The organism is Kiritimatiellia bacterium, assembly GCA_018001225.1.
In the GTDB taxonomy this organism is placed as follows: domain Bacteria; phylum Verrucomicrobiota; class Kiritimatiellia; order CAIQIC01; family JAGNIJ01; genus JAGNIJ01.
Window position 1 is genome coordinate 1 of the sequence record JAGNIJ010000029.1, and the last position, 54,907, is coordinate 54,907.

Consider the following 54,907-nt stretch of genomic DNA (forward strand, 5'->3'; position numbering starts at 1 on the left):
GGCCCGAGGGGAACCGCCACGCGGGGACGAGGACGTCGCCCAGGCCTTCCGCCTCGTCGTCGCGGAACTGGACGCCGACCGTCAACTCGGCGGGGGGAGGGTCGCGGCGGCCTTCTCTTCCGCCGGGGCTTCCGCCTTCGGCTCCGCTTTGGGCTTGGCCTTCTTCCGCGCGGCTTTTTTCTCCGCGGCCGGTTTGGACTTCTCCTTCTTCTTCTCCTTCGCGGCGTCCGCCGGGTCGGCGGCGAGGAGGAGGGCGAGGACCGCAAGCAGCAGGGAACGCCAAGGCACGGCTTTCACATCAACCTCCGCGTTTGAGTTGAAAAGCCTCTACACGTTAAACGACCGCCCACGGGCCAGTCTAGAACGGGCCGCGGGGGGAGGAAAGCGAAAAAGGTTTTTTCTTGTTTGCGCCGGGGAAGCCTGTATCCAGTGGGGCCATGAGCACGGATAAAACGGCGGAATTCGCGAACATTCCCCTGCGGTGGGCGGGGCCGATCCGGCTGGCCGGGCCGGAGGTGACCGGCGAAGTCGAGGTCCCGCTGGCGACGTTCGAGACGCCGCTGTGGCCGTCCGTGGACCGCGGCGCGCGCGTGAGCATGGCGACGGAGGGGATTTGCGCCGCGGTCGTGGACGAGCGCATGACCCGGTCCGTCCTCGTCGAAGCGCCGGACGCGGCCGAGGCCGTCCGGGTCGGCGCGGAACTGCGCCGCCGGAAGCCGGACGTCGCCGCGGTCGTCGAGAAAACCAGCCGGTTCCTGAAGTTCCTCGACCTCCACGTGCAGCACGCCGCGAACCTGCTCTACGTCCGGCTCGAGGGCCATCCCGGCGACGCCTCGGGCCACAACATGCTCACCCGCGCCGCCGAGGCGATGCTCGACTGGCTCCTGCGGGAGTACCCCGCGCTCAAGTACGTCTCCATTTCCGGAAACTACTGCACGGACAAGAAGCCCTCCGCCGTCAACGGCATCCTTGGGCGCGGCCGGCATGTGATCGCCGAGTTGATCGTCCCGCGCGCGGTCTGCGAGAAACTCCTCCGGACCACGCCGGAGAAGATCGCGGACCTGAACATAAAAAAGAACCTTATCGGCACGATGCTGGCGGGCGGGCTGCGCAGCGCCAACGCGCACTTCGCCAACATGCTGCTGGCCTTCTACCTGGCCACCGGGCAGGACGCGGCGAATATCGTCGAGGGCTCCCAGGGCCTTACGCATGCCGAGGCGCGCGGCGGCGACCTCTATTTCTCCGTGAGCCTCCCGCACCTGATCGTCGGCACCGTCGGCAGCGGCAAGGACCTGGAGTTCGTGCGCGCGAACCTGGAGCGGCTGGGCTGCGCGGGCGGCGGCGGGGCGCGGCGGCTGGCGGTGCTGTGCGCGGCGGCGGTCCTGTGCGGCGAACTCTCCCTCCTCGCCGCCCAGACCAACCCCGGCGAGCTCATGCGCGCGCACCTGAAACTGGAAAGGAAGGATGCCTGCAGATGACACGGGGAAGCCCGCAGATCACGCAGATGAACGCAGATACTCAAGAGGAAGAGGGGGGTGCTTTCCCTTTGGGGAAGGAGACCTATGCCATTCTGGGGGCGTGTTTCGAAGTGTATAACATCAAGGGATGCGGTTTTCTGGAACCCGTTTATCAGGAGTGCATGGAAATCGAACTGGGTCTTCGCCAAATTCCTTTCATCCCTCAACGGAAGTTAAAGTTGACATACAAGGGGCATGTGCTGAGGCAATCCTACGAACCGGATTTTGCCTGTTACGATAAGGTCATCGTGGAACTCAAGGCTGTGTCCAAGCTGACGGACGAGCATCGGGCGCAGCTTCTCAACTATCTTCATGCCACCGGATACGAAGTGGGACTCCTGGTCAATTTCGGCCATTTCCCAGGCTTGGAATACGAACGGCTTGTGAATCAGAAGAAACGTCCGCCCCCACCTCCGTAGTGGACATCTGCGCTCATCTGCGTAATCTGCGGGCTAAATGGACAAGATCAACGAGCGGAAGCTGGCGCACCTGCGGATCATCGAGTCCGACCCGGACTCGGACCGCCGCCGCCATTACTTTGACGCGATTCGCCTGAAGCATCGCGCCCTGCCGGAATTGAATCTCGCGGACGTGGATCCTTCGATAGAATTCATGGGCAAGCGGCTTTCCTTCCCGCTCCTGATCTCCTCGATGACCGGCGGCGACCATGACGTGCTGCGCCGGATCAACCGCAACCTCGCCCTGGCCGCCGAGAAGGCCGGCGTGGCGCTGGGCGTCGGGTCGCAGCGGGTGATGTTCACCAACCCGGCCGCGCGCGCGAGCTTTGAAATCCGCCCGCACGCTCCGACGGCCCTGCTCTTCGCCAACCTCGGCGCCGTTCAGTTCAACCGCGGGTTCGGCGTCGAGCAATGCCGCGAGGCGCTGGCGGTGTCGGGCGCCGACGCGCTGTGCCTGCACCTCAACCCGCTCCAGGAGGCCGTCCAGCCGAAGGGCGACACCGATTTCGCGGGCCTGGCGGACAAGATCGGCGCCGTCGCGCGGGCGCTGGACAAGCCGGTGGTAGTCAAGGAAGTCGGCGCGGGGATTTCCCTCGAGGATGCCGAACTCCTGTTCCGCGCCGGAGTCCGTTACGTGGACGTCGCGGGCGCGGGCGGCACCTCCTGGAGCCGCATCGAGCACCATAGCCTGGCGGAAGAGGAGGGCGATCATCTTGGGCTGGTTTTCCAGGACTGGGGCATTCCGACGCCCGAGGCGCTGCGGGCGTTGAAGCCCTGGCGCGACCGGTTGACGCTGATCGCGTCCGGCGGCCTGCGTTCAGGAATCGACATGGTCAAGGCGATGGCGCTTGGGGCCTCGCTCTGCGGCATGGCGTCGCCGTTCCTCAAGCTGGCGATGGAATCGGCCGAAGCGGTCGGCCGGCTAATTCATCGTTTGAAGCGTGAGTTCACCACGGCCCTGTTTCTCCTGGGCGTGGGCCGCGTGGAACAACTGGTCGGGAATGAAACCGTGTTGTCGGACTAGCTGCCCTCGCCGGCGAGCGGTTACTCCAGGGTCCAGGTCGGTGTTCCGGACGTGATCGAACGGCCGGCCCGGCTGCCCACATCCATGGGATCGGGCGGGATGTGGATGGCCGGGCTGATTCGCTTCTGCATCTCCGCCAGTTCATGCTTCAACGACCAGACCCAGACCGAAAACAACACAGTGATGCAGAACGCTGCCATCGTATTCATCATGACCTTTCGCCCCCGGTAAAAAATCTTCATCATGTTTTAAAGCAAGAATCGCGCCTGACCCGACATTCCGATGGGAATCGCCGAATTTCCGCGTTCTCGAGAGCGCGGGCATCCAACGGCGAATCGGGAGCCCTCTCGTTTTTAAGAATGTGGGCTTGCCTTGCAGAGAGGCGGCGGTCTCTGCCGAGAACACGTTGTGGAAATACCCTCTAGGCAAGGCGGCCATTCGAGGCTATATTCGACCTCCCTAAAGGCACCGGTCCCGCTTCCGGCGACCGGGCGTGGAAAGGAAAAGTCATGACGACGAACCCCCTGCCGGGTCATGCGGATCAGCCTGCGGAGATCACCTGCGCCCAATGCGGGCAATTTGTCGGGGCCCTGACCCGATGCCCCCGCTGCGGGGCGCGCGTGGAGAAGCGTATCAGCATCCGGGTCTTCCGCTATGCCGCCCTCGGGTTGGGCACCATCGGGCTGGGGCTGCTTTACCTGATGGCGACGCACCGGGAACTGCCGATCGTGCGCATCGCGGAGATCAAGCCGACGATGAACTTCGCCTACGTGCGCGTGGTGGGCACCGTGGCCGACGATCCCCGCATCTTCAAGGAGGCCGGCAAGGTGCGCTCGATGCGGTTCACGGTGGATGACGGCACGGGTGAGATCTCCGTGACGGCGTTCCGCGCGCAGGCCGAGTCCCTGGTGGAGCAGCGGCTCGTGCCGGCCTCCGGCGACCGTGTCGAGGTGGCGGGCGCGTTGAGCCTGACGGCGGACGACGAGGTGGTCATGCGCCTGCAGATTGCCGAGCACCTGAAGCTCGATCGCGCCGACGTGCCGGTCACTCCGCTCGGCGAGGTCGGCGGCGGGTTGGTGGGCGAGAGCATCTTGGTCGAGGGCACCCTCACGGCGGTGAATCCGCCGAAGCCGGAAAGCCGGCAGCCGTGGGTGATCGAGCTGCGGGATGAGTCCGGCGAAGGCGCCATCACCTTCTGGCCGGACCTCTACCCGGACATCCCGGACAAGCCGTTGCTGATCCCGGGGGCGGCCGTGCGGGCACGCGTGAGCGTACGCACGTACAAGGAAAAACTCCAGTTGATGCTGAACCGGGGGGAGGATCTCGAGGTCAAGGCCGCCGACTCGGCCCGGCGGCAGGTGGCCGGGCCGGGCGCGCCGGCGGAACCCACTTCCGCGGCCCCGGCGGCCGCCGATAAACCGGTTCCCAGCCGCGTGGTGGCGGCCACGGAGATCGCGGACGTGACGGCGGAATTGAAGGGGAAGGTCATCACGGTCATGGGGCGTGTCGCGGAAATCCGGGACCCGGAGCCGGGCACGCGGGCGCCGCATACCCTCGTGCTCGAGGAGGGCGGGCGCCGGGTTTCCGTCGTGTACTGGGACGAGGTCGCGCAACAGCTCGGGGAGAACAGCCCGGTCACGGGCGTGCTGATGAAGGTGAGCGGCCTGGTGGACGTGTACCAGGAGACGGTGCAGATCAAGGTAAACCATTCATCGAAGGTGCGGCTGGTGGACGTCGAGCCGGTGGCGACCCCCGCACCCGAGGGCGAGGGCCTGGTGGAAATCGGGAAGCTGACCGCGGAGATGAAGGGGCGCGTGTTCACCGTGCGCGGCACGCTCGGCGAGCCCCGGTCGCTGATGAAGGGCGTCGTCTACCCGTTGAACGACGGCACGGGGCAGCTCGACCTGCTGTTGTGGGACCGGATGGTGCCGGGCCCGGAGCGGGATCGTCTCGAGCCCGGCCGCACGGTCAAGGCGACGGGAATGATCGGCGATTACCAGGGGACGCTGCAGCTCGTGCCGGCGAATCCGCAGGCGCTCGTGTTGGAATAACCGGAGCGAGGTCATGATCCTGAACATCCTGACGGTCCTGGGCGTCACGGTGCTGGGCACCGTGCTCTCCAGCGTGATCTCCGTACTGCCCGCCCTCCACGCCTACAACGTGCTGGGCGCGCTGATGCTGTTGTTCTACTGGCTGGTCGAGCAGGGCCTGATCACGGCGCAGCAGGGCGAGTTGTTCGTGCCGTTCATGGCGGGCGTCGTGGTCGGCTGGTCCATGCTCAACACCATCCCTTCCATCCTGCTGGGCGCGCCGGACGAGAGCGCGATGTTCACCGTGCTGCCGGGTCAGAAGTACCTGATGAGCGGCCGCGGCTACGAGGGGACGATGATCACGGGGGTCGGGGGGCTGGCGGGCGTCTTCTTCCTGGTGTGCGTGGTGGGGCCGTTCGCGCCGCGGGTGCTGCCCGTGGTGCAGGGCGTGCTGCGGCCGCACATGCACTGGATCCTGTGGGTGATCATCACGTACATCCTCATGTCGGAATGGCCGAAGGGGGGCAACTGGGGTCCGGCCGGCCTGGCCAAGTTCGCGGACGCCTGGCGCTCGCTGGGGGCGGGCCTGGCGACCTTCTTCCTCTCCGGGCTGCTCGGGTTCATCCTCCTCTACCGGTCGCCCGTCTCCGTGGAGATGGCGTTCCAGAACATCATGCCGGCGTTCGTGGGCCTGTTCGCCGTGCCGTGGTGCCTGTTGAACATGATCAGCGGGGCGAACGTCCCGCCCCAGCGCACGGCGGCCGCGCTGGAACTGAACGGCGATCTCATCCTGCGCAGCACCGCGGCCGGCGGGCTGGGCGGCGGTTTCGCGGCCTTCTTCCCGGTGATCACGGGCGGCATCGGCGGCCTGCTGGCCGGGCACGCGACGGCGCAGCGCGACGAGAAGGTCTTCATCATGTCCCAGGGCGTCTCGAAGCTGGTCTACTACGTGGGCTCCTTCATGCTGCTCTTCGTGCCCGGCCTCGGGATCACGCGGGGCGGCGCGGCGTGGATGATCAAGGGCATCTCCGTGCCGCGGGGGTACGGGGACTACTTCATGGTCCTGGGCGCGATCGCGGTCGCCGGCGCGGTGGCCTTCCTGATGATGAGCCCGCTGACGCGGGCCACGATCCGGTTCATCGAAAAAGTGCACTACCGCAACGCGTCCGCGCTGGCGCTGATCATCATCCTGGCCATCGTGTACCTGATGACGGGGTGGGGCGGGCTCGCGGTGATGATCGTGGCGACGGGCATCGGGCTGATCCCGGTGCTGTTCGCCTCGCGCCGGCTGAACTGCCTGGGCATCCTGCTGCTGCCCATCGCCTGCAACATGTCCGGCTTCGGCCAGCAGATCGCCCGGTGGCTGCGGCTCATCTGAAAGGAGACCCGAGATGAAAGGCATATCCCATTTTGTCAGCGGGGTGATGGCGGCGTCGTTCTGCCCGTGGGCGGTGGAGGCGGCCACGGAGGGGAACCCGTTGTACTTCGTCCTCGGCGGCGCGTTCGGCATCCTGCCGGACACGATCGACTTCAAGTTCTACCGGTTCTTCTACCGGCACGACTTCTACGTGGACCCCGACCCGCAGAATCCCGACCCGCAGGCGATCGCCGACGCGCTGGCCCAGGCGGTGGACCGGGCGCGCACGGCCGGCCGCGCGGTGCGGATCAAGCTCAACACCGTGCGCATGGGCGCGGACTACTGGCGCCAGTACGTGGTGCGGTTCGACGCCGAGAACCAGGAGGTCCAGGTGCGGATCGGCCCCGTGGTCAACACGGGCCAGGTCCCCGTGCCGGGCAGCGAGCCCGGGGAGCGGGCCGTCGGCCGGGCGAAGTTGAGCGCGCCGATCGTCCAGACCTACGATGCCACGACGCGCGTGGACATTTTCGACGGGCCGACCTTTGCCCTCGAGGCGGACGAACAGGGGCGCGTCGTCCTCCACTTCCTGCCGTGGCATCGCAACTGGAGTCACAGCTTCCTGGTGGGCGGGGTCTGGGCGCTGCTCGGCTGGCTGGTCTGGAACTGGCAGGCCGCCGTGGTGATCCTCGCCGGCTACGCGGCCCACCTGATCGAGGACCAACTGGGCTTCATGGGCTCGAACCTGTTCTTCCCCATCACGAAGAAGCGGTTCATGGGGCTCCACGTGATGCGCTCGGGCGACGCGATCCCGAACTTCAGCGCGGTCTGGTTGAGCTGCCTGCTGATCTTCTGGAACCTCTACCGGATGACGCCGGGCCTGCGGTACCATTTCAACTTCCTGCAGTTGATCGTGTACGGCGCCGTGATTCCCATCGGGCTTTTCGGCGTGGTGCACTGGCTGCTGACCCGCGGGGGGAAGGAACAGGCCGCGCCCGTGGAACTCGAGGACGAGTTCGGCGACACGATGACCACGTGAGCGGCGCTGCGCCGTCAGTCCCGCGGCGAGACCTCGAGGGAAAGCGAGGCGTCGGGATCGATCCGGATTTCGCGCCGCGAGAGCACCCGGGGGCCCAGGCTCACCTCGATGACATGGCTGCCGGCGCGCAGCAGAAGTTCCACGGGCAGCGCGCCGGCATTATAGCCGTCCACCAGGATCTCCGCGCCGGGCGTGTCGCAGAAGATCGTGACCCGGCCCGTTTCCACCTTGCCGGATCCCTCCCCGGCTCCGGCCAGGACCACGCGCCGGGGCGCCGGGCGCGCCGCCGGGGCTGCGGCGGGTGATTGCGGGGACTGCGCTTCCAGGGCGAACCGCAGCGTTTGCTTGGTCGGCCATTGAGCCTTGCCGCTCCAATCCTTCCCGGGGTCCGTCAGCGTGGCCAGGGTGGCTTCGACGGGGATTTCCTTCCAGCCTTCCTTGCGAAGGGTGAAGCGCGCGGAAAGGCGATAGCCTTCGTTGGTGCTGAACGCCGGCCGGCAGAATCCTCCGGGCGAGCGGACGGAGATCAGTTCCCATCGCTTCCTGAACCAGCGGCTCTCCCAGTTCAAATCCACGGCCAGGGTGCAGGGCGTGACGCCCAGCACCTGTTCGCCGATATCCTCGTCCGGGACCGAGCAAACCGTGACGCCGGGCGGCGCCGTCTCGACGGTCAACCAGAAGGTGTGGTCCGTCTCGAGGATCCCGGCGACGGTTCCCAAAGGGAGTATGGCCAGACAGATTAAAAGCGGTTGCCATGGAGCGGCCGCGGCGCCGGGTCGTTGCCGGATAAGCGCATGCATGGCTAATAGTACTACCAGTCGGCGGAGGGCCTGTAAACTCCGCCGAAAAAGAGATGCCTATTCTCTTGGATCGCAATGGGTTCGGTAGCCCGGAGCGGGTTTTGCCTCGGCGCTCCGAAACCCGCCCGAGCTTCTGTTGACAGGCAGGGACAACCTCGGTACTGTAGTAATTGAATCCAGAGGTGTATTTTGATCAAGGCGCACCGGCCGTCTAGACGGCCGGGAGCGTGGGGTGTCGGTTGGCAAAACGATGGGAACGAAGAGCCCAATGACCGTTGTGCGTACAGGCAGGCCGTGGATGTGGAGGCTGGCTCTGGGCTTCATGCTCCTGGCCGGGTTGCCCGCCCGCGCCGACATCATCAGCCTCATCGCGTACGTCAGTCAGTCGATTTATCTCAACGATGGCGTCACGCCCCTTCCGTATGGGTCCATCGTCTACATCTACGGAAGCGGCGATACCACGATTGATCCGATGGCGCCCGCGTTCGGCGGCTATATCCCGGGGACCGCCACCGGAGATGACGTGGTCCTGGGCATGGTGCGGATTGGGCAGCCCTATTACAACGACGGGGTGGATGACATTGACGGCACGTTCCTTTCCGACATGGTGATCACATGGGACGATGAAGAGGTGAACATCAACCATCTCTACATACGATTCTTCAACACATTGAGTTTCACCGGCGGCGAGGTGGCCTGGAACGAGTCGGTGATCTTCACGAACGACTACGACTTCTTCGTGGTGGAGCAAGACTTCATCGGCGGATACCTGGCCAATCGAACCAACACGTTCACGTTTGTTCCGGAGCCCAGCACCATCCACCTGGTTCTGCTCTCGGCGGGCCTGTTGGCCGGGATGGGCGCCAGTATGAAGAAGAAGAGCAAAGCCGCACCGCCGGCCCGGGGGCCGGCGAAGGAGGCCGGTACATCATGAAAAGCGGAACACCGTCCAACATGCTTGGGGGGCGCGGCGGGATTCTGTCCGCCGTCCTCGCTCTCTATATGGTCGGGCCGGCGGCGGCGCAATTGAGCGTGAATCTCGGCATCGAAACCACGACCACCGTGGACGAGTACGGGACCGTTCTCCAGAACGGCGACCTGGTGATGGTCCTCTGGGCCACCAACGATTTCCCCTACGCGCCCGACGTCGGCGGGAATCCCAACCCGGCCAATGCCCCGGTCGTCGACAGCGAGATGCTGGCGACAGGCCGGACGTTTGTCGGCGCCGGCTGCATCGACGGCATTTCTCCGCCCGGCATCATTTCCGTGATCATATCCAACACGGTCCGCGTTGATAGGAACCGGTCCATCTTCGTGCGGGTCTTCAATGACCCCACGCAGGAAGGCGCGTCGTTCTACGGGGAAGGCATCCCACAGAGGGTCCCGGAAGAGGGGCACCTGTATTTCCTCATCGACAAGACCCGCTACCCGCTGGATTCGTCGGATGACGACGGCGACGGGCTGAACAACTCCTGGGAGGAAAGCCTGGGGTCCGACCCGAACAATCCCCACAGCGACACGGACGGCGTCAACGACTGGGAGGAATGGGTCGCGGGCACCGACTTGCGCGATCCCGACTCGGTCTTCATCCTCGCCCGCATCCGGCAGGGCGTCGGCCAGGAGGCCCTCGTGGGGTGGGATTCCGTGGTGGGCAAGCGGTACGAAGTCTACTACACCACCGATCCCCTGGACGGCGATCCGCCGCCCGAGTGGTCGCTGGTCAGCGGGCCCGATCCCATCACGGCGGTGGGCGTGCTTACCGAGATGTCTGTGGACGCCGGCTTGGCCGCGGGGCGCGGTCACTTCCGCGTGAGGGTCCTGCAAGACGAGTAAGCGGGGCACGCGAGAAAAACGCCTGCGCGCCGTGGAGGCGGGCAGGCGTTTTTCTTTTCCCCGGGGCGGAGAGATTACTGGTAGTAGGGCGCCAGCTTGTCCATCAGCTTGTTGATCTCGCTGCGCTCTTTCCACTTCTCGGTGTGCGAGGCGCCGCTGGCCGTGTACACCTCCCGCCAGGTCTCGCGTACGGACCCGTAGGCCGACTGCGTGTGCCGGCCGTTTTCGCCCTTGCTGATGCCGACGTTCAGGATGTTCACCAGGTGCTGGCACCGGTTGTTGAACCGGGCGGCGCGGTTGAGAAAGTCCTGGTCGCCCGGCCACTTCTCCCGGTATTCCGTCTGCAGCTTGGCGGACCACTGCACGAGCTGCTCGGCGATCTTGCGAACGTCCTGCATCTGGTCGGGGGCCGGCCAGCCGGCGCGCGCCGCCTGGATGGAGCAGAACGCCAGGGCCATCCCCATCGCTACCCCACGAAACGCGGTCTTGGCATGCGTCATGGTCATCTCCTGTTCGGGTTACGCGGTCATCATACGACACCCCCCGCGCCGGTCAACCGAAACCGGAAGGAGATCAGGCGGACAGCCGGTCGCGGCGCCGCCAGGCCTGGAAACAGAACAGGGCCCAGAGGGTTTTGCGGTGGTCCCGGACCTGGTGGAAGTGTTCCTTCAGCAGGGTCTCCACGAACGCGGGCTCGAAAAGCCCGTCTTTCCGGATTTCCGCGGGGTCGCAGGCCTCCTCCACGAAGGCGCGCAGGTCCTGCCCGAGCCAGGAGGCCAGCGGGATCATGAACCCGGCCTTGCGGCGGCGAATGATCCGGCGGGGCAGCAGGTCGCGCGCCGCCAGCTTGAAGAGGTACTTGGTCGTCAGCCCGTTCAGCTTATACTCCGGCCGGAGCCGGGCGGCGAACTCCACGAGCGGCGGATCGAGCAGGGGCACCCGCACCTCCAGGGAATGCGCCATGCTGGCGCGGTCCACCTTCACGAGGACGCCGTCCTGCAGGTACATCTTCATGCACAGGTAGAGCAGCCGCGCGAACGAGTCGGACAGCCCGCTCCGGGCCAGGTGGCGATACACGTCCTCGTAGGGATCCTGGAGCGCGAGCTGCTCGCGGATGGGCGCGGCCAGCAGCGCCTTCTTCTCGCTGTTGCCGAAGCAGCCCATCCAGAGGAGAAAGCGGATCTCGGGGGACAGTCCCGCGCCCTTGAAGAACTGCTGGGCCAGGTACTCCAGGCTCGCGTAGCGGTGCGACACCGGGATCCGGCGCGCGAGCCGGTTCAGCCCGTCCCGCCAGGCCGCGGGCAGGAAGGACAGCCGCTCCACGATCTTATGCGCCTGGAACGAGGGATAGCCGGCAAACAACTCGTCGCCGCCGTCGCCGCTCAACGCGACCTTGACGTGGCCCGCCGTATATTTTGAAAGCAGCCAGGTGGGCAGGAGCGAGGCGTCCGCCAGCGGCTCGTCGGGCAGGGCCAGCGCGTCGGGCAGGAGTTCCGCGGCCCGCTGGCGGGAGAGCACCTCGTGGTGATGCTCCGTCCCGTACCGCCGCGCGACTTCCGCGGCGTAGGGCGACTCGTCGTAGCTGTCCTCCTCGAACCGGATGGAGAACGTCTGCAGCCGGCCGCGGGTCTCCCGCGCGGCCAGCGCGGTGACGACGCCGGAGTCGATGCCGCCGCTCAAGAAGCTGCCGACGGGCACGTCGCTGCGCAGGTGCCGGCGCACCGAGCGCTCCAGGAGCCGGCGCAGCTCCGCCGCGCATTCCTCCCGGGTGCCGGGGTCGACCGGGCGATCGGTCAGCGGGATGTCCCAGTAGAAATCGTGGCGGGGCCCCCGCCGGTCGAACGCCAGCACCGCGCCCGCCTCGAGCTTGCGGACCCCCTCGTACATGGTGTGCGGGGCGGGCACGTAGCCGTACGTGAGATACTTGCTGACCGAGAGCCGGTCCAGCGAGCGCGGCACGGCCGGATGCCGGAGCAGGGCCTTGAGCTCGGACGCAAACACCAGGTCCCCGCCGCACACGGCGTAGAAGAGCGGCTTGATGCCGATCCGGTCGCGCCCGAGCCACAGCCGCTGCTCGTCGCGGTCCCAGATCGCGAACGCGAACATACCGTTCAGCCGCTTCACGCCCTCCATGCCGTCGAGCGCTAACTGGCGCAGCAGAACCTCGGTGTCGGAGTGCGTGGAAAAAACCTGTCCCCTGGCTTCCAGTTCGGTTCGCAGTTCGATGTAGTTGTAAATCTCGCCGTTGTAGACGATCCAGTATCGCCCATCGGTCGCGGACATGGGCTGGGCGCCGCCCTCGAGGTCGATGATGCTCAACCGCCGGTGTCCGAGCGCGACGGGCGGCGCCGCGTGGTAGCCCTCGCCGTCCGGGCCCCTCGGTTGCAGCGTCGCGGTCATCGCGCGGAGGATGTCCTCCGCCCGGTCCGCGCCTCCCCCGAACGTGGTGAATCCGGCAATCCCGCACATGCCGGACCTATAGCATATTTTTTCTTATCGCGCGCCCGCGGATACGCCATGATGACGCCGTGACCACGCGGATCCTTCAGGGAAAAGCATGGCGGCTGGCGGCGCCGCTCCTGACGTTGTGGGTCGTGGCGGCCGTGGAGAGCCGGCGGCGCCCCTTCACCTACGACGAGGCGGCGCACGCGCACATGGCCTGGCTGCTGGACCATGGCCAGACACCCTACCGCGACTTCGCGGCCAACCACCTGCCGTTTTTCTGGATGGGTCTGCGTCCCGCCGTCCGGCTCCTGCCGGAGAGTACCACGGCGTGGTACGCGGTGCTGCGTCACCTGGCCCTGGCCGGCCAGGTCGCCTTCCTGGCGCTGCTGGCCGCGCACGCCGCCCGGGGCGGCGGCCCGGGCGCGTGGGGCCGCGCGCTGGGGGCCGTGGGCCTGGTGGCGCTCGCTCCGCCCGCGCTCTCCTTCTTCGTGGAATTCCGGCCCGACAGCCTCGCCAATCCGCTCCTGCTCGGAGGACTGTGGTTGTTGCGGGGGCGGCCGCGGAGGGCCGCGGCCTGCGGCGGCGGATTCCTGACCGCCGCGGCCCTGCTGGTCAATACCAAGTACCTGCTGCTGCCCGCGATCCTGGCCGCGCTCGCGGCATGGAGGGCCGGATGGCGCGCCGTCCGCGTCCCCGCCCCAGGGCCCGCGTCGAAGGACGGAAACGGTTTTGTCTCCACCGCTGTCTGGGCCGCGGGCGGCGCGGCCCTGGCACTGGCCGCGGCATGGGGCCTTCTGCGCGCCTATGGCATCGATCCGTCCGAGGCCTGGCAACTGGCGGTGCGTTACAACACCGCCACGGAAAAACTGCGGACGTTCGGCTTCGGTTTGTGGCGCGCGGTACTGCGTCATCCGTTCCTGCTGGGCTACATGCTTCTCGGCGCCGGCGGGGTGGTCTGGCAGCAAGTCCACCGTCGCTCCACCCTTGGCCTCTGGCCTGTCGGCGTGGCGATCTTCCTGGCGGCGCAGGTGCTCCTGATGACCAAGCCGTGGCTCCAGTACAAGGCCTCCTGGTTCCTGCTGGCCGCCACGTTTCCCGCGCTGTTCGTGGCGAGGGAACCGCCGCCCCGGGCGCGGCGCTGGGAGATCCTGTGCTGGAGCCTCGTGGCGATCCTGGCGGTCGTCAGCGTCACGGGCGGCGGCGGGCGGCGGGAGCCGTTGTTCCGGCTGCCCGACGGACAGGCCATTTCAACGGATCTCGCCACGCAGGTTCGCGTGGCGGATTTCCTGCTGCGTCACGCGGCGCCGGAGGAGTACGTGGTGGCCGAGTTCCCCTGGCAGCCGTTGTTCCGGTCGAACACGTTCTACAAGATCATCATGGATTACGACGGCCGGGGCCGGGATGCCCTGGAGTGGGCCGCGCAGGCTTTGCCCGACCTGCCGCATGCCGATCGGATGACGGAACCGGCCTACCTTGCCGAGTTGCAGCAACGGCCGCCGGCCGTCATTTTCCTCGGCGTCTTCTTGGAGCAGGGGCCGGTCTGGTCTCCCTACACCGAACAGCGCACCCGCGCCATCGAGGCGTTTCTAGAATCGCGCCGGGACGAATATGAATTCGTGGAGATCCCTGATTCGCCCTTCGCCGTGGTTCGGCGGGTGAAAACGGGACCGGGGTCGATCCCGTGAACGGGGCGGATCGCGACGGCAGGCCGGGTCCGGAGCCGGCTTTCATCCCGGTCCTCGCGTTCGCCGCGTTCTTCATTTTTTTCACCAACCTGTGCGCGGCGGCGGGCTATTGGCTCGGCCGGCCGCCGTCGTTCACCCTCGCGGCCGGGCTGGGCATGGGTCTGTCCCTGGCCCTGCTGTTCCCCGCGTTAAAGAAGGAGACGGCGCTCCGATCCGCCTTCCTCCTGTCCGCCTTGTTCCTGCTGATGTCGCTGCCGCTCTACCTCGTGCAGCGGGCGAACATGGGGCACGACTGGCTCTGCCATGTCCCGCTGACGGGGAGCCTGCTCCGCGGCCAACTCCCCGCGCGCGACCTCGCGAGCCCGGAAAGGCTGTTACCCTATCACTACGGGTTCAACATCATGGCGGCCGCCGTGCTGCGGATCATGCGCTGGGCCGCGCCGGCGGCGCACACGGAGACGGCGCTGGACCTGGCCTCGTGGGCCGGCCTGGCGCTGCTGCTGATGGCGGCCTGGACCTGGCTGCGCCGGCTCAACCGCGAGCTGCCGGAGCCGGCGCGTATCGGCCGGGGCGAGACCGTCCTGGCCCTGGCGCTGATGCTCTACGGCGGCGGGCTGATCTTTCTGGGCCGCCTCGTGGATTCGGATGTGGATATGTGGAGTCGCGGGCTGTACACCGCCTGCCATCCGCTGCCTTTCTTTGTCGGGCGTCGCCCGACGCCGCTTGGTCAGGCGCTGTTCCTGTTTCAGGGGGCGCTTCTGCTCTTCCCGCGCGAATCCGGCCGCCTGAAGTTCGTGGCGTTCCTGGTCACCCACGCCGTGCTGCTGCTGGTCGCGGAGGATTTGTTCCTGGCGGGCGTCTTGACAGGCTTGCTGTTGCGGCTGTCGCCGGCGTGGAGGAAGGACGCCGCGACGTATTTGTGCGCCGCGGCGGCGGCCCTGCCGCTGGCGTGTGTCCAGGGCGGGCTGATCACGGCCGCGCTGGTCAACGCGCCCGCGGGCGAGGGCATGCTGGGCTGGCGCCTGCGGGCGCCGTTTATGCCCGGCTGGGGTCTGGGCGAGCCGGGGTTCCTGCAGGGCCGTTTCTGGGCGGCCCTGCTGGTCGAGTTCCCGCCCTCCCTCTGGCTCATCCCGCTGGCCGGCTGGGCGGCGCGCCGCCGGGGCCTGGCGCTCCCGCCGGCCTGGAAGGCGCTCGCGGCCTGTTGCGTCGTGTTCCTGTTGGTGCCGATGTTCGTGCAATCCCGGTACGCGCCCAATGACCTGCACCGGCTGTTTTTCCTGCCGCAGATGATCTCCCTTCTGCTGCTCCCGATGCACCTTCGCCTGCTGATCCCCGCGCGGGGGCTTCGAAGGATCGTCCTCGTGCTGCTGACCGTTCTGCTCGCGGCAGGTCCGCTCTCCGCCCTGCGCGCGGAACTCCGGCATTTCGACCGGCTCTACGGCCGCGGGTGGCGGCCCGACCTGGCGCTGCCCGCGCCGCCCGACCGATTCGAGGACGGGCAGGTCTGGCTGGTGTCCACCCCGTACCTGCCCGCGCTGCACTATAACGGGATCTTCGCGCTCTCCGCGCCGTTCGGCACCTACGGGCCGAACGTCTTCAAGATCTATCCCAAGCAGCACGAGGAATGGCTGGCGCGCTATCTCGAGGATCCCGTTCGCCACGGCGCCACGCGCGCGCTGCTCACCCGTGAAGACCTGGAGACCCTGCGGGCGCGCGGCGTGCCGCATCGCCTGCTCGACACGGTTCCCGGCCCCGGGGGCGAGGAGGTCTTTATCCTCGCGTTTCCGCCGCCGCCGTCCGAAAATCGGCCATGAACTTCCGGTCCGGCGGGACGTGGGGCGGGGCGGCCTGGGCCGTCGCGGCCGTCCTCGCCGTGCTGGCCGCCGCCACGCGGCTGTCGTACTCGTACGACGAGATTTCGGCGGCGCACACCATCTGGCGGGTGTCGGGCGGCGCGGTGCCGTACCGGGATTTCGCGTCCAATCACCTGCCGTTTTACTGGTATCTGCTGGCGCCCTTTTCAAGGCTGTGCCCGCAGGATGCCGGCGCGCTGGCGTGGTACCGCGCGCTCGCCGTCGCCGGGCGCGGGTTGTTCGTGGCGTTTCTCGCGGCCCTGGCGGGCCGGGGCTTGGACCGCAGGGCGCGCCCGTGGGCGGCGCTGGCGGTCTGGATCGTCGCGTGCAGCGCGCCGGTGCTCGATTACCTGGTGAAGTTCTCGCCCGATGCGGTCTCAAACGCCCTGCTTTTCGGGAGCCTGTATTTTCTCTTTCGACCGGGTGCGCGCTCGCCGGCGGGCTGGTTCCTGGGCGGCCTGGGCATCGCGGCCGCCCTGCTTAGCAACAACAAGTACGTCTTGCTGCCTCTCCTCCTCGGCCCGGCCGCGCTGGCGCGGGAGCTTTTCCGGGGCCGCCGGCCGTGGTGCCCGGTCCTGTCGCTCCTCGGCGGCGCGGGATGGTGCCTTGTCGCCGCCGTCCTCGCGCTGCGCGCCTGGGGCATTGAACCCGTCCATGCCTGGGACATGGCGTTCCGATACAACGCGGTGTACGAGCAGGTGAATCCGTTCCGCAACGGGTTCCGCATGTCGTTGCTGGAACATCCCGGCTTGCTCCTGTATGTCGTGGCCGGGGCGGGAGTCTGGCTTGCCGATTCGATCCGCGCCCGGCGGCTGGAACTCCTGCCGACGGTTGTGCTGATCTTCCTGGCCGCGAGCCTGGTGACCGTCTCGCGCCCGCACAGCCAGTACTTCAGCACGTGGTTCCTGCTGGGATCCGTTTTCCCGGCGCAGGCCCTCGCGGGCCGGATGCCGCGCGCGCCGGCGTGGGGCCGCGCCCTGACGCTCCTGCTGGCCGCGGCGGTTCCGGTCCGGGCGGCTTTCCATTATGCGCAGCCTGCCGTGGCGCAGGGCCGGGCCGAGCAGCAGGCCGTGTTCCGGTTCGTGGAGGCCGCGACGCCCGAAAACGGTTTTGTGATCGCGAACATGAGCTGCCATCCCCTGTGCCGCACCAACACGTTCTATAAATTCTCGTCCGACCTCGCCGGACGGGAGGATGTGTATGACCGCGTGGCCGCGCGGATCCCGGGCTTCAGCCTGGCCGGCCGGTTTTCCCCGGAGCAGTACGCGCTCGATATCGAGCGGCATCCGCCGGACTTGATCTTCGACGGCTTCGCGCGCGAGCAGGGCCTGGAAGGCGGTCCCATGCTGACCCCGGCGCAGGCCGAGGCGCTGAACCGCTACCGGCAGGAACATGCCGCCGAGTACGAGTCCATGGCGGTGACCTCGGCGCGGCATCCCGGCCAGGCCTTGTTCTGGGTGACGCGGCGGGTGGCCCGGAATTGACTTGCGAGGACCGCCGGCCTTTTTCCTCGGGCCGGGGGCGGCCCGCCTCCATAGCTCACGATGGGTTGGAGACGCCGAGCCCACGCGGCGCGCAATCGATTATGAACCGTTGTGATACCGCTTTCAGAATGAAACGGCACTGATCCACCCACCCCGGCCCGCAAGCGGGCCACCCCTCCCGGGAGGGGACAAGTCTTTGGTAATGAATGGGTTTCTCCCCTCCTTCGGAGGGGTCGGGGGTGGGTAGGAATCGTCTAAGAACAAACTCAAATTGGTATAGATCGGTCGTGCGGGTGGTCCCGAGGCCGCCGCCGGCGGGCTTTGAAGCAGGGCGCCGCTTTGGTATGCTCGCGGCGCGCACCATGAATCCGGACGCCACGCCCAGCGAAGAGTTGTTGCGCCGCCTGTGGATCACCGCCGGGCTCCTGGCGGCGGCCGTGATCCTGTCGTACGCGCCCGTGTTCCAGGCCGGGTTTATCTGGGACGATGGCGAGTTCATCACGGACAATCCGCACCTGCGCGACCTCGCCGGCCTGAAAACCATCTGGACGAGCCCGAAGGACAACCCGCACTACTTCCCGCTGCTCATGACCGTGTTCTGGCTGCTGTACCGCCTCTGGGGCGTCCAGCCGCTGGGCTATCACCTGGTCACGCTCGGTTTTCATGTCGCCAACACCCTGCTGGTCTGGCTCATCCTGCGCCGCCTGAAGGTGCGCGCCGCCGTGCCGGCGGCGCTGTTGTTCGGCCTCCACCCGCTCCACGTGCAGTCGGTGGCCTGGGCGACGGAACTGAAGAACACGCTGTCCGGCTTCTTCTACCTCGGCGCGATCTGGACGTGGTTGGGCGTTTCAGAGGCGAGGCTTCGGGGTTCAGGGTTCAGGTTTCAGGGTTGGGGCGGCGTCCTGTTGTGCCTGGTGCTGTTCGCCTGCGCGCTGTTGAGCAAGACGACGGTGGTGTCGCTGCCCCTGGCCATCCTGCTGATCGAGTTCTGGCGCCGGGGCCGCCTGCCCTGGCGCACGGTCGCGTTCGCGCTGGCGCTGACCGTCGTCGCGTTCCTGCCGGTCCTGGTGACGGTGAACCTGGAGCAGTCGCGGAACGTCGAGGGCTTGTCGGCGGTGTTCACCACGGGCGAGCGGTGGATCGTGGCGGGCCGGTCGTTCTGGTTCTACCTCGGCAAGCTGTTCTGGCCGGCCGACCTGATGATGGTGTATCCGACGTGGACGGTGGACCCGTCCCGCCCGGCGCAGTACCTGCCGCTCGCGGCCGCCGGGCTGCTCGGGATCGGGCTGTGGGCGGGCCGCCGCGCGTGGGGGCGCGCCCCCGCGCTGGGGCTCCTTTTCTTCGCGGCGGCCGTGCTGCCGATCCCTTTTCTGGACATCAACTTCGTGCTCCAGCACGCCTTCGTGGCGGACCATTTCGCGTACCTGCCGAGCCTGGGCGTGCTGCCCGTGGCCGCGGCGGCGCTGTTTCTTCTGCCCGCGCGCCTGCGCTCTCCGCGCCTGCGCGGGGCCCTCCTCGCGGCGCCCGTGCTCGCGCTGGGCCTGCTGACCTGGCGGCACGCCCGGACCTTCGAGAACCAGGGCGTCTTGTGGCGGCATGTCATCGAGCGGAATCCCGGCGCAGCCGTGGCGTACAGCAACCTGGGCCTCTACGTCGCGCAGCAGGGGGACCCGGTCGCCGCCATCGACCTTTATAGGAAAGCGCTGGAGCTTTATCCCGGCAGTTCGAAGACCTGGAACAACCTGGCCACCGAACTGCGCATCATCGGCAGGGAGGAGGAAGCCCTGGCCGCCCTGCAGAAGGCGGTCGAACTCAATCCTTCCTACTTCGAGGCGCTCAACAACCTGGCGGCGCTGTTGTCGCGGCGCGGACGGATGGACGAGGCCATCGCGCACCTGCGCCGGGCGATCGAGGTGAACCCGGATTACTTCGAGGGGCACAGCAACCTGGGCGCGCTCCTCGCCGGGGCCGGGCGGCACGAGGAAGGCATCGAGTTCATGCGCCGGGCCCTCGGGTGGCGGCCGGACGATGTCCAGTTGCTGAACAACCTCGCGCGCGCGATCGGCGAATCCGCCGAGTCGGCCCGGGCCGTCGAGCGGCTGCGCGCCCTGGCGGCGGACTACCCGGACCACGTTTCGATCCGGCTCCGGCTCGGCGAGGCGCTGTGGCAGGCCGGGGACCGCGAGGCGGCCGAGGCGGAATTCGCCGGGGTGCTGCGCCGGGCTCCGTCTTCCGCGGAAATCCTTTTTCAACTGGGCGTCATCCGCCAGCGCCTGGGCGACCTGGAGGCCGCGCTGGCCCTGTTCGAGCAGGCGGTGAAGGCGGAGCCCGCGAACGCGGCGCGGGCGAATCGCCTGGCCCGCCTGCGGGCCACGCACCCGGACGCGAAATACCGCGACGGGGCGCGCGCCGTGGAACTGGCGTCCCGCGCGAGCGAGGCGGCGGGCCATTCCGATCCCGAGTTGCTGGATACGCTGGCGGCGGCCTACGCGGAGACCGGCCAGTTCGACGAGGCGCAGCGCATGATCAGCCTGGCCCTGCGCTATACCCCGCCCGGCGCCGCGCGCGAAGCGCTTGAAGCGCGGCGGAATCTGTACGAACATCGGCAGCCGTACCGCGAAACGGAATCCGCGCATGCGCCCTGAACAGAAAGACCCGAGACCCCGCCGACGGTCCCGCTCCGGCCTCGCGCTCGCCGGCGTGCTGGTGCTGGCCCTCCTCGTGCGCGGCGCGTACCTGTTCACGGAGGCGGACAAGCCGGCGTTTACGCATCCCGAAGTGGACGCGGCCTATCACGACTACTGGGCCCGCGGCCTGGTCTCCGGGATCTGGACGCCGCCGCCCGGCCAGCCCGATCCGGAGATCGCCACGCGCGCCTACTTCCGTCCGCCCGGCTACCCCTTCTTCCTCGCGGCGGTCTACCGGGTGCTGGGGACGGATTACCTCGTCCCGCGCCTGGTGCAGGCGGCGCTGGGCGTGCTGAATGCCTGGCTGGCGTTTCTCCTCGCGCGCCGGTGGTTCGGCGCCCCGGCGGGCGTGCTGGCGGCGGCCTTCCTGGCGCTCCACGCGGGCCTGGTCTATTTCGAGGCGGAGTTGCTGGAGCCCGTGCTGCTGGTGACGTTGAGCCTGCTGACCGTCCTGGCGCTGGGCGCGGGGCTGGGCGGCCGCGCGCGGCTCCGCGCGCTGGCGGCCGGGCTGCTGCTCGGCCTCTACGCGCTCGTGCGGCCCAACGGACTGCTCTTCGCGCCGGCCGTGGTCGGCTGGCTGTTCTGGCTCGCGCGGCGCGCGAAAACGCCGCGGGCCTGGCGGGCGCCCGCGCTGGCCTTCGTGCTCGGGCTGGGTGCGGCGATCTTCCCGGCCGCCCTGCGCAACGTGGTGACGGCCGGCGACGCCGTGGCGATCTCGTCCAATGCGGGCATCAACCTGTACATCGGCAACCATCCCCAGGCGACGGGCGTGGTGACGTTCTATCTCCCCGGGTTGGGCGTGTTCGGCACGTCGTTCGATTACCCGGCCATCGCGCGCGCGGTCGAGGCCCGCGTCGGCCGGCCGCTGAAGGACTCCGGGGTGTCCCGCTATTTCACCCGCGAGGCGCTGAAGTTCATACGGCAGCAGCCGGGCGCGTTCCTGCGCCTGCTCGGCCGCAAGGCGCTGCTGTTCTGGGGACCCGTCGAGCTGGGTCACAACAAGGAGGATTACTACGAGCGGAAATTCTCGCCCGTGCTCCGCTGGCTGCCGAACTCGTTCCCGCTGCTGCTCGCGCTCGGCGGTGTCGGGCTGATCCTGTGGCGGCGCCGGGCGGCGCCGCCGGACACGTTCGCCGCGCTGGTGCTGATGCTCCTGTACGTGGGCGCAATTTTCTTCAGTCATCTTCCCTTCTTCGTGGCGGGGCGGTACCGGCTCCCGGTCGTGCCGTTCCTGCTCATCCTCGGCGCGGCGGGCGTCGCGCGGCTGGCGCAGCTCTGGCGCGAGGGCCGGCGCGGTCCCGCCGCGCGGGCGGCCGCGGCGGGGGCGGCGATTTACGTGCTGGCCGCGATCAACTATACCGGCTACCGGCCGAACCTGGCCAAATGGTACTACGAGCAGTTCATCGCCTCGAGCCGGGCCGGCCGTGCGGAGGAGGCGCAGGCCTGGTTCAAGAAGACCGCGGCCGAGGATCCCGGCTTCCTGCATGCGCTGTACCACAATCTCGGGATGGGCCTGGCGGACCAGCAGCAGTTCGAGGCGGCGCGCGGGATGCTGCAGGAGGCGCTCGTGTACAAGCCGGGCGCGCCGGACACCTTGAGCAGCCTGGGCGCGGTGTTGTTCAGCCTGGGCCGGACGGAAGAGGCGCTGTCGCACTTCGCCGAGGCCCTGCGCGTGAGCCCGGGGCACCGCGAGGCGCGGGTAAACCTGGCCTTCATCCAGGCGGAGCAGGGGCGGCTGGACGAGGCGATCGCGCAGTATCGCGATCTGTTGGCGGCCGGGCCGGACGATCCCCGGGTCCTGCGCCAATTCGCCGTCACGCTGGAAAAGGCCGGCCGGCGCGAGGAGGCCGCGGAACAACTGGTCCGGGCCGTCCGGCTCGATCCCGGGGACCCGCAGGCGCACAGCAGCCTGGGCGCGCTGCTGGCGGAATTGAACCGCCCTGCCGAGGCGCTCCGCGAGCTGGAGGAGGCCGCCCGCCTGGATCCGGAGCTCTGGGAGTCCTGGTTCGGGGCGGGCGTGATCCTGGCGCGGCAGGGCGTGTGGGCGGACAGCATCGAGATGATGAACAAGGCGGCGCGCTTGCGTCCCGACGACGCGCAGCCCCTGTTCTACATCGCCGGCGCGCTGGCCCGGCTGAACCGGCTGGATGAATCGCTGGCCCATTACCAGGAGTCCCTGCGCCTGTACTCGAACTACGTGCCCTGGCTGGCGGAGGCGGCCTGGACGCTGGCGACGCATCCCATGGCCCGGGCGCCGGCCGTGGACGAGGCGCTGCGCTTCGCCGAAGAGGCCGCGCGCCTGACCGGCTACCGCGATGCCCAGGTGCTCGACGCCCTGGCGGCGGCGCTGGCCCGGGGCGGCGACTACACGCAGGCCGCCGCCCGCGCGGAGGCCGCCGCGCTCCTGGCGGAGGAAGCAGGCCGAACCAACCTGGCCTCCGACTTGCGATCCCGGCTGGTCATCTACAAAGACGGTAAACCCTACATGGAGTAGAATTGCATATCCCCTTAAGGCCGCAGGGGTCTATGCAACTGGAATAGATATCCACCCTGAACCCTGAACCCTGAATCCTGAACCCCTCCTCCCAATCCATGAAAGTCTCTGTCCCTCAAAAACCCTGGCTCGCGGCGGCGGCGCTCGTGCTGCTGACGCTCGCGGTCTATGTCCCCGCCTTGCGCGGAGGCTTCGTGTGGGACGACGACAACCATGTGACGGAGAATCCGACGCTGACCTCGTGGCGCGGGCTGCGGGATATCTGGCTGGGTGTGAGGGAAAACGCGACCTGCCAGTACTACCCGCTGACCTTCACGGCGTTCTGGGTCCAGCACCGGTTCTGGGGCTTGAACCCGCTGCCGTACCATCTCGTCAACGTCGTGCTTCACGGGCTGAACGCCGTCCTGTTCTGGATTCTGCTCCGCCGCTGGCGCCTGCCCGGGGCGTGGGCGGCCGCGGCGATCTTCGCGGTGCACCCGATCCACGCGATGTCCGTGGCCTGGATCACGGAACTGAAGAACGTCCTCTCCGGTTTCTTCATGCTGCTGACGCTGTTGGCCTGGGACGACTGGGAGCGGCGGCGCGGGGCGGGCCCGTATGCCCTGGCCCTGCTGGCCTACGTGGCCGCGGTCTTGAGCAAGACGGCCGCGGCCGTGCTGCCCGTGCTCCTGCTGCTGATCGCGTGGTGGCGGAAGCCGCGCGTGGAGCGGCGCGACGCGCTCGCCGTGCTCCCGTTCTGTGCCGCGGGTTTGCTGATGGGCGCGGTGACGATCTGGGTGGAGCAGAAACTGGTCTGGGGCAAGGGGCCGGGCCTCGAGCTGGATTCCCTGCAACGGATCCTGCTGGCGGGCCGGTCGTTCTGGTTCTACGCGGCGAAGGTGCTCTGGCCGGCCGGCCTGAATTTCCTGTATCCGAAATGGAATCTCGACCCGGGCCGCGCGGGGTCGTGGCTCGCGGTGGTCGCGCTCGCCGCGCTGTTCGCCGGGCTCTGGCGGGCGCGGCGCCGGTGGGGGAAGGGGCCGCTGGTCGCCGCGCTCTATTTCTTCCTGGCCGCGCCGGCCCTGGTGCTGCTGCACGTGCTCTACATGATGCGCTACACGCTCGTGTCCGATCACTGGATCTACTTCGGTTCGCCGGCGCTGATCGCGCTGGCGGCCGCGGGCGCCGCATCGGTACTCAAGGACTGGAAGCAGGAGGCCGCCGGGCTGCTCGCGCTGGTTCTTGTGCTGCTGGGCGCGCTGACCTGGTTCCGCGGCTCGGCGTACCGGGATGAAGAGACCCTCTGGCGCGTGACGTGGGCCCGGAACCCGGGGGCCTGGCTGGCGGCCAACAACCTGGGGATTTTGCTGGCCGCGCGCGGCGAGCACGCCGAGGCGCGGCGCCTGTTCGAAGAGGCGCGGCGGCTGGAGCCGGGGTACGCCGAGACCCTGATCAACCTCGGCAACATCGAGGACGCGACCCGGGGGCCCGGGCCCGCCCTGGCCTTCTTCGAGCAGGCCCTGGCCGTGGACTCGAACAGCCCGGTGGCGCATTTCAACGCCGGGTTCGCGCTGGAGCGGTTGGGGCGGCGCGAGGAAGCCCTGGCCCATTACCGGCGCGTGCTGGAGGAGCGGCCGAACACCGGCATCGCGCACTACAACATGGCCAACACCCTGTCCCGGCTCGGCCGGCTGGAGGAGGCGGAGACGCACTACCGGGCGGCCGTCGACCTGGATCCGCAGGACGGCCTCGCGCTGGCCAACCTGGGCAGCGTGCTGACGCGGACCGGCCGTTTTCCCGAGGCCGTCGAGATCCTGCGCCGGGCCGCGGCCCTGCGGCCGGCCGACGGGCTCGTGATGTACAACCTCGGCCATGCGCTCCTGCGCACGCGGCGCACCGACGAGGCGGTGGCCGCGCTGCTGGCGGCCTCGCGAGCCCGGCCGGACCTGCCCGACGCGGCCCGCGACCTGGCCCTGGTCTGGCGCGAGCGGGGCGACCGGGCGAGGGCGGAGTCCGCGCTGCGCGAGGCGCTGCGCCGGAACCCGGACTATCGGCCGGCCCTGAACGACCTGGCCTGGCTGCTGGCCACCGGGCAGGGCGAAAGCGCCGCCCGCCGCCGGGAAGCCCTGGAACTGGCGGAGCGCGCCTGCACGCCGGCCGCCGAGGCTTCACCCGACATGCTCGATACCCTGGCCGCCGCCTACGCCGCGGCCGGCCGTTTCGCCGAGGCCGCGGATACGGCCCGGCGAGCCCTGGAAGGCGCGGGAAAAGCCGGCGATTCTCCGCTGGCCGAGGCCCTTCGCGCCCGGTTGGCCCTGTATGAGCAGGGCCGGGCCTTCGAGGAACCCTGACCCGCCTCGCGCGGCTTGTAACGCCTTGATTTTAAAGGTTCGAACGCGCCTCGGGCCCGGGGCCCGCCCGTTTGACAATACCCGCGAAAAACCTTATTCTATTTTAAGGGAAGCGTATTATAGAGCACAGGGGGCACAACATGCGGGATAGATCATCGCGTTCTGCCGACAGAACGGATGAAGCGGTGTGGTCCCCAGAAAAATAACGAAAAGTCGGCGATCCGGAAAGCCGGGATGAGGCAGGTACACGATGAAACCTGACACTTCCGCGCAAGAAGTGGTGTCGTTGCGTTGGGCACGCCTACGCGGGCCGTGGGGGCCGGCCGTGGCGCTCGTCGCGGCAGCGTGCTGGCTGGCGGCCGGACCGGTTCCCGCCGCCACCGTGACGTACACCCAGCAGCAAAACCAGTACGACACCCGCTGGGACAGCAACGGCGGCACGTATGACACCGGATCGAGCACCGAACTGGGCATGTGGGCCGACGGCGACCAGGGCTATACGGTCGCCTGGAAAACCTTCCGCACCGGCAGCGCGACCTCCTCCTCCGCGCGCAACCTCCAGGTCGGCGACGAGTTCACGATCCGCGTCTACACGTACGGCGTCTACTACGGGGAACTCGGGCTTTCGCTGAACCGGGGCGGGTCCACCGGCAACTGGGCGAACCGGATCAGCGGCTCGCAGCTTTCCGTGCGGCAGGACGGCGGCAACTACGGATCGGGCGGGGGCATCGGGTCGTGGTACGTCATCGACAGCGCCGCCGGCGAGTCCTTCACCAACACCCCGGCGGGCTCGTCGGGCGCGGATTACACGGTCAAGGTCAAGGTCACATCGAGTTCGACCTACAACGTGGACCTCAACGGCAAGACCAAGTACGACCGGACGATGGCCGGTTCTCCGGCCACGTCGCAGCGGGTGGACGCCTACTCGATTTTCCTGAATGACGACCGGCGCTACATCTGGAGCGCGGGCGACAACCGCAAGGATTCCTTCTGGAAGCAGACGACGCAGGTGGAGGACACGGGCCTGGTGCAGTTCGGCGGAGACGGCGCGAGCCGGAGCATCGACGGCCTGATCGCGGACGGCCTGGCGGCGGACAGCACCTCCACGGTGCGTACGAACCGCCTGATCAAGCTGGGCGGCGGGACGATGACCCTCGGCGTGTCCACAAACACCTACACCGGCGGCTCGCAGATCGAGAACGGGGTTCTCCAGGGGGCGGGGGACCGGTACTTCGGCATCGCGCCGGGCGCGCCTTCCACGAACCATTTCGACATCTGGTCCAGCGGTACGTTGCAGTTCACGGCCTCGTTTGCCCTGGACGCCAACCGCGGCATCGCCCTCGGCACGGTGGCGACGCCGAAGATCGGCGTGACGGCCGGCAACGCGGTGAGCTACAACGGCAGCCTGGTGGGTTCGGCGGCCTGGCAGAAGGTCGGCGACGGCACGCTGACGCTGACGGGCATCAGCTCGAATACGGGCATCGCCCACATCCCGGCGGGCCTGCTGGTCCTCGGGCGGGACCAGGCCGCGGGCGCGGTGCCGGGCGGCGCGGCGGAGAACATCAACGTCTGGAGCACGGGCACGCTGGGCTTCACGAACGTCTTCACGCTGGCGGCGACCCGCTCGGTCGAGCTGGGCGCGGTGCACGGGCCGCGGATCTGGGTCGCGCCGGGCAGCACGGCGACGGTCAGCGGCGCGATCCAGGGCTCGGCCAACTGGACCAACGTCGGGCCGGGCACGCTGGCGCTGTCCAACAACACCTTCAGCGGCGTGATGACGATCACCCAGGGCGTGGTCTGCCTGGTGCATTCGAACGGCTTCGGCACGGTCGCGGGCGGGACGGTGGTGGCCAGTGGCGGCGAACTCCAGTTGAAGTTCCCGGGCAACTCCACCAACGAGGCGTTGACGATCACCGGGACGGGCGTCGCCGGCGGCGGCGCGCTGCGCAAGGTGGATTCCACGGGCCGCGCGTACGCGGGGGCCATCACGCTCGGCGGCGACGCGAAGATCGCCGTGGACGCCGGCGGCCTGTACCCGTCGGCGCAGATCGACCTGGCCGGGAATACGCTGACCCTGGACACGACGGCCAGCTTCCAGATGCTTTCCGGCAGCTCGCTCGCCAACGCCACGAAGACCGCCGGCAGCGGGGCCATCGAGAAGACCGGATCGAGCTTCCTCATCCTGCGCCCGCCCTCGGACCTGACCGGCAGCATCACCCTTAGCGGGGGCGAACTCCGAATCGGCCCGAACACGTCGGGCTCCGGCCTGGTCGCCGGCGGGACGCTGACGATGGCCGAGGGGACGACGTTGCGCAGCGACGGCACGACGGCTCGGACGGTCGCGAAGGCCCTCCTCCTCAACGGGGGCGTGACCAACGGCCATACCGGCGGGGGGAACCTGACCTTGTCCGGCGCGGTGGACCTGAACGCCGGCCCTCGCGCCGTTTCGGTGTTGAGCACCAGCACCTACACGGGCGTTATTTCAAACGGCGCGCTGACCAAGAACAGCACCGGTCTCATGGTCCTGCTGGGCACGAACACCTATTCCGGCGGGACGACCGTCAGCGCGGGCACGCTACAGGGCCACGCGGCCGGCCTGCAGGGGGCGATCACGAACAACTCGGCGGTCGTGTTCGACCAGGTCACGACCGGCACGTACGCGGGCGTGATGAGCGGCACGGGCACGCTGACCAAGCAGGCCGACGGCGCGGTGATCCTGACCGCGGCCAGCACGCACAGCGGCGCGACGGCGGTCAACGCGGGCATCCTCGCGCAGAACGGCACGAACACCGCCTCGGCGGTGACCGTCGCCGCGGGCGCGACGCTGATGGGCGGCGGCCGGGTCGGGGACCTGACGGTCAACGGCACCGCGCGCCCGAATCCCTTCTCCGCCTCCCGGGCCCGGCTGCGCGCGGCGTCGCTGACGATGAACAACGGCTCCGCGGGCCGGTTCCGGCTCGGCGACGCGTCGGACACGTCCGACCGCGACTTCATCGAGAACGACGGCGCGGCGACGATCAACGCCACGACCACGATCTACGTCGAGGACAGCCAGCTCTCGAACTTCAACAACGCCTCCAGCTACAGCTGGAATCTCATTGTCGGCGGCATCGCGGACGCCGCCAACTTCCTGCTCAACACGAACACCTATTGGAGCACGGACGTCGCCGGCGGCGAGTTCGCCTTGAGCGCCAGCGGCGGCAACCTGGTCCTGGATTTCACCCCGAACACCTCCGAGCCCACGGTACAGGCCACCACGATTGTCTTCAGCTCGTTCGGGACCGCGGGCATGACCGTCGGCTGGACCCCGGGCGACGGGGCCAACCGGGTGGTCGTGGCCCACGCCGGCGCCGCGGTGGACGACGATCCCGACGACGCCGCCACGTACGCGGCGGACGCGAACTTCGGCGACGGGGCCGAGATCGGCACCGGCAATTACGTGGTCTACAACGGCAGCGGCAACTCGGTGCCCGTGACCGGCTTAAGCCCGGACACCGTCTATCACTTCCGCGTCTACGAGTACAACGGCTCGGGCGGGTCGGAGAACTACCTGACCAATTCGGCCTCGGGCAATCCCGCGAGCCGGACGACGCTGGACGACCCGCCGACGGCCGCGGCGACCGCGCTGGCGATCACCGCCGTGGACGAAACGACGATGAGCCTGGGCTGGACGCGCGGAGACGGGGCCCAGGTCCTGCTCGTCGGGCGCTCCGGCGCGGCGGCGGAGTCGCCGACGAACGGCACGGGCTACGCGGCCGATCCGGCCTGGGGCTCGGCCGGCGGCGTGGGCGCCGCCTCCAAGGCCCTTTACCTCGACACCGGCACGAGCGAGAACCTGACGGGGTTGTCGGCCGAGACGCTCTACCACTTCGCCGCGTTCGAGCTCAACGGGTCGGGCGGGGCGGAGAATTACCTGACGGCCGGCGCGCCGGTGACGAACCTGTACACGCTGTCCACGGAGCCTTCCGCGCACGCGGGCAGCTTCACCGCGACGGCGGTGTCGAAGACGCAGATCGACCTGTCGTGGAGCGCGGCCGCGGGCGCGGACGGGTACATGATCCTGATCCGCCAGGGCGTGGACCCCGCGGGCACGCCGACGGACGGGCGCGCCTACTCGGTGGGCGACACCTTCGGCGCGGACACGATCACGGGGCTGGTCGTCGGGACGTCGTTCTCGGCGGTGGGGCTGGCCGAGAACACGCAGTACAACTTCTCAATCATGCCCTACAACTGGGACGGCGCGAACGCGCAGACATACAACTACCGGACGGCGGCGACGATCCCGACGGCGAACGACACCACCTGGGCGCGGGCGGGCAAGGTGATCAAGGAGCCGTTCAACAGCTACGCGGACTTCAACAACCTGGCCGGCGCCAACGGCGGCACGGGCTGGGAGGGCGCGTGGTCCGGGGCGTGGGACGAGGGCGACATCTGGATCGATGACGTTAATTTCAGCGTGTCGCTGCAACTGTTGCCGGCGCAGGGCGGCGACTACGCGCGCAAGGCGAAGTTCGACGTGGACTCCAACGGCAAGCGCTCCGCGATCAAGCGCCAGTTCGAGCCCATCACCAGCGGCCAGTTGTACGCCACGTGGATCATGCAGGGCGGGGAGAACAACGCGTCCCGGTTCTGGGGCGTCAGCTTCGGCACGAACGCCAGTTACGGGTTCCAGTACTTCGGCGTCGGCAAGACCCGCAACGACGGCTCCGACCTTGGGATATCCATTCCGAATATGTACAGCAACCAGACCGTGCAGACGACGGACTGGGATCTGACCGCGGGCAACCCCTACGTCATCGCCATCAAGTACGACTTCGACACGGACCTGCTGCAGGTCATGGCGTGGGCGAACAACAACGACGACATTCTCTCCATGCAGGAGCCCGTGCCCTGGATCATGGAAAGGACCATCACCGGCATCGACAAGCTGGACTACCTCTTCCTTGAGGCCGGCTCGGCCGACGCGGGAGGGAACGCCGGCGAGTGCTTCTTCGACCACATCCGCGTGGGAACGAATTGGTACGAGGTCATGGTCTACGGCGGGGAGGACGATCCCTCGCCGCCGGTGCCGCCCACGGTCGAACTGGCGTTCATCGGCACGAACTACGCCGGCTGGAACAAGAGCATCACCAAGACCAACGTGTACGACGCCGAGCTGGCGGACATCAGCAACCCGATCGATTTCGCCATCCGCTGGACGGACTCGACCGGGATGTTCGTCACCAACGACCCGGCCTCGGTGACCAACATCTCGGCCAACAAGGGCCGCGTGTGGCCCAACTGGGACCCGTTGAGCATCGGCGCCGTCACCAGCGCGTTCGGCTACGACAGGATCTTCACCAACGCCTACGGGGTCAATGTTGACACGAGCGTAACCACTTACCAATTCGCGGCTTTCAGCATCACGAACATCGATTTTGACAACACGTACTACATCACCGTCAGCGGCGAGAACGAGGACCGGAGCAGCGGGGAATACACGGCCGACCCGCCCGCCGGCGGCCAGGACGTGTACGGCAGCCGCGGCATCCTGGTCAACGAGCCGATCCGGTTCTACATCCTCGACGACGACACCAACGCGCCGGCTCCGGCGGACGTGTACTCGGTGTCCAACATCGTCGAGACCCTCCGCGTGCTGCACGTCACCGCGGGGACCAGCAACGCGTACCTTTCCGGCGACACGACCAGCCGCCTGTTCCGGGTGACCGACAACGACCTGGCCACGGCGTCCGCCTCCTTCCCCCTCCGCCTGACCCTCGGCGTCAGCGACGCCGCCGGCGTCGCGCGCGGGGCGGGCGACTCGGCGACGAATATGTCGGTGACGATCGGGTCGGTGATCATCTCGAACACGGCCGGGTTCAGCGCGGACGAGAGCACGCCGGCGCCGGCGGCCGGCATCTCGACCAACGTCTGGCGGTTCGAGAGCTTCACCTACGGGCAGGTCGGCGACCTGTGGACCGGCGGCACCAACATCGTCAAGGCCACCGTGCCCGACGCGGACGGGGACCGGATCGAAGACCAGGCCATCCTGACCAACCAGCAGTACGGCCTGCTCACGCTGCGCGACGACGACGTGCTGGGCCCAGCGCTCGGCGGCATCACGCTCGTGGGCGCCTCGGGCTCGGGCACGGAGATCCTCGGCACGAGTTTCGAGACCACGGAGGGGTGGCCCTCCTTCCAGGCCAGCGGCACCCTGTGGTCCAACTGGATCACCAGCGGCACGGGGACGGGAAGCTGGTTCGGGACCGGCTACGTCAACATCGGCGACCCGAACTCGGGCACGCGCAAGGGCGGCATGACCACCGCCGGGCTGGGCCAGTACTTCGAGCTGCCGCCGCGGGAGAATCCGGGCATCCTGAAGCTCTATGCGCGCTTGAGCAGCGCCGGCGCGAACCGCCACCTCGCCGTCGAGCGGTGGGACGGCGATGAGTGGCTGGGCTGCGGGACCAACACGATCACGAGCGACAGCTACGCGGAGTACTCCTGGGAGATCAACTGGATCGACAGCGCGGTCACCGTGCGCGTCATTCGCGTCGGAACAGACGGTTCTCCAGGTATTTACATCGACGACCTGCAACTGCTCTCCGCCGAGCCGCTCTGGTTGAGCACGACCGCGGTCACGACGCACTGGGAGGAGGCGGTGGACGTCTCGGGCGTGTACGAGTACCGCGCCGTGGCCCCGTCCTACACCTCGTCCGAGCCGTCGCAGATGGGCGACGGGAGTTCCATCGGCGCGGGCACCAGCCATGTCTTCGACGTGACCGGGTACCAGGGCGTGCTGACCGGCTATGTCTTCGCCGTGGACAACGACAACGACCGCGCGAACGACCGGACCAACGGCAACGTGTCGGCCTTCCTCGCGCGGATCGACACGAACCCGCCGCCGGTGGTGGTCGGCGTGACGGCCATCGAGGGCGAGGACCCGACCTCCGAGGCCATCGTGCAGTGGACTGCGGCCACGAACGCGGGCGAGCGGGCCGAGCCGACCTACGCCGTGCTCTCGCCGTGGGACACGTACCGCGTCTACTACACGGACGACGAGACCGAGCCGACCACGGGCAGCCTGTACGTGGACAAGGTCGTCGACCCGTCGCTGACCAACATGTCGGTGACCAACGTGACGATCACGAACCTGATCTTCGACACGACCTACAAGTTCAAGGTCGCGGGCCGGGACCAGGCCGGCAACCAGGGGCCGCTGTCCGACACGGCGACCCTCGTGCTGCCGGGCTTCAACGTCACGCAGGGCATGGTCAGGGTCACCGACGGGGGCATCCTCTATTCCGAGATCTACTGGAAAGCCGCCACCAACGTGAGCGGCGGCGTCAGCCGGGAATACGACCTTCTCTACGTGGACGCGACGAGCTTCAGCGACGGCCTCTCCAACCAGTGGGCGCTCCTGGAGAGCGGTTGGACGAACTCGCTGGTGGACACCGGCACCCCGGCCCGCATCGCGCCGAGCCTGATGGTGAACACCCTGCGGTTCTACCGGGCCGCCTCGGCCGACCGCTGGGAGACCAACCGGACGCCCCGCGTGGCCAGCGAAGAGGTGTACGGGATGAAGACCGTCCGGCTGTTCCCCGGCCAGAACTGGATCGCGCTCTCCGTGATCCCGGACAGCAACAACCTCCAGAATGTTCTCGGCCACGAACTGCCGGCGGGGTCCACGTACACCGACCCGGACAGCACCATCGTGGGCTGGTACAACCGCGTCAGCAACGAGGTGGTCAAGAAGGACGTGTGGCTGCTGGACTGGGGCACCTCGAACCAGTGGCGGACGGGCAACGGGTGGGGCGGCATCAACCAGCCCGCCGACCACCGGCCGGTGCCGTATGACGAGGGCCTCGTGGTCAACATCCCCACCAACCAGAGCGAGACGTTTGTCATGATGCACCTGGGCCGCGTGCCGACGAACGTCCAGACCCAGGTCATCGAGCCGAACTACGCCTACAACCTCGTCGGCGCGCGCGTGCCGTGCCGGCTGCACCCGAGCGAAATGAAGCTGGTCGAGGCCGGGTTCCACGGGTCCACCCTGTCCCTGCATTCCGACCGGCTGCGCAAGCTGGACCGCGAGCTCAAGTCCACGGGCCAGGACGTGTGGTACCGGACCACCGACCAGACCTGGCGGTATAGCAGCGGGGCCTTGGCCTCCGATTTCTACATCACGCCGGACGACGGGTTCCTGATCTGGACCCGCGGCTCGACCGAGGCCTGGACGTGGACCAACCCGCTGCCCTACACCGCGCCGACGCGGCTGATGAACCCGTAACGGCGGGGTGGGCGGAAGAGGGCGCTGCGTCGTGGGCGACGCCGCGCTACGTGGACAGGGGGGGCATGGCTGTTGGACTTTGGTCCAATGCGTGGGGAGTGTAATTTTGGCAAGAAGGGCTTCGGCGGACCGGGCTTCGGACGGGAGGACAGTCGCAACATGTTTTTTATCAATGTGTTGCGTGGCCATCATTACCTCCGGCGTCGCGGGCGTCTGGACGCCAGGAAAAGCGCGGTGATGGACCAAGTAACATCCGGCCCCGTCAGCCTTTAATCCATTGACGCCCGATTGGACGCCGGGGTATTAGTAGTAGTACGGAAAGAAGGATTTCCCGCCGCTTGCATGGGGAATCCCGGAGTGCGTGAGCTGTCTCTTTTTTAGGGACGGTGAAGTGTCTATTTGTAGCAAAAATTCGGTCCGGAGAGCCGGTTGAACGCGGGCGGAAAAACGGCATTCGGGTCAAGGGCGGCGAATCGGTCGCCGGTGGCCCGGTGGAGTAACAGCCATGAATCCTGAAATGACTTCTCAATCCAACGCGGGGCAGGGTCCCCATGCGCGGAACCGGCAAGGGCTGTTGTCCAGGCCAAGTCCAGGCATTGGCCTGCCGTGGCTGGCCGCACTCTTGGTGTGCCTTGCGCCATCATGGTCTCAAGCCGAGCTTCTTGTCGGATTTGATTTCACCAACAGGCCCGGCATTGCCGCCACCTCCACCAGCACCGTGCAGGCGGCTAATATCTCGGTCAGCGTAATCTCCCGCGGTTCCGGCGTGGCCGCGAGCGCGGCCACGAATTGCTTTAATGCCACGAGTTGGACCCTGCCGGCGTCCGGCTCTACCGTGGACAATGCCATCACCAGCAATGACTACTTTACGCTAAAGGTCACGCCCACGGCCGGATACCTGGTGACCGTGACCAACTTTTCCTGGCGAGCCACAAAGAGTGCGCAAGGGCCGACGGGCCTTTCTCTCCGCGTGAGTTCCGATGGGTTCTCCACCGACCTGGCGACGTGGACGCTCCTTGCCGCCTCTACTTCCAACTACGTAGCCACCATCACGGGCGTGAGCGGTTCGACAGGCCTGGAGTTCCGCATTTACGGATACAAGGCGGCGGCGGTCGGCGGCACGCTGCGCTGCAACAACGGCGCTGATTACGGCCAGACCGGCATCGACCTGGCCGTTTTCGGCACCGTGGCGTCGGCCTGCGTGAACCTTTCGGTCATGACCAATCTCCAGCAGCAGAGCCAGTACGACACGCGGTGGGACAGCGGCGGCGGCACGTATGACACGGGCGGCAGCACGGAACTGGGCATGTGGGCCGGCGGCGACCAGGGGTACACGGTGGCGTGGAAGACGTTCCGCACGGCCAGCGCGACGTCGTCCTCCGCGCGCGAGTTGCAGGTCGGTGACGAGTTTACGATCCGGGTCTATACCTACGGCGTGTACTACGGGCAGCTCGGCGTTTCGCTCAACGACGCGGGCACGGCGGGCTCATCGTGGGCGAACCGGTTGAGCGGGTCGCGCCTGTCGGTTCGGCAGGATGGGGGCAACTACAGCGGCAGCTACCAGATCGGCTCGTGGTATGCCATCGGCAGCGGGGCAGGGGAGTCGTTCACGAACACGCCGGCAGGCTCGTCCGCCGCGGACTACACGGTCAAGGTCAAGATCACCTCCAGTTCCACCTTCAACGTGGAATTAAACGGCGTGCGGAAGTACGACTGGACGATGGCCGGCTCGCCGGCGACGTCGGCGCGGATCGACGCCTACTCGATCTTCCTGAACGATGACCGGCGGTACCAGTGGGACTGGGGAGACAACCGCAAGGACTCTAACTGGAAGCAGACGGCCACCGTGGCGGATACCGGAGCCGTGGAGTTTGGCGGGGGCAACGGCACGTCCACCATCAACGGCCTGATCACGGACGGCCTGGGCGCGTCCTGCACGTCCGGCACGACGGCCAACCGCCTCTACAAGATCGGCACGGGGACGATCACGCTGGGCTGCACGACCAACACGTACACGGGCGGCACGTCGGTCGAGGTCGGCGTGCTGGAGGGCTCGGCGGACCTGTGCTTCGGCGCGGCGCCGGCCTCGCTCGTCACGAACAGCTTCAACGTATGGAACACCGGCACGCTGCGGTTCACCGGCTCGTTCGCGCTGAACGCCAACCGCGGCATCGTCCTGGGCGCCGTGGACCAGCCGAGCATCGGCGTCTCGTCCGGCAACTCGGTGAGCTACGGCGGCAGCATGATCGGCACGGCGAACTGGTACAAGGAGTCCGCGGGCACGCTGGTGCTGACCGGCATCAACTCGAACTCGGGCATCGCTCACATCACGTCGGGCATGCTGGTGCTGGGCGCGGACCTGGCGGCGGGACCGGTGCCGGGCGCGGCGAAGACCAACGTCAACGTCTGGAGCACGGGTACGCTGGGCTTCACGAACGTCTTCACGCTCGGCGCCAACCGGAACATCGAGCTGGGGACGGTGGCCGGGGCGCGGGTCTGGGTGGCGCCGGGCAGCACGGCGACGGTCAGCGGTGTGATCCTGGGCTCGGCGGCCTGGACCAACATCGGCACCGGTACGCTGGTTTTGAACGGCAACAATACCTTCAGCGGGAACCTTTCCATCACGCAGGGCGTGGTACGAGTGACGAACGCGAACGGCCTGGGCGGGACGGGCGGGAACACCTACGTGGTCAACGCGTCCGGCAGCGCGCTGGAACTGGCGGGCGGGATCACGACGGCGGCGGAGCCGCTGTACCTGAACGGCACGGGGCTCTCCAGCGGCGGCGCGCTGCGGAACGTGGTCAACGACAACACCTTCGCCGGGGCGATCACCCTGCAGAGTACGGGCGTGCGGATCAACTCCGACTCGGGGACGCTGACGCTGAACTCCGGGACGGCCATCAGCGGCAGCGGGTATAACCTGACCTTCGGCGGCGCGGGGAACATCCTGGTCAGCAGCGAAATCGGGACCGGCGCGGGCACGGTGACGAAGGACGGGACGGGTATCCTGACCCTGACGGGCGCCAGCACGTTCACCGGCGCCATGACGATCAGCGCGGGCACGGTTCAGGTCGGGAACAACGGCACGGCGGGCTCGGTGGCGACGGCCAGCATCGTGAACAACTCGGCCCTGGCGTTCTACCGGTCGGACAGCCTCGCCTACACGGGCGTGATCAGCGGCACGGGCGCGGTGACGAACCGGGGCGCCGGGACGCTGACGCTGACGAACAACAACAGCTACAGCGGGGCCACCGCCATCGACGCCGGCTACATCCGGATTTCCCACAATAACGGCCTGGGCACGACGGCGGGCAACACCACGGTGGCCAGCGGCGGACGCCTGGAGCTGACGAACAACATCACCGTCGCCGAGAACCTGGTCCTGAACGGGACCGGCGGCCTCCTGGGCGCCCTGCGCAGCATCGCCGGCAACAACACGGTTTCCGGCACGATCTCGCTCAACTCGGCGGCGAGCATCGGCGTGGCGAACGACCAGCTCACCGTGAGCGGGGCGATCAGCGGCGGGAACACGCTGACGAAGTATGGCACGGGCACGCTGAAGCTGACCGGCGCCAGCAGTTACAGCGGCGCGACGACGGTCAGCGCCGGCACGCTGATCGCGAACGGCACGAACGCCAGCTCGGACATCACGGTGAGTTCGGGCTCCGTGCTCTCGGGCTCCGGCTCGATCGGCGACCTCACCCTGACCGGCACGGCCTACCCCGGCGCGACCTCGAACGCTATCGGGCGGCTGGCCGTCACCGGCCTGACGATGAACAACGGCTCGAAGGCGGTCTTCCAGCTCGGCAACTGCTCCGACACCTCCGACCGCGACTACATCGACAACAGCGGCTCCGCGACCATCAACGCGACGACGACGATCGCCATCGACGACGACGTGCTCTCCAACTTCAACACGGCGAGCCCGTACTCGTGGAACCTGATCGTGGGCGGGATCAGCGACGCCTCGAATTTCTCGCTGGACGAGACCCTGTGGGGCACGGGCAAGGACGGCGGCGCGTTCGGCCTGTCCGCCAGCGGCGGGAACCTGGTGTTGACGTTCACGCCGGTGGGCGGGCCGCCGACGCTCACGACCCTCGCGGTCAGCAACATCACGCCGGTCAGCGCCAAGAGCGGCGGCAACATCAGCGCCCAGGGCGGCTCGGCCGTCACCAACCGCGGCGTGTGCTGGGGCACCAGCGCCGACCCGACGATCGCCGACGCCCGGACGACCAACGGCACGGGCATCGGCGAGTACGACGCGACGATGATCAACCTGACGCCGGGCCAGACCTACCACGTCCGCGCCTTCGCGCAGAACAGCGAGGACCCGGAGACCGGCTACGGCAGCGACGTCGAGTTCACCGCCGACTGCTTCCAGGCCGGCCCGACGACGACGGCCGCCAGCGCCATCAGCTCCACCAACTTCACGGCCAACTGGAACGCCATCGGCGGCGCGGCCAGCTACCGGCTGGACGTCAGCTCGAATGCGACGTTCGGAACATCCGGCGGCGGAACGCTGTTCATCTCCGAGGTGGCCGATCCGGGTGATAATGCAAACGCGCGGTTCGTGGAACTCTACAACGGCTCGGGGGCCACGATTGATTTCGGCGCCGCCACGTGGTACTTGAGCCGCCAGGCGAACGGCAGCACCTGGGCGGAAGTCCAATTGACCGGCACGGTTGCCGCGGGGGCCACGTACATCGTGGCGTACAACACCACCTACGACACGGCCTACAGCAAGAATGCCGACCTGTACAACGGCAGCGTGATCACCGGCAACGGCGACGACGGATACTTCCTGTACTCGGACGGCGGTTATGCCGCCGGGACCTTGGTGGACGCCTACGGCGTCATCGACCAGGACGGGACCGGGCAGGCCTGGGAATACGAGGACGATCACGCGGTCCGCAATGCCAGCATCGCCAAGGCGAGCAACACGTGGACCTCGTCCGAGTGGACGATCACCGCGGCGAACGTGGCCGACATGACGCCGGATGCGCACACGTGCACCGGCGCCAGCGCGCCGTCCTTCGTCCCCGGCTTCTCCAACGCGACGGTGGCGGGCACGAGCCAGGTAGTGACGGGGCTGACGGCGGACACGACCTATTACTACCGCGTGCGCGCGGTGGGCGGCGGGTCGTGCGTCAGCGTCAACGGCTCGACGCAGTCGGTGACGACCAGCGCGACGGCGCCCTCGACCCCGACGGGCCTGGCGGCGTCGGACGGCAGCACGACGGCGCACGTGGCCTTGAGCTGGGACGACAATTCCAACGAGGACGGCTACGTGATCTGGCGCAACACGGTCAACACGTTTGCCAGTTCGACGGCGATCTACAGCAACGAGGAGAACGTCGTCGCCTACAACGACACCGGCGCGACGCCCGGCCAGCTCTACTACTACTGGGTGACCGCGAGCAATTCCGCCGGCTCCAGCGCGGAGAGCACGTCCGATTCCGGATACCGGAAACTGGCGACGGTGGCGGGCGTGGCGGCGTCCGACGGGACGAGCACGGCGCACGTGCAGGTGGACTGGACGGACGGGTCGGGCGAGACGGGCTACGCGATCTGGCGGGATACGGACAGCGACATTGCCGGGGCGACGTTCGTCACCGAGGCGGCGGCGGACGCCGAGACCTACAACGACGCGAGCGCCAGCCCGGGCCAGTTCTACTACTACTGGGTGCGGGCGACGAACAGCACGAGCGCGAGCCAGTCCGACGCCAGCACGCCGGATACCGGCTACCGGAAGCTCGCGGACGTGGCGGGCGTGGCGGCGTCCGACGGGACGAGCACGGCGCACGTGCAGGTGGACTGGACGGACGGGTCGGGCGAGACGGGCTACGCGATCTGGCGGGACACGGACAGCGACATTGCCGGGGCGACGTTCGTCACCGAGGCGGCGGCGGACGCCGAGACCTACAACGACGCGAGCGCCAGCCCGGGCCAGCTCTACTATTACTGGGTGCGCGCGACGAACAGCTCCAGCGTCAGCCAGGGCGACGCCGGCACGCCGGACACGGGCTACCGGAAGCTGGCGACGGTCGGCGGCCTGGCCGCCAGCGACGACACCTACGGCGACAAGGTCGTGCTGGACTGGACGGACATCACCGGCGCCACGAGCTACGGGATCTGGCGGCACACATCGGATGCCTCGGGTTCGGCCTCGTTCCTGGACAGCGTGGGCACCGGCGTCGAGACGTACGACGACACCTCTGCCGTTGCGGGCACGCCGTACTACTACTGGGTGCGGGCGACGAACAGCACGAGTTCGAGCCAGAGCGACTTCCAGGCCAGCGGCGAGCCGGGTCGCCGGGCGACCCAGTTGGCGCCCACGGTGATCAACCCGACCGCGACGTCTATCACGACCAACGGCGCGACCCTGGGCGCGGAAATCTCGACCAACGGCGGCGTAGCGGTCACGTCGCGCGGCACGGTGTGGGACTATTCCGCGACGCCGACGGCGAACGAGGCGTCCGAGGGCGGCACGGCGACGGGCGTTTTCTCGCACGCGCGCAGCGGGATGACCGCGGGCACGCTGGTCTACTTCCGCGGGTGGGCGAGCAATTCCATCGGCAAGGCGTACTCGGCCGACGGCTCGTTCTGGACCGTGCCGGACGCGCCGACGCTGAACGCCGCGTCGGCCATCGGCGCGGCCAGCTTCTCCGCCAACTGGAACGCCGCGACGGGCGCGACGAACTACCTGCTCGACGCGTCCGCGTCGGACACCTTCGCCGGCTTCGTCAACGGCTACTCGGCCCGCGTGATCGGCGACGTGACGACTTTCAGTGTCACCGGCCTGACCGCGGCGACGACCTACTACTGGCGCCTGCGCGCCCAGAACAGCGGCGGCATCAGCGTCTACTCGACGACCAACACGGCGCTGACCCTGTGCGCCGCCCCGGTCGCGACGGCGGCGACGAATTGGACGACCAACAGCCTGTATGCCAACTGGAACAGCGTCGCGGGCGCCTCGGACTACCGGCTGGATGTCGCGACGAGCACCAACTTCACCTCGGGCGGCGCGGGGCTTAGCCTGATCGACGAGGACTTCGTGGACTTCTCCGACTGGACGGACGTCGGCACGGCGAACGACACCGACCCGACGCACTTCGGCCTGGCCAGCCCCTGCCGCGCCCTGGGCGCGGCGGATTCCCTGACCTCGCCGCGGGTGAACTACCCGACGCAGATGACGTTCTACGTGGATTCGAGCGCCGGCGGCAACGGGTACACCACGACCAACTACTACAGCCTGGACAACGGCGCCACGTGGATCGCGATCGCGCCCTTCACGGTCGGCACGGGCGGGGCGATCGTGACGAACGTCCTGACCTCGTCGCCCAACCTGTCCGGCACTACGGGCGTCAGCTTCAAGTTGGTGTCGGCGTTCAGCACCTGGTACCTCGACGACGTCAAGGTGACGGGCGGGCTGACGGACAGCTACGTGCCCGGCTACTCCAACCGGACGGTCAGCGCGACGACGGAGCAGGTGACCAACCTGGCGGCCGAGACGGCGTACTACTACCGCGTGCGCGCGGTGAACGCGAGCGGGACGAGCACGAACTCGAACGTCATCACGGCCTACACCTTGAGCCTGGAGCCGACGAGCCACGCGGGCAGCTTCGCGGCGGCCGCGGCGTCGGCCTCGACGATCGACCTCTCCTGGAGCGCGGCGGGCGCGCCGGTGGACGGCTACTACATCCTCCGGCGGCAGGGGGCCGACCCGACGGGCGTGCCGACGGACGGCACCAACTACGCGCTCTCCACGGTCTTCGGCGACGCGACGCTGGTGAACGTCGTCGTGGGCGGCGCCGAGACGGGCACGACGGTCAGCAACCTGACGGCGAGCACGCAGTACAACTTCTCGATCGTCCCGTTCAACGCGGATAGCGGCGCGAATTGGCAGACCTACAACTACCTGACGGCCGCGACGATCCCGACGGCGAACGCGACGACCTTCGCGGCGGAGCCCTCGGCAAGCCCGACCGACCTGTCCTTCACCCTGATCGGGTCCACGAGCTACCAGGTCAGCTGGGCCGGCGGCGACGGAGCGAACACGATCGTGCTGATGCACGGGGGCGGCGCCGTGGACGCGAATCCCGCGGACGGCAAGGGCTACACGAACGACGCGGCGTTCGGCAGCGGCACCCAGATCGGGACGGGCAACTACGTCGTGTACATCGGCAGCGGGACCAGCATACTCGTGACCGCGTTGAGCGCGGGCACGACGTACCACGTGGCCGTATACGAGTTCAACGGCGACGACGGCCTGCAGAACTACCGGACGGGCGACCCGCTGACGGGCAGCCAGGCGCCGCTGGACACGCCGGCGGTGACGACGTTCGCGGTCAGCAACAACGTCGCCGGCTCGGCGATGAGCGGCGGCAACGTGACGGACGAGAAGGGCTCCACGGTAACCCGGCGCGGCGTGTGCTGGAGCACGGTCAACCCGCCGACGATCGCCGACCCCAGCACGACCAACGGCTCGGGCCTGGGCGAGTTCTCGAGCACGATGTCCGGCTTGACGCCGGGCCAGACCTACTACATCCGGGCCTACGCGACCAACACGATCGGCGTGGGGTACGGGTTCATCGTGACCAATGTTAATGCGTGCTTCACGGCCGGGCCGACGGGCCTCGTCGCCAGCCCGACCAACTACACCGACTTCACGGCGGTGTGGCAGGCCGTGGCCGGCGCGACGGGGTACGCGCTGGACGTGAGCACGAACGCGGCGTTCAGCGGCGGCGCCGCCACCGACCTGTTCATCTCGGAATATATCGAGGGCTCCAGCAACGAGAAATACATCGAAATCTACAACGGCACCGGCGGCAGCGTGGACCTGGCGGATTACTCGTTGATCTTGTTCGCCAACGGCGCGACGGGGTACACCACGAGCAACAGCCTGTCCGGCTCCCTGGCGAACGGCGCGGTGGCGGTGTACCGGCACGGCAGCGCGACCAACGCAGCCGGCTCGACGGCGACCGCGGTGGATTTCAACGGCGACGATGCGTTCGTCCTTTGGAAGAAATCATCGGGCTCGTACGCGGATATCATCGGCCGCGTCGGGGAACAGCCGGCAAACGGGGCCTGGACGAACGGCGCCGCCGGCATCAGCACGAAGGACCAGACGCTGGTCCGGAAGGCATCGGTCACAGGCGGCGTGACGAGCAATCCCGGCAGCGGGTTCCCGACGCTGACCACGGAATGGGACCAGTACGGCACAAGCGATTCGTCCCGGCTCGGCAGCCACACCTACTCCGGCGGCTCCTCTTACGTCCCGGGCTACGAGGACCTGGCGGTGACGGCGACGAACCAGTCGGTGACGGGGCTGACCGAGGGCCAGACCTATTACTTCCGCGTGCGCGCGACCAACGCGTACTGCACGAGCGTCAATTCCGCCACGGGCACGGTCACGCTGAACAGCAAGCCCGGCATCGGGGTGGGCCCGGCGCTGACGGTGTACGGCGTGGTCGGGTCCACGCCGACGAGCCACACCTTCGCCGTGACGAACGTCGGCGGCGGGGCGCTGTCCTACGTGCTCTCGACCAACGCGAGCTGGCTGACCGTGCGGCCGCTGACGGGCAGCAGCCTGGCGAACGGCGCGAGCAAGGTCCACACGAACTTCTTCAGCGCGACGGGCCTGTCGGCGGGGTCCTACTACGGCACGAACACGGTGACCAACACCGGCGCGGGCAACGACGCGGCGACGAACAGCCCGCAGGTCGTGCAGGCCGTGATGGTCCTGACGAACATCCCGGATCCTTCGGTGGCCACCGCCACGGCGGACGGCAAGACCCTGATGGACCTGGCGTGGACGAAGGACGCGACGTACGACGTGATGATCGTGCACCGGGCGGGGGCCGCCTCGACGGCGCCGACGCAGGGCACGACATATAACATTGGGGATTCGTGCGGCAGCGGCACGGTGATCTACAAGGGTTCGGGCTCGACGTTGGAGCACATGGTCGCGTCCGGCACGGAGCATCACTACGCGTTCTACTCCGTGAACAACAACCACTACTCCGCGGGCCTGACGGATTCCGAGACGACGTCGCAGTTTGCCCCGCAGGAGATCGTGGACACGTTCTCCTACACCAACGGCACGACGCTGGCGAACTGCGCGGGCAGCAATGACTGGAGCGGGGCGTGGTCGGGCAATACGGGCTGGTTCACGAACCACGCGGGCAGCTTCTCGGCGCAGGCCGACTACCCGGCGCCGACAGGCAACAAGGTCGTGGTGGTGCCCTCGAACAACGCGGGGTTGGCGGTCACGCGCAGCTTCGCCGCGCTGACCGGTGGCAAGGTGTACGCGGCGTACATCATGAACTTCACGTGGTCCGGCGACCAGAAATGGTCGGGCGCCAGCCTGATGCACGGGTCGACGGAAAAGATCTTCTTCGGCGAGTGCTGGGGCGCGAGCGCCACGCTGGGCGTCCATACCGCGGTCAGCACCAAGAAACTGGATTACGGGTCGGGCCAGGACTACGTCATCATCATGCGGTACGATTTCTCGACGGACGATGCCCACGCCAAGGCGTACAAGATCGGGACCGATACCGTGCCGGACACCGAGCCGGGTTCGTGGGACGCCGAGTACCTGAACGTCGGCAGCGTCACGCAGATCGACGGCATCCGGCTGGCCGCGGGCGCGTCGGAGGGGTACGGCACGCCGGGCGTGGTGTACTTCGACGAGGTGCGCGTGGCGACGAACTGGAACGAGTTGCTGGCCATCGTCCCGACGAAACCGGACGACCCGGCGGCCGTCTCGGCGACGGCGGACGGCAACGAGATGGTCCGCCTGGGCTGGACCAAGAACGGGGCGGGCAACGGCATCATGGTCTTGTACAAGACCAGCGCCATCGCGACCGACCCGACGGACGGGACGACCTACAGCCTGAACGACACGATTGACGGCGCGACGGTCATCTACAAGGGGACCGGCGACGGCGTGGAGCACGTGGTCGGGGCAGGATCGAGCGTGTACTACAAGTTCTACTCGTACAACACGGCCAATTACTATTCCGATTCCGACAGCTCGACGGCGAACCTGTCGATGGGCAGTTACCAGTCGTCCGAGATTGTCAACCCGTTCTCGTACACGAACGGCACCGGGTTCGGCACCTCGATGAAGGGCGGCCAGGGCTTCGGGAACAACTACTGGGCGAACACCGGCGCCAACGGGAGCTGGGGCGCGAGGACCAACTCGCCGACGGCGGAAGCGGCCGTGATGCCGCGGTTCGTGAACATCGAGGGCTACACCGACATGGCGGGCAACCTGGGCCGGGTGACGGGCCTGGCCGACGGGCAGAGCGCCAGCGCCGACCGCACCCTGGATGCGGGCAACTACATCAGCAGCGGCCAGATCTACGTGGCCTTCATGATGGCCTACCAGTATTTCGGCTCCAACAAGTGGGCCGGGTTGAGCCTCATGAACGGCACGACGGAGAAGGCTTTCCTTGGCAAGGCCAGCGGCAACAACTGGCATACCCTGGGCATCGCGGCCGGGGGCAGCACCTGGTGGTCCGCGTACGATTTACTGCCGTTCGGCGGCGGGGCCGAGGCCCATACCGGCAATGTGTACCTGGTGCTCGGCAAGTACGACTTCCATACCCAGACGCTCCAGGCCAAGGCCTTCAACCTGCCCACGGCCAACTTCCCGGCCGAGGAGCCGACGAGCTGGGACGTCAGCCAGACGCTGGGGACGGGCATCGACCAGATCACCCGGATCCGGCTCAATGTCGGCGCCAACAACGGCAACATCGGCGACGTGTACTTCGACGAGATCCGGCTGGCGACGAACTGGTCGCAACTGGCGGGCGTCACCTGCCCGACCTGGATCGGCAGCAACAACGTGCCGGTGGCCGTGACCAACCTCGGCAACTCTCTGCTGTTCGAGTGCCAGACCTGGCCGATCGGCGTCGGCCAGAGCGTGGACCTGCAGGTGCGCTGGACCGACCAGACGACCTCGACCTACGCGATGGCCTGGTCGTCGAACCACAACAATAACAGCTGGTGGAACTACACCGCGCAGATGACGAAGACCGGCGTGCACGACTTCGTGTACCTCTCCTACGGCGGGAACTGCAGCGTCATCAGCACCAACCCGTCCGGCGGCGTGACGGCCAACTTCCTGGTCGGCCCGAGCCCCGCGACGGCCACCCGCGACGCGGTGAACACCAACAGCCAGATCAACCTGGCGTGGACCAAGAACGCGGCGGGCCACGACGTGCTGATCGTCCGGAACACGGCGGACAGCTTCACCGACCCGACGCCCGGCCAGGCCTACTACGCGAGCGATTCGATTGGCTCGGGCACGGTGGTCTACCGCGGCAGCGGGACGAGCTTAAACGACACCGGCCTGGCGTCCTCGCAGACGTACTACTACCGGTTCTATTCCGAGAACTACAGCTACTACTCCACCGGGCGGCTGGCGAGCGCCTCGACCCTGGGCGGCAGCCAGATCATCACGGTGGACGGCAATCCGGCCGACTGGCTGGGCAGCGCCGGGACAGTGTACAACTCGGCGACCGTCTCGCGCAACGAGTATATCTGGAAGGACAAGCCCTACGAAGAGCGGCGGGACATCGCGACCACGACTAACGCCGACATCCGCGAGGTGCGCATCTTCGCCGACACGACCAACGTGTACTTCCTGGTCAAGTACAACGACGTGACCGATGTCCAGCACCCGTATATTCACGTCGGCCTGGACACGCGGCGGTCGTCGGCCAGCGCCGCGATGAACTGGATAGGCGACGATGCCGGAACCTACTATGGCGGCGGGTACTTCGCCGGCGGCCAGGCCGCCGTGCATTACGCGCAGCGCAACATCACGGTGCACCGCGCCGGCGGCGCCATGGAGGTGGAAGTGTATGCCGACGACGGCGGCACGTGGTACGAGCCGCCCGCGGGGTCGGCGGCGGCGGCCAGCGCGACGTACAACGCGATGGAGTTCTGGATCAACAGGGCGGACCTGCTGGTCAGCAGCCCCGTGACCGCCCGGTTCACGGTCGCCAGCTTCGTGAACAGCGACACGTGGGCCAACGAGGGCGACGCGACGGTGCAGATCCTCGCGGGCACGCCGGACGCCGTGGACTCGGTCTCCATCGCGCCGGAACAGGTCAACGACGGCGACTTGTCCCAGAGGGCCTGGCAGGAGGACGTCAGCGACAACAACATCGACTTCTGGTTCGATGTCGTCTTCGACGCCAACGGGGTGGTCGCCAATACCATCCCGACCACGCCCGTCATCAGTTCGCCAACCAACAACCAGGCGGTGTCGGCCAACCCGACCTTGTCGTGGGCCGCTTCGTCGGACAGCGACGGCGAGGTCACCGGCTACTTCCTCGAGGTCGGCACCAACGAGACGCTGAACGGCGAGGGCGGCACGACGGAGAACGGCTCGATCGCCCTCCGCGTGAACCTGCCGGCGACGCAAACCAGCTACACGCTGTCCACTTCGGTGACGCAGTACTGGTGGCGCGTGCGGGCGCGCGACACGGCCGGGGCGCTCTCCGGCGGCGCGATCACCATGTTCCGGATCGGCGGCAAGGGGGACATCACGGGGCCGCTGCACACCCTGGTGTACATCGGCACGAACCTTACGGGCTATCTCGCCGGCGATTTCGACGCGCACATCGCCAAGTACGGACCGATCCAGTCCATCACCGACGCCGAGATCCAGCAGGCGGACAACAAGATCGGGTTCGCCCTCAAGATCGAGGATCCGAGCGGTGTGTACGCGACGAACAAGCAGCACTCCGGCGGACCCAGCCCGGGCGCCTTCACGTGGAACATCGTGTCCGACGACGGCCGCGTGTCGCCGAACTGGGACGTGTTCCGCCTCTACCCGGACGGGTCCTCGAACGAGCTGGGGTACGACGCCGTGTTCTACGCCAGCAACATCGCCGCGTCGGCGGGGAACTCCTCGCCGTGTATCACGGCCTGGGTGGACAGAGCCTTCACCATCTCGAGCTACGACGAGACGATCGAGTACTACCTGACCGTCAGCTCGGAGGACGGCTGCACGGAGAACGGGAGCTGGGCGGGCTATGGCACCTGGAACAGCTTCGGCGCCCCGGCGGCGACCTATGGGGGGTATGCCGAGGACGGGCCGAACACGGCCCGCAACGTCAGCACCAACGAGCTGATCCGGATCAACGTCGCGGACGACGACAGCCAGCCGCCCGCGGCCGCCACCGGGGCGGGCTGGGCGAGCAGCCGCTCGATGATCGCCTCCAACGATGCGGCCGTGTTGAGCGCCTCCGGCACGGGCCAGGCGGTGATCTTTACGGGCACGGACGGCGGCCTGGTCGGCAAGCCCCTGACGCTGTCCTTCAACGCCTACGATTACTACAGCGGGCTCCAGGTCAGCGACGAGGGCTCGGCGACCACGAACACCTCGCTCTCCGTGGGCTCGGCGAGCTGGATCACGAACAACATCGAGAACTTCGACGCTTCGCGCAGCGACCTGGCGGACACGACCGAGGACACCACGATCCTGTCCTGGCACTGGAACTCGCTGGCCTTCGGCGACATGACGGGCCTGTGGGGCGGCGACGGGTCCGGCACGACCGGCGAGCAGAACCCCGTGATGCTGACGCTGCGCGACACCGATACGGATCGCACGAACGACGCCAGCATCGCCTCCAATGTGGTCTTCGGCTACATCCAGGTCACCGACGATGATGCCGTGGATCCCGTCCATAGCGAGTTGACCATCGACGGCGTCGGCGCCACCGGCAGCACCAACCTGCTGCCCGGCAACATCGCCATCGTCGGCGTCAACGGCGGACCGGCCACCGGTATCGAAACCTTCTCCTTCGTCGTCCTGGCGCCGTTCCCGGCGGGCACGATCGTCCACTTTGTGGATTGCGGGTGGGCGGACAACGCGGGGACCAACTGGCACCGCAACAGCGAGTTCCACACGAACAAGTGGATCGCGACGGGCGATGCGGATGTCGGGCAGGTGTTCGAACTGGGCCTGCAGGACATCAACTCGGGCGGCGACCAGGTCACGGTGTACCAATACAATGGCGCATACGCGGCGTCCAACGATCCCGATCGCGTCACGTTCCTGTACGCCATCAACATGACCACGAACAAGAACGTGGTGGATGGATGGAACGTGCCGCCCGTGCCGGATGACAACAAGCACTCGGCGCTGTATCGCGGCCTGACCAACGGCGTCACCGCCGTCAGCATCATGGACGCCGGTTCGGTGAACGTGCTCTACACCGGGCGAGTTTCCGGCACCGCGTCGGAGATCCTTGCCGACATCAGCAATTCCAACAAGTGGCAGATTTTTGCGGCAAACACGGACATCGACCTGACCGACTTCACCTTCAACATCACCGGCCAGGGCGGCATGGATTGGGAGGTCCCGTCATTGACGGATGCCCAGGTGTCCACCGGCGGGTACACCGTGTTGAGCATGGTGCTGGACGCGGGCGCCGGCCTGCTGGCGACGAACAACGCCTATGCCGCGGCGCCGTTCTTCAAGCTGTACAACACCACGGGCGGCGTGGTGGTCACGAACTGGTTCCCCACCGCCTTCACCAACGGCGCGACCGCGACGCAAACGCTGACGGTGGCCGCCAGCACCGGACGGTGGGACATCATCACCATCGGCTCTTACAGCGCCGTGGTCTACGTGGCGGACAACGACTTCGACCGGGACAACGACTGGCGGACCAGTTCGTTGAGCCTGCCCCTGGTCGTCGTGGACGACGACGGCGACGCGCCGCTGTTCACGAACCTGACGGCCCTCGGCACGGGGACCGGGCTGATCGAGGGCGGCACGATCGTGTACTACGACTTCGACATCCCCATCGACGAGTCGACGTACACGTTCACCACGAACGCCGACACCGTGATGAACGGGCTGACGGCCGGCGCCTTCCTGGGGTCGGACGGCGCGGTGCCGCAGGGCACGGGCAATCCGGGCTACGCGGCCAACACCAGCAAGTGGTACCAGGCCTACCAGTACTACGAATTCACGCTGACGGTGCAGTCCGGGTTTGCGCTGGGCGTGACCAACGTGTCGTTCCAGGACAACCGCTCCAGCACCGGGCCGACCGATTGGTACGTGTTGTACAGCGGGGACAGTTACGCCGCGCCGCTGGCCAGCGGGAACCACGCGGACACGAGCTGGAAGATAAACAGTTCGACGCTTAACCTGTCTGGCCTGGAGGGTTCGGTGACCTTCCGGCTGCACGCGACCAACTCGACCGGCAGCACCGGCACCTGGCGCGTGGACCACGTACGCCTCCAGGGCACCCTGACCCCGCTGCCGGGCTCCGGCCTGGTGAGCGACCAGGACCTGAACCAGGGGACGCTCGCCATCACCGCGAAGGTCACGGACGTCACCAGCGGCACGGCCACCAACTGGTTCGAGGTCCTGACGCCGGCGGGCGCGTCGCTGTTCAGCCACCGGGGCTTCAATATCGGCCCGACCACGCCCGGCCAGAGCCTGGATATTTGGACCAACCTCTACGCCACCAACCTCGTTGCCTCGTTTAATGACATCGTGCTGGGCGTGCACACGGCCATGATCTACACGGCGGACGCGGATCGCGACCGGGCGGACGACTCGATGTCCTACACCCAGGTGATCGCGATCACCGTCATCGACGACGACACCAACCCGCCGACCGCCGGGACGATCTTCCAGACCACGACCGTGCCGTTCCCGAACCCGCACCTGCACGGGCCGATGGTGCTGTTCCGGGCCGCGACCAACGCCGCGGCGGCGGGCGTCTCGACCAACCGACGGTGGAGCCTGAACGACCGTATGATGCGCAATGACGGCGGCACCAACACGGCCTACCTGCACATCAATCTCTATGACGAGAGCGGGTATCACCGCAGCGGGAGCGAGGCGCTGTCGAACCTGGCCCTGACCATCGAGGGCTTCATCACGAACGACGTCTCGTACTTGAGCCTGGCGACGAGCAGCGCGAACACGACGAACAATCCCGCGGCTACGAACGTGTATGTCTTCTCGTCCTTCGGGGACATGAGCTTCGTGGGCACGACGAGCAAGGTCACGATCAGCGTGTCCGACACGGACAAGGACCGCCTGGATGACGCCTCGGTTCTGACGGCCTACCAGGTCGGATACATCGCCTGGAAGGACAACGACCCGTTGCCGGCGATCCTGCAGTTCCCGACCAACGCGAACACGAACGCGCTAGCCGTCCTGCTGGGGCCGAGCCCGGGCAGCCCGACCTCGAACCTGTGGACATACTCGGATCATCCGGAGGACGCCTCCAACCAGGTGTACGCCGTGTCCGACGGCGAACTGGCCGGGGTCTCCGGGGCCAGCCAGTTGATGCTCGGCTTCCACAGCTACGACCTGGGCGACGACAACGTCCTGGGCCTGCAGCGCGGAACTGCGGCCACGGAGGAGCTCGATGGGCGCACCCAGACGAACACGCACATCAGCATCGGGTCGGTGATCGCCAGCAACACGGCGAATTACAGTTCGGGCTGGAGTTCGTCCATCGGCGAGACCCGTATCGCCGCCCAGAACCCGACCAGCTACTGGGCGTTCTCGTCGTTGACGTCGAACCAGGTCCAGGGTCTGTGGGACGCCGGCGGGCAGAGCAACGCCATCGTGTTGCATGCGGTGGACTCGGACAACGACCGGGGCGGCGACCAGGCCCGGACGAACCTGAACCTCGGCTGGCTGGTGGTGTACGACGACGACACCACCGCGCCGACCGCGCCGTCGGGCCTGACGGTCAGCCCGGCCGGGTGGACCAACGTCAACTCGTTCACCGTCAACTTCACGGCTTCGGACGACGCTTCCGGGATCCTGCACTACCGGTACGAAACGAACGGGGTGCCGGCGACGCTGACGAACGGCGTCGAGGTGGCCAGCGGCGGGACCGTGGCCTCCGCCGAGGGCGAAGTCACCAACCGGCTGTTTGCGGTGGACAACGACCACGACCGGGCGTTCGACGGGCAGATGAGCGCGACGGCGGACTTCATCACCCGCCTCGACCTGACGGCGCCGCCGAAGGTCACGGGCCTCGTGACGAACGAGGGGCCCGATCCGACCAGCGAAGTCATCCTCCAGTGGCAGACCTCCGGCATGAGCCCGGGCGACCGGGCCGGCGACGGCGCGCCGCTGTCCCCGTGGGCCACGTACCGCATCTATTACACGGAGGATGGCAGCGAGCCCGACACCTCCGATCCCTATGTCGACGGAGCGAGCATCGAAACCCTGACCAACATGTCGATCGACACCGTGACGATCTCGAACCTGATCTTCGGCACGGAGTACGGGTTCCGCATCGCGGGCCGGGACCGGGCCGGCAACGAGGGCGAGTTGTCGGATCCCGTGTTCATCGTGCTGCCGGGCTTCATCGTCACGCAGGGCCTGGTGAAGGTCACCGAGGGGCAGATCCAGTACTCGGAGATCTACTGGAAGGCGGCCACCAACACGCAGGGCGGCGTGACCCGCGAGTACGACCTGCTCTGGGTGGATGCCGCGACCTTCTCTGACAGCTTGTCGAACCAGTGGCGGTTCCTGCAGCGGGGATACACCAACTCGCTGACCGACACGGGTGACGTGTCGCGCACGGCGCCGATGTTACTGGGCGGCAACATGCGGTTCTACCGCGCGGCCTCGAAGGATCGGTGGAAGCTCACCAACGACCTGGGCCAGGTCCAGACCCGCGTCGCCAGCGAGGAGGTCTACGGCCTGCGCACCCTGCTCGTGTATCCCGGCCAGAACTGGGTCGCGCTGCCGGTGATACCGGATACCAACTCTCTGCAGCAGATCCTGGGACATAATATGCCGGGCGGCACGCAGTACACCGATCCGAACAGCACCATCGTGAGCTGGTACAGTCGCGGGATCACCAACGATAATTCGGGAACCGTGCTGAAGGAAGTCTGGCTGCTGGACTCCGGCACCTACAAGCAGTGGCTGACGGGCTCGGGCTGGGGCGGCGTGAACCAGCCGGCGGATCATCTGCCTCTCGAATACACCGACGGGTTTGCGGTGAATATCCCCGAGACCGAAGAGGATCCCTATGTCATGATGTTCATCGGGCGGATCCCGACGAACAGCCAGACGCAGGTCATCCATCCGAACTACTCGTACAACCTGGTGAGCATGCGCCTGCCCGCGACGCTCCATCCGAGCCAGATGAACCTGATCGCATCCGGGTTCAAGGGCGGCGCGGTATCCACCCAGTCGGACCGCCTGCGCAAACTGAACCGCGCGCAACAGGGCGTGGGGCAGGACGTATGGTACCGGACGACGGACCAGACGTGGCGGTATGCCGGCGGCGGGCTGGCCTCGGACTTCACTATCTCGCCGGACGACGGGTTCCTGATCTACACGCGCAAGTCCACGACGGAGTGGATCTGGACGAACGTCCCGCCGTATACCCCGCCGACGAGGCTGATGAGCCCGTAGCGCGGAACGGACGGTGTGGAGGCGGGCCGAGCGGCCCGCCTCCTTTTTTTCATTTACGGGCTGGCGCGAGGTAACGACATCCACCATACTGTGCCCGGCGGGAATGCCGGAGGCCGGACATGTCGAAAACCAGGCGCATCCACTTCGAAATCGGTACGAGCGTGCCCCTGCCGGCAGGGGAGCAGGTCTTCATCGCCGGCAGCGCGCCGGAACTGGGGCAATGGGAGCCGGACGGCTTCCCGCTGACCCGCGCGTCGGACGCCCTCTGGATCGGCACGGCCGTGTGCGCCGCGGACCGTCCCGTCGAATTCAAGATCACCCGCGGCCGCTGGGAGGCCGAGGAGGTCCGGGCGGACGGGAGCGTGCCGCCGAACCGGCGGCTGGCGCGCGGCGGGGACGCCGAGGTGCGGTCCGCGGTCGTCCGGTGGAAGGACACTGCCCGCGGGCCGGCGCCGAAGATCGCCGGCGATTTTCGCGTTCACGAGGGCGTTCACTCGGCGTATCTCCGGTTCGACCGGACCGTGATCGTCTGGCTGCCCCCGTCCTACGGGAAGCAGCCGGACCGCCGCTATCCCGTCTGCTACCTCCAGGACGGCCAGCAGGTGTTCGATCCGCAGACGTCGACCTTCAACCAGGACTGGGGCGTGGACGAGTGGTGCACGCGGCTCATGGCGGACGGGTCCATGCAGGAGATCATCGCCGTGGCGGTGTATTCCACCTCCGACCGCGAGCTGGAGTACAATCCGTCCCTGGCCGGTGCCGCCTATGCGCGGTTCCTGGTCGAGGAACTGAAGCCGTGGGTGGACCGGGAATACCGGACGAAGCCGGACGCGGGATCGACCTCCGTCGCCGGCGCCTCGCTCGGCGCGACGATCGCTTTCTATCTCGCCTGGAGCCGGCCCGATGTCTTCTCCGCCGCGGCCTGCCTGTCGCCGGCCTTCCGCATGCGCGGGGACAGTTTCTGCCTCGACCTTGTACGGGCCGCGGACCGTCTGCCGGAGATCCGGCTCTTCCTGTACTGCGGGCAGGGGGACACCCTGGAGAGGGAACTCGCCGAGGGGATGGCCGAGATGGTGTCCCTGCTCAAGGCCCGGGAGTTGGAGCCGGGGCCGCGGCTGGCGGTGGTGGAGGATCTCGCGGGGCAGCATCACGAGGCGGCCTGGGCGCGGCATACCGGCGAATGGCTGCGTTTCCTGCACGGTGAACGCTAGCGTCATGTTCCGGAAGTACAGTGGCCTGGAGACCGCCCCCTGCCGGCTTGCCCGGCAGGCGCGGGAGGTTGGCGGAAACCGCGCCGGGCGCGGCTTTGCCGCTCCTTGTTCACCCGGCTTCGCTGAAACGCTTCGCCGGGGCAAGCCGGCGGGACAAGCCCGCCGGGGTTCCTGTGCAGGACACGAGGAGGAGGCGTTTCCATGCCCGGCTTGAAAAGAGGAAGGAGTCGGGTCGGCGGGCCGCTGGGCCGCATTGCCTTCTGGCAATTCATGGCCTTCGTGATGCTCGTGGCCCTGATCTGGGCGGACGCCGTGCTGGATCTGCCCACCCTGCTTTTCCGGCTGCCCCAGTCCCGGTTCAACTGGTACCGTGCCTGCATCCTGACGGCCAGCGTGATCGTGGTCGGGTTCATCACGATCGCCCACGCGTACGTGCAGCAGAAAAAGGCGCTCAAGGGACTGATCAAGATCTGCTCCTATTGCCACCGGGTGCAGGTGGATGAACAGGCTTGGCGCCGGATGGAGGAGTTCGTGGAGGCCCGCACGCTGGCCGAGTTCACCCACGGCGTTTGCCCGAGCTGCTACCAGCGCGTCATCGAGGGGCTTTCCGACAAGAAGGCCGCGGAGGCGCCCCCCGAGTCGGCCTGAAGTCGCGCGCAAGGGAACGGATCGCCTTTGCCGTCGCGGCTCGCGTGGAAGCTCGCCTCCAGTCGGGCGCATCGTATAGCCGTTTCATGGAGGGCGAGCGTCCCGCGAGCCGAAGGAGCGCGGGCGTATACAGGGGATGTCCGCATGAGCGCCGTTCTTGCGCACGGATTTGGGGCCGGACTGAAGACTGTCGCGGTGCGATCAAAGTTTCCGGCTGTGCGGTCAAAGTTTCCGTTTTGAGGGGGGGGTACTGGCGGGCCAGAGCAGTTCATGGTTAGATGAGAGGGTGTGAAGCAGGATAGGGCTCTGCGGGA

23 protein-coding genes are annotated in these 54,907 nt (G+C 67.6%); 18 read left to right on the top strand and 5 right to left on the bottom strand.

Annotated features, from left to right (window positions below; translation table 11 throughout):
• Positions 1–81: 81 nt before the first annotated feature.
• Positions 82–297: a hypothetical protein gene (locus tag KA248_10485; GenBank protein ID MBP7830332.1), complete on the bottom strand. Its 216-nt coding sequence runs from the start codon at positions 295–297 to the stop codon at positions 82–84.
• 140 nt (positions 298–437) lie between these two features.
• On the opposite strand from KA248_10485, the gene KA248_10490 reads away from it, so the two are divergent.
• From KA248_10490 to fni, 3 genes are read left to right on the top strand one after another with little or no spacing between them, the layout of a single operon-like run.
• A complete protein-coding gene (locus KA248_10490) occupies positions 438–1,478 on the top strand; it encodes a hydroxymethylglutaryl-CoA reductase (protein ID MBP7830333.1) in 1,041 nt (346 codons plus the stop codon).
• A gap of 26 nt (positions 1,479–1,504) precedes the next feature.
• A complete protein-coding gene (locus KA248_10495) occupies positions 1,505–1,936 on the top strand; it encodes a GxxExxY protein (protein MBP7830334.1) in 432 nt (143 codons plus the stop codon).
• 37 nt (positions 1,937–1,973) lie between these two features.
• On the top strand, positions 1,974–2,999 hold the full coding sequence (fni, locus tag KA248_10500; protein MBP7830335.1) for a type 2 isopentenyl-diphosphate Delta-isomerase: 1,026 nt from the start codon (positions 1,974–1,976) through the stop codon (positions 2,997–2,999).
• Between the two features lie 20 nt (positions 3,000–3,019).
• Here the strand turns inward: fni and KA248_10505 are convergent, their stop codons facing one another.
• On the bottom strand, positions 3,020–3,211 hold the full coding sequence (locus KA248_10505) for a hypothetical protein (protein ID MBP7830336.1): 192 nt from the start codon (positions 3,209–3,211) through the stop codon (positions 3,020–3,022).
• Between the two features lie 297 nt (positions 3,212–3,508).
• Here KA248_10505 and KA248_10510 point away from each other — a divergent pair, with 297 nt between their 5' ends.
• The 3 genes from KA248_10510 to KA248_10520 are packed head-to-tail and all read left to right on the top strand — an operon-like array spanning position 3,509 to position 7,422.
• Positions 3,509–5,050 carry a hypothetical protein gene (locus tag KA248_10510; GenBank protein ID MBP7830337.1) on the top strand — a complete coding sequence of 514 codons (1,542 nt, stop codon included), beginning with the start codon at positions 3,509–3,511 and terminating at the stop codon, positions 5,048–5,050.
• A gap of 13 nt (positions 5,051–5,063) precedes the next feature.
• Positions 5,064–6,407, top strand: a complete 1,344-nt coding sequence (locus KA248_10515; protein MBP7830338.1) for a tripartite tricarboxylate transporter permease — start codon at positions 5,064–5,066, stop codon at positions 6,405–6,407.
• Positions 6,408–6,420: 13 nt separating this feature from the next.
• The gene (locus KA248_10520) at positions 6,421–7,422 is read left to right on the top strand and encodes a metal-dependent hydrolase (GenBank protein ID MBP7830339.1); all 1,002 of its coding nucleotides are present in this window, start codon (positions 6,421–6,423) and stop codon (positions 7,420–7,422) included.
• A gap of 14 nt (positions 7,423–7,436) precedes the next feature.
• Here the strand turns inward: KA248_10520 and KA248_10525 are convergent, their stop codons facing one another.
• Entirely contained in the window at positions 7,437–8,141 is a 705-nt protein-coding gene (locus KA248_10525; GenBank protein ID MBP7830340.1) for a PEGA domain-containing protein, read from the bottom strand.
• A gap of 379 nt (positions 8,142–8,520) precedes the next feature.
• Between KA248_10525 and KA248_10530 the strand changes: the two genes are divergently transcribed.
• Both KA248_10530 and KA248_10535 read left to right on the top strand, forming a co-directional pair.
• Complete coding sequence (locus KA248_10530; protein MBP7830341.1) at positions 8,521–9,156, top strand: hypothetical protein; 636 nt, start codon at positions 8,521–8,523, stop codon at positions 9,154–9,156.
• A complete protein-coding gene (locus tag KA248_10535; protein ID MBP7830342.1) occupies positions 9,153–10,055 on the top strand; it encodes a hypothetical protein in 903 nt (300 codons plus the stop codon). The genes KA248_10530 and KA248_10535 overlap by 4 nt, the downstream gene beginning before the upstream one ends.
• Before the next feature lie 74 nt (positions 10,056–10,129).
• Here the strand turns inward: KA248_10535 and KA248_10540 are convergent, their stop codons facing one another.
• A complete protein-coding gene (locus KA248_10540) occupies positions 10,130–10,555 on the bottom strand; it encodes a hypothetical protein (protein ID MBP7830343.1) in 426 nt (141 codons plus the stop codon).
• A gap of 73 nt (positions 10,556–10,628) precedes the next feature.
• Positions 10,629–12,524: an asparagine synthase (glutamine-hydrolyzing) gene (gene asnB / locus KA248_10545; GenBank protein MBP7830344.1), complete on the bottom strand. Its 1,896-nt coding sequence runs from the start codon at positions 12,522–12,524 to the stop codon at positions 10,629–10,631.
• A 59-nt stretch (positions 12,525–12,583) separates the two neighbouring features.
• On the opposite strand from asnB, the gene KA248_10550 reads away from it, so the two are divergent.
• From KA248_10550 to KA248_10595, 10 genes are all read left to right on the top strand, one after another.
• A complete protein-coding gene (locus KA248_10550) occupies positions 12,584–14,185 on the top strand; it encodes a hypothetical protein (protein MBP7830345.1) in 1,602 nt (533 codons plus the stop codon).
• Entirely contained in the window at positions 14,182–15,999 is a 1,818-nt protein-coding gene (locus tag KA248_10555) for a hypothetical protein (protein MBP7830346.1), read from the top strand. Before KA248_10550 ends, KA248_10555 begins: the two co-directional genes overlap by 4 nt.
• Positions 15,996–17,522: a hypothetical protein gene (locus KA248_10560; GenBank protein ID MBP7830347.1), complete on the top strand. Its 1,527-nt coding sequence runs from the start codon at positions 15,996–15,998 to the stop codon at positions 17,520–17,522. Before KA248_10555 ends, KA248_10560 begins: the two co-directional genes overlap by 4 nt.
• 362 nt (positions 17,523–17,884) lie before the next feature.
• Positions 17,885–20,167 (top strand): tetratricopeptide repeat protein, encoded by a 2,283-nt coding sequence (locus KA248_10565; GenBank protein MBP7830348.1) that lies wholly within the window; start codon positions 17,885–17,887, stop codon positions 20,165–20,167.
• Positions 20,157–22,703: a tetratricopeptide repeat protein gene (locus KA248_10570; protein ID MBP7830349.1), complete on the top strand. Its 2,547-nt coding sequence runs from the start codon at positions 20,157–20,159 to the stop codon at positions 22,701–22,703. Before KA248_10565 ends, KA248_10570 begins: the two co-directional genes overlap by 11 nt.
• Before the next feature lie 98 nt (positions 22,704–22,801).
• Positions 22,802–25,033, top strand: a complete 2,232-nt coding sequence (locus KA248_10575; GenBank protein MBP7830350.1) for a tetratricopeptide repeat protein — start codon at positions 22,802–22,804, stop codon at positions 25,031–25,033.
• A 325-nt stretch (positions 25,034–25,358) separates the two neighbouring features.
• On the top strand, positions 25,359–33,302 hold the full coding sequence (locus tag KA248_10580; GenBank protein MBP7830351.1) for an autotransporter-associated beta strand repeat-containing protein: 7,944 nt from the start codon (positions 25,359–25,361) through the stop codon (positions 33,300–33,302).
• A 766-nt stretch (positions 33,303–34,068) separates the two neighbouring features.
• Positions 34,069–52,734 carry an autotransporter-associated beta strand repeat-containing protein gene (locus KA248_10585; protein MBP7830352.1) on the top strand — a complete coding sequence of 6,222 codons (18,666 nt, stop codon included), beginning with the start codon at positions 34,069–34,071 and terminating at the stop codon, positions 52,732–52,734.
• Between the two features lie 119 nt (positions 52,735–52,853).
• Positions 52,854–53,945, top strand: coding sequence for a hypothetical protein (locus tag KA248_10590; protein ID MBP7830353.1), 1,092 nt, complete (start codon positions 52,854–52,856; stop codon positions 53,943–53,945).
• Positions 53,946–54,146: 201 nt separating this feature from the next.
• Positions 54,147–54,593 (top strand): hypothetical protein, encoded by a 447-nt coding sequence (locus KA248_10595; GenBank protein ID MBP7830354.1) that lies wholly within the window; start codon positions 54,147–54,149, stop codon positions 54,591–54,593.
• The last annotated feature ends 314 nt before the right edge of the window (positions 54,594–54,907 follow it).

What these genes read in the sequence shown, in the direction of transcription:
- KA248_10570 (MBP7830349.1), top strand. Translation starts at nt 20,157, where the DNA reads ATGCGCCCTGAACAGAAAGACCCGAGACCCCGCCGACGGTCCCGCTCC.
- KA248_10535 (MBP7830342.1), top strand. Translation starts at nt 9,153, where the DNA reads ATGAAAAGCGGAACACCGTCCAACATGCTTGGGGGGCGCGGCGGGATT.
- KA248_10595 (MBP7830354.1), top strand. Translation starts at nt 54,147, where the DNA reads ATGCCCGGCTTGAAAAGAGGAAGGAGTCGGGTCGGCGGGCCGCTGGGC.
- KA248_10510 (MBP7830337.1), top strand. Translation starts at nt 3,509, where the DNA reads ATGACGACGAACCCCCTGCCGGGTCATGCGGATCAGCCTGCGGAGATC.
- KA248_10520 (MBP7830339.1), top strand. Translation starts at nt 6,421, where the DNA reads ATGAAAGGCATATCCCATTTTGTCAGCGGGGTGATGGCGGCGTCGTTC.
- KA248_10565 (MBP7830348.1), top strand. Translation starts at nt 17,885, where the DNA reads ATGAATCCGGACGCCACGCCCAGCGAAGAGTTGTTGCGCCGCCTGTGG.
- asnB (MBP7830344.1), bottom strand. Translation starts at nt 12,524, where the DNA reads ATGTGCGGGATTGCCGGATTCACCACGTTCGGGGGAGGCGCGGACCGG.
- KA248_10490 (MBP7830333.1), top strand. Translation starts at nt 438, where the DNA reads ATGAGCACGGATAAAACGGCGGAATTCGCGAACATTCCCCTGCGGTGG.
- KA248_10540 (MBP7830343.1), bottom strand. Translation starts at nt 10,555, where the DNA reads ATGACGCATGCCAAGACCGCGTTTCGTGGGGTAGCGATGGGGATGGCC.
- KA248_10530 (MBP7830341.1), top strand. Translation starts at nt 8,521, where the DNA reads ATGTGGAGGCTGGCTCTGGGCTTCATGCTCCTGGCCGGGTTGCCCGCC.
- KA248_10575 (MBP7830350.1), top strand. Translation starts at nt 22,802, where the DNA reads ATGAAAGTCTCTGTCCCTCAAAAACCCTGGCTCGCGGCGGCGGCGCTC.
- KA248_10495 (MBP7830334.1), top strand. Translation starts at nt 1,505, where the DNA reads ATGAACGCAGATACTCAAGAGGAAGAGGGGGGTGCTTTCCCTTTGGGG.
- KA248_10515 (MBP7830338.1), top strand. Translation starts at nt 5,064, where the DNA reads ATGATCCTGAACATCCTGACGGTCCTGGGCGTCACGGTGCTGGGCACC.
- KA248_10560 (MBP7830347.1), top strand. Translation starts at nt 15,996, where the DNA reads ATGAACTTCCGGTCCGGCGGGACGTGGGGCGGGGCGGCCTGGGCCGTC.
- fni (MBP7830335.1), top strand. Translation starts at nt 1,974, where the DNA reads ATGGACAAGATCAACGAGCGGAAGCTGGCGCACCTGCGGATCATCGAG.
- KA248_10590 (MBP7830353.1), top strand. Translation starts at nt 52,854, where the DNA reads ATGTCGAAAACCAGGCGCATCCACTTCGAAATCGGTACGAGCGTGCCC.
- KA248_10505 (MBP7830336.1), bottom strand. Translation starts at nt 3,211, where the DNA reads ATGATGAATACGATGGCAGCGTTCTGCATCACTGTGTTGTTTTCGGTC.